This is a genomic window from Polaribacter sp. L3A8 (genome assembly GCF_009796785.1).
In the GTDB taxonomy this organism is placed as follows: Bacteria; Bacteroidota; Bacteroidia; order Flavobacteriales; family Flavobacteriaceae; genus Polaribacter.
The window spans coordinates 2142501-2200171 of record NZ_CP047026.1; the positions used below are offsets into that span (position 1 = coordinate 2142501).

At 30.3% G+C, this 57671-nt stretch carries 46 protein-coding genes; 23 read left to right on the forward strand and 23 right to left on the reverse strand.

Annotation, left to right across the window (positions count from 1 at the left end; translation table 11 throughout):
• Positions 1–266 precede the first annotated feature (266 nt).
• The 10 genes from thrS to GQR92_RS08890 all read left to right on the forward strand — a co-directional run bounded on the left by thrS (position 267) and on the right by GQR92_RS08890 (position 13548).
• On the forward strand, positions 267–2207 hold the full coding sequence (thrS, locus tag GQR92_RS08845) for a threonine--tRNA ligase (protein WP_158838841.1): 1941 nt from the start codon (positions 267–269) through the stop codon (positions 2205–2207).
• A 115-nt stretch (positions 2208–2322) separates the two neighbouring features.
• Complete coding sequence (gene infC / locus GQR92_RS08850; RefSeq protein ID WP_302849609.1) at positions 2323–2841, forward strand: translation initiation factor IF-3; 519 nt, start codon at positions 2323–2325, stop codon at positions 2839–2841.
• Between the two features lie 108 nt (positions 2842–2949).
• A complete protein-coding gene (rpmI, locus tag GQR92_RS08855; RefSeq protein WP_068450938.1) occupies positions 2950–3147 on the forward strand; it encodes a 50S ribosomal protein L35 in 198 nt (65 codons plus the stop codon).
• Positions 3148–3241: 94 nt separating this feature from the next.
• Positions 3242–3586, forward strand: a complete 345-nt coding sequence (gene rplT, locus GQR92_RS08860) for a 50S ribosomal protein L20 (RefSeq protein WP_068450935.1) — start codon at positions 3242–3244, stop codon at positions 3584–3586.
• 87 nt (positions 3587–3673) lie between these two features.
• On the forward strand, positions 3674–4261 hold the full coding sequence (locus GQR92_RS08865; protein WP_158838842.1) for a hypothetical protein: 588 nt from the start codon (positions 3674–3676) through the stop codon (positions 4259–4261).
• Positions 4262–4472: 211 nt separating this feature from the next.
• On the forward strand, positions 4473–5678 hold the full coding sequence (gene glgA, locus GQR92_RS08870; protein WP_158838844.1) for a glycogen synthase: 1206 nt from the start codon (positions 4473–4475) through the stop codon (positions 5676–5678).
• Positions 5679–5681: 3 nt separating this feature from the next.
• On the forward strand, positions 5682–6947 hold the full coding sequence (locus GQR92_RS08875; RefSeq protein WP_158838846.1) for a glucose-1-phosphate adenylyltransferase: 1266 nt from the start codon (positions 5682–5684) through the stop codon (positions 6945–6947).
• A gap of 41 nt (positions 6948–6988) precedes the next feature.
• Positions 6989–8926 carry an alpha-1,4-glucan--maltose-1-phosphate maltosyltransferase gene (locus GQR92_RS08880; RefSeq protein WP_158838848.1) on the forward strand — a complete coding sequence of 646 codons (1938 nt, stop codon included), beginning with the start codon at positions 6989–6991 and terminating at the stop codon, positions 8924–8926.
• A gap of 43 nt (positions 8927–8969) precedes the next feature.
• Positions 8970–10877 carry a 1,4-alpha-glucan branching protein GlgB gene (gene glgB / locus GQR92_RS08885; RefSeq protein ID WP_158838850.1) on the forward strand — a complete coding sequence of 636 codons (1908 nt, stop codon included), beginning with the start codon at positions 8970–8972 and terminating at the stop codon, positions 10875–10877.
• Positions 10878–11142: 265 nt separating this feature from the next.
• Positions 11143–13548: a glycoside hydrolase family 31 protein gene (locus GQR92_RS08890; RefSeq protein ID WP_158838852.1), complete on the forward strand. Its 2406-nt coding sequence runs from the start codon at positions 11143–11145 to the stop codon at positions 13546–13548.
• A 292-nt stretch (positions 13549–13840) separates the two neighbouring features.
• Here the strand turns inward: GQR92_RS08890 and prfA are convergent, their stop codons facing one another.
• A complete protein-coding gene (gene prfA / locus GQR92_RS08895; protein ID WP_158838854.1) occupies positions 13841–14917 on the reverse strand; it encodes a peptide chain release factor 1 in 1077 nt (358 codons plus the stop codon).
• Between the two features lie 69 nt (positions 14918–14986).
• Between prfA and GQR92_RS08900 the strand changes: the two genes are divergently transcribed.
• Together GQR92_RS08900 and GQR92_RS08905 are read left to right on the forward strand one after the other, a co-directional pair.
• Positions 14987–15439, forward strand: a complete 453-nt coding sequence (locus tag GQR92_RS08900; RefSeq protein WP_158838856.1) for a hypothetical protein — start codon at positions 14987–14989, stop codon at positions 15437–15439.
• Positions 15440–15554: 115 nt separating this feature from the next.
• Positions 15555–16775, forward strand: a complete 1221-nt coding sequence (locus GQR92_RS08905) for a hypothetical protein (protein ID WP_158838857.1) — start codon at positions 15555–15557, stop codon at positions 16773–16775.
• A gap of 57 nt (positions 16776–16832) precedes the next feature.
• On the opposite strand, the gene GQR92_RS08910 is transcribed toward GQR92_RS08905, so the two are convergent.
• The 3 genes from GQR92_RS08910 to GQR92_RS08920 all read right to left on the reverse strand — a co-directional run bounded on the left by GQR92_RS08910 (position 16833) and on the right by GQR92_RS08920 (position 22157).
• On the reverse strand, positions 16833–17675 hold the full coding sequence (locus tag GQR92_RS08910; RefSeq protein ID WP_158838859.1) for a DUF4249 family protein: 843 nt from the start codon (positions 17673–17675) through the stop codon (positions 16833–16835).
• A 12-nt stretch (positions 17676–17687) separates the two neighbouring features.
• Positions 17688–19955 (reverse strand): TonB-dependent receptor, encoded by a 2268-nt coding sequence (locus tag GQR92_RS08915; RefSeq protein WP_158838861.1) that lies wholly within the window; start codon positions 19953–19955, stop codon positions 17688–17690.
• A gap of 285 nt (positions 19956–20240) precedes the next feature.
• Entirely contained in the window at positions 20241–22157 is a 1917-nt protein-coding gene (locus GQR92_RS08920) for an ABC-F family ATP-binding cassette domain-containing protein (protein ID WP_158838863.1), read from the reverse strand.
• A 45-nt stretch (positions 22158–22202) separates the two neighbouring features.
• Between GQR92_RS08920 and GQR92_RS08925 the strand changes: the two genes are divergently transcribed.
• Positions 22203–22622, forward strand: a complete 420-nt coding sequence (locus GQR92_RS08925) for a DUF983 domain-containing protein (RefSeq protein WP_368074155.1) — start codon at positions 22203–22205, stop codon at positions 22620–22622.
• 165 nt (positions 22623–22787) lie between these two features.
• On the opposite strand, the gene GQR92_RS08930 is transcribed toward GQR92_RS08925, so the two are convergent.
• The 14 genes from GQR92_RS08930 to GQR92_RS08995 all read right to left on the reverse strand — a co-directional run bounded on the left by GQR92_RS08930 (position 22788) and on the right by GQR92_RS08995 (position 45185).
• Positions 22788–23861 (reverse strand): NAD(P)/FAD-dependent oxidoreductase, encoded by a 1074-nt coding sequence (locus GQR92_RS08930; RefSeq protein ID WP_158838865.1) that lies wholly within the window; start codon positions 23859–23861, stop codon positions 22788–22790.
• A gap of 181 nt (positions 23862–24042) precedes the next feature.
• Positions 24043–24897: a type IX secretion system protein PorN/GldN gene (gene gldN / locus GQR92_RS08935; protein WP_158838867.1), complete on the reverse strand. Its 855-nt coding sequence runs from the start codon at positions 24895–24897 to the stop codon at positions 24043–24045.
• A 17-nt stretch (positions 24898–24914) separates the two neighbouring features.
• Complete coding sequence (gene gldM, locus GQR92_RS08940) at positions 24915–26441, reverse strand: type IX secretion system protein PorM/GldM (protein WP_158838869.1); 1527 nt, start codon at positions 26439–26441, stop codon at positions 24915–24917.
• A 46-nt stretch (positions 26442–26487) separates the two neighbouring features.
• A complete protein-coding gene (gene gldL / locus GQR92_RS08945; protein WP_158838871.1) occupies positions 26488–27123 on the reverse strand; it encodes a T9SS inner membrane protein PorL/GldL in 636 nt (211 codons plus the stop codon).
• Between the two features lie 35 nt (positions 27124–27158).
• A complete protein-coding gene (gene gldK / locus GQR92_RS08950) occupies positions 27159–28535 on the reverse strand; it encodes a type IX secretion system lipoprotein PorK/GldK (protein WP_158838873.1) in 1377 nt (458 codons plus the stop codon).
• Positions 28536–28641: 106 nt separating this feature from the next.
• Positions 28642–29802: a formimidoylglutamase gene (locus GQR92_RS08955; protein WP_158838875.1), complete on the reverse strand. Its 1161-nt coding sequence runs from the start codon at positions 29800–29802 to the stop codon at positions 28642–28644.
• 37 nt (positions 29803–29839) lie between these two features.
• Positions 29840–32356 (reverse strand): type I DNA topoisomerase, encoded by a 2517-nt coding sequence (gene topA / locus GQR92_RS08960; RefSeq protein ID WP_158838876.1) that lies wholly within the window; start codon positions 32354–32356, stop codon positions 29840–29842.
• 121 nt (positions 32357–32477) lie between these two features.
• A complete protein-coding gene (gene bglX, locus GQR92_RS08965; protein ID WP_158838878.1) occupies positions 32478–34787 on the reverse strand; it encodes a beta-glucosidase BglX in 2310 nt (769 codons plus the stop codon).
• Positions 34788–34794: 7 nt separating this feature from the next.
• Entirely contained in the window at positions 34795–35637 is an 843-nt protein-coding gene (locus GQR92_RS08970) for an endonuclease/exonuclease/phosphatase family protein (protein WP_158838880.1), read from the reverse strand.
• Positions 35638–35648: 11 nt separating this feature from the next.
• Positions 35649–37226, reverse strand: coding sequence for a family 16 glycosylhydrolase (locus tag GQR92_RS08975; RefSeq protein WP_158838881.1), 1578 nt, complete (start codon positions 37224–37226; stop codon positions 35649–35651).
• 105 nt (positions 37227–37331) lie between these two features.
• Entirely contained in the window at positions 37332–38936 is a 1605-nt protein-coding gene (locus GQR92_RS08980) for a RagB/SusD family nutrient uptake outer membrane protein (protein WP_158838883.1), read from the reverse strand.
• A 17-nt stretch (positions 38937–38953) separates the two neighbouring features.
• Entirely contained in the window at positions 38954–41989 is a 3036-nt protein-coding gene (locus GQR92_RS08985; protein WP_158838885.1) for a SusC/RagA family TonB-linked outer membrane protein, read from the reverse strand.
• A 270-nt stretch (positions 41990–42259) separates the two neighbouring features.
• The gene (locus GQR92_RS08990) at positions 42260–45043 is read right to left on the reverse strand and encodes a LuxR C-terminal-related transcriptional regulator (protein ID WP_158838887.1); all 2784 of its coding nucleotides are present in this window, start codon (positions 45041–45043) and stop codon (positions 42260–42262) included.
• A 4-nt stretch (positions 45044–45047) separates the two neighbouring features.
• On the reverse strand, positions 45048–45185 hold the full coding sequence (locus GQR92_RS08995) for a hypothetical protein (protein ID WP_158838889.1): 138 nt from the start codon (positions 45183–45185) through the stop codon (positions 45048–45050).
• Between the two features lie 178 nt (positions 45186–45363).
• Here GQR92_RS08995 and miaB point away from each other — a divergent pair, with 178 nt between their 5' ends.
• From miaB to groL, 8 genes are all read left to right on the forward strand, one after another.
• The gene (gene miaB / locus GQR92_RS09000; protein ID WP_158838891.1) at positions 45364–46818 is read left to right on the forward strand and encodes a tRNA (N6-isopentenyl adenosine(37)-C2)-methylthiotransferase MiaB; all 1455 of its coding nucleotides are present in this window, start codon (positions 45364–45366) and stop codon (positions 46816–46818) included.
• 199 nt (positions 46819–47017) lie between these two features.
• Positions 47018–48241: a sigma 54-interacting transcriptional regulator gene (locus tag GQR92_RS09005; protein WP_158838893.1), complete on the forward strand. Its 1224-nt coding sequence runs from the start codon at positions 47018–47020 to the stop codon at positions 48239–48241.
• A 105-nt stretch (positions 48242–48346) separates the two neighbouring features.
• On the forward strand, positions 48347–48853 hold the full coding sequence (locus GQR92_RS09010) for an LptE family protein (protein ID WP_158838895.1): 507 nt from the start codon (positions 48347–48349) through the stop codon (positions 48851–48853).
• Between the two features lie 40 nt (positions 48854–48893).
• Positions 48894–49691, forward strand: coding sequence for a hypothetical protein (locus GQR92_RS09015; RefSeq protein WP_158838897.1), 798 nt, complete (start codon positions 48894–48896; stop codon positions 49689–49691).
• Positions 49688–50020 (forward strand): preprotein translocase subunit SecG, encoded by a 333-nt coding sequence (gene secG / locus GQR92_RS09020; protein WP_158838899.1) that lies wholly within the window; start codon positions 49688–49690, stop codon positions 50018–50020. The genes GQR92_RS09015 and secG overlap by 4 nt, the downstream gene beginning before the upstream one ends.
• Positions 50021–50196: 176 nt before the next feature.
• Complete coding sequence (locus GQR92_RS09025; RefSeq protein WP_105050299.1) at positions 50197–50472, forward strand: co-chaperone GroES; 276 nt, start codon at positions 50197–50199, stop codon at positions 50470–50472.
• A 34-nt stretch (positions 50473–50506) separates the two neighbouring features.
• Positions 50507–50857: a four helix bundle protein gene (locus GQR92_RS09030; RefSeq protein ID WP_158838901.1), complete on the forward strand. Its 351-nt coding sequence runs from the start codon at positions 50507–50509 to the stop codon at positions 50855–50857.
• Positions 50858–50918: 61 nt separating this feature from the next.
• Positions 50919–52550: a chaperonin GroEL gene (groL, locus tag GQR92_RS09035; protein ID WP_158838903.1), complete on the forward strand. Its 1632-nt coding sequence runs from the start codon at positions 50919–50921 to the stop codon at positions 52548–52550.
• A gap of 105 nt (positions 52551–52655) precedes the next feature.
• On the opposite strand, the gene GQR92_RS09040 is transcribed toward groL, so the two are convergent.
• The 5 genes from GQR92_RS09040 to xrtF form a co-directional block, all read right to left on the reverse strand.
• Positions 52656–53063 (reverse strand): heavy-metal-associated domain-containing protein, encoded by a 408-nt coding sequence (locus GQR92_RS09040; RefSeq protein ID WP_158838905.1) that lies wholly within the window; start codon positions 53061–53063, stop codon positions 52656–52658.
• Between the two features lie 83 nt (positions 53064–53146).
• Positions 53147–55390: a TonB-dependent receptor gene (locus GQR92_RS09045; RefSeq protein ID WP_158838907.1), complete on the reverse strand. Its 2244-nt coding sequence runs from the start codon at positions 55388–55390 to the stop codon at positions 53147–53149.
• A gap of 72 nt (positions 55391–55462) precedes the next feature.
• On the reverse strand, positions 55463–55864 hold the full coding sequence (locus GQR92_RS09050) for an HYC_CC_PP family protein (RefSeq protein ID WP_158838909.1): 402 nt from the start codon (positions 55862–55864) through the stop codon (positions 55463–55465).
• Positions 55865–55896: 32 nt separating this feature from the next.
• Positions 55897–56328 (reverse strand): exosortase F system-associated membrane protein, encoded by a 432-nt coding sequence (locus tag GQR92_RS09055; protein ID WP_158838911.1) that lies wholly within the window; start codon positions 56326–56328, stop codon positions 55897–55899.
• Positions 56325–56861 (reverse strand): exosortase family protein XrtF, encoded by a 537-nt coding sequence (gene xrtF, locus GQR92_RS09060; protein ID WP_158838913.1) that lies wholly within the window; start codon positions 56859–56861, stop codon positions 56325–56327. Before xrtF ends, GQR92_RS09055 begins: the two co-directional genes overlap by 4 nt.
• 50 nt (positions 56862–56911) lie before the next feature.
• Between xrtF and GQR92_RS09065 the strand changes: the two genes are divergently transcribed.
• Positions 56912–57364 carry a GAF domain-containing protein gene (locus GQR92_RS09065; RefSeq protein WP_199269119.1) on the forward strand — a complete coding sequence of 151 codons (453 nt, stop codon included), beginning with the start codon at positions 56912–56914 and terminating at the stop codon, positions 57362–57364.
• A 76-nt stretch (positions 57365–57440) separates the two neighbouring features.
• On the forward strand, positions 57441–57569 hold the full coding sequence (locus GQR92_RS18130; protein ID WP_302849579.1) for a hypothetical protein: 129 nt from the start codon (positions 57441–57443) through the stop codon (positions 57567–57569).
• Positions 57570–57671 lie beyond the last annotated feature (102 nt).

Below are 57671 nucleotides of genomic sequence, written 5' to 3' on the forward strand. Positions count from 1 at the left end.
GACATCCTTTTGTGAAGTATGAAACAAAAGATATAGTGGATAGCCCGACCTTTTTTACCTGAAAATTGATTGAAATTAAAGATGTGTATTTGATATATGACCTTAACTTTTTTAGAATTCACCTAAAAAAAGGGAACACCCAAAGGAAAACGCTCCTTTATTAAGAGAAAACCTTATTAATAAGTGTGTTTAATAATAAGTACATATATATATTGTGTAAAAAATTGTTTTCTAATATCTTTGCATCCTCAAATATTAGACATTAAATGATTAAAATAACATTACCTGACGGAACTATTAAGGAGTTTGCTGTAAACAGTACTCCGATGGATGTTGCAAAAAGTATTAGTGAAGGGTTTGCTAGAAACGTAATATCTGCAAATTTTAACGACGTAACTGTTGAAACCACTACTCCATTAACCACGGATGGTTCTTTAACTTTATATACATTTAATGATGATGGTGGAAAGAAAGCTTTTTGGCATTCTTCTGCACACGTATTAGCAGAAGCTATTTTAAGTTTTTATCCGAATGCTAAATTGACTATTGGACCAGCTATTGAAAATGGTTTCTATTATGATATTGATTTAGGAGAAGATGTTATTTCTGATAAAGATTTTTCTAGCATAGAAAAGAAGTTTTTAGAGATTGCTAGAGGAAAACATGAGTTTTCTTTACGTTCTGTTTCTAAGGCAGATGCTTTATCATTATATAAAGCAGAAAATAACGAATATAAAGTTGAGTTGATTGAAAACTTAACAGACGGAGAAATCACTTTTTGTGATCATAGTAACTTTACGGATTTATGTAGAGGAGGTCACATACCAAATACAGGAATTATAAAAGCGATTAAAATAATGAGCGTTGCTGGTGCTTATTGGCGCGGTGACGAAAAAAATAATCAGTTAACACGTGTTTATGGAATTAGTTTTCCGAAACAAAAATTGCTAACTGAATATTTAGAGTTATTAGAAGAAGCTAAAAAACGTGACCATAGAAAATTAGGTAAAGAATTAGAGTTGTTTACTTTTTCTCAGAAAGTTGGTGCTGGTTTGCCTTTATGGTTACCAAAAGGTGCTGCTCTACGTAATCGTTTACAAGATTTCTTAAAGGTAGCACAAAAGAAAGCTGGTTATGAAGAAGTAATGACACCTCATATTGGTCAGAAAGAATTATATGTTACTTCTGGGCATTATGAAAAATATGGTGCAGATAGTTTTCAGTCTATAAAAACACCTAAAATGGATGAGGAGTTTTTATTGAAACCTATGAACTGCCCACATCACTGTGAAGTTTATAACTTTAAACCTTATTCTTATAAAGATTTACCAAAACGTTTTGCAGAGTTTGGTACCGTTTATAGATATGAACAAAGTGGAGAACTACATGGTTTAACACGTGTTAGAGGTTTTACGCAAGATGATGCACATATTTTTTGTACACCAGAACAATTAGACCAGGAATTTAAAGACGTTATAGATTTAGTTTTATATGTATTTGGTTCTTTAGGATTTGAAGATTTTACCGCACAGGTTTCTATTAGAGATAAAAGCAACCCAGATAAATATATAGGAGATACTGAAACTTGGGAAATTGCTGAAAATGCAATTATAAGTGCAGCAACTGATAAAGGTTTAGATTTTGTGATTGAAGAAGGTGAAGCTGCCTTTTATGGACCTAAATTAGACTTTATGGTAAAGGACGCTTTAGGCAGAAGTTGGCAACTTGGAACGATACAAGTTGACTATAATTTACCAAAACGTTTTGATTTAACCTATAAAGGAGCAGATAATCAATTGCATAGACCGGTTATGATACATAGAGCACCGTTTGGATCTATGGAGCGTTTTATTGCAGTATTACTAGAGCACACGGGAGGAAACTTCCCGCTTTGGTTAACTCCAGATCAGGTTATCTTATTACCAATCAGTGATAAATATCAGAAATATTCAGAAAAAGTTTTAAAATCGTTAGAAAATTCCGAAATTCGCGCCCTGGTAGATAACCGAAGTGAGAAAACTGGTCGTAAGATTAGAGATGCCGAAGTTAGCAAAACACCATTTATGGTTATTGTTGGTGAAAAGGAAGAACAAGACGGCACAGTTTCTGTAAGAAGACACGGTGAAGGAGATATAGGAACATTTACAATTGAAGAATTTATTTCTTTAATTAAAGCAGAAGAAAGTAAAACATTGAAGAATTTTTAATTAATTTTGAAATTCATCGGGAACATAAAAAGGTTGGAAAACAACCATAAGTTAAACTTAAAATATATAAGTCATAGCAATTCGTAGAAGCAGGTCAAGAAGACCGTTAAGAGTAATCAAAGAAGATCAACATAGGATTAATGAGAAAATAAAATATGTTGACGAAGTTCGTCTTGTGGGCGAGAATATAGAAGTTGGTGTATATCCTTTAGATAAAGCTAAAGAATTAGCCAGAGAACAGGAATTAGATTTGGTTGAAATATCACCAAAAGCTAAGCCACCTGTTTGTAAAATTATTGATTACAAGAAATTCTTGTATGAGCAAAAGAAGCGTGAAAAAGTCTTAAAGTCTAAAGCAACAAAAGTGACTATAAAGGAAATACGTTTTGGACCTCAAACTGATGAGCATGATTATGAGTTTAAAAAGAAACATGCCGTTAAGTTTTTACAAGAAGGAGCAAAATTAAAAGCATTTGTATTCTTTAAAGGACGTTCTATTATTTTTAAAGAACAAGGACAAATTTTATTATTAAAATTAGCCCAAGAACTTGAGGAATATGGTAAAGTAGAACAGTTACCAAAGTTAGAAGGTAAACGTATGATTATGTTTATTGCTCCTAAAAAGTTAAAGTAATTATTACAAAATAGCTACAAGGGTTAAAAACCTTGTAGGATATAAAAAAGTTTCTGAAACTTGTTTTGGAAATTAATGTCTTATAAGCAAGATAAAAACGAAGGAGAGATGCCTAAAATGAAAACAAAATCTAGCGCCAAAAAACGATTTAAAGTTACTGGTACTGGAAAAATCAAAAGAAAGCACGCGTTTAAAAGTCACATCTTAACAAAGAAGTCTAAAAAACGTAAATTAAAGTTAACTCATGATGGTTTAGTACATAAAGCAGACGAGTCTAACATTAAGCAACAATTAAACTTAAAATAAGTTTAAAAAGGGAATTTAATTATTAACCATGGAGTTAGGCCAAAAATAAAAAGTATTCTTAAATGAATCGCCTACTACAAAACACATTGAAATTATGCCAAGATCAGTAAATTCAGTAGCCTCAAGAAAAAGAAGAAAAAAAATCTTGAAGGCTGCAAAAGGTTACTTCGGACGTAGAAAAAACGTTTACACAGTAGCAAAAAATGCAGTTGAAAAAGGTATGCTTTATGCATACAGAGACCGTAAAAACAATAAGAGAAACTTCCGTTCTTTATGGATTGTGCGTATTAACGCGGCAGCTCGTTTACACGGAATGTCTTACTCTCAGTTTATGGGTAAAGTGAAAGCTAACCAAATCGAATTAAACCGTAAGGTTTTAGCAGATTTAGCTGTTAACAACCCAGACGCTTTTAAGGCAGTTGTAGAAAAAATTAAATAAATAATAATACTTGCTTATATTTAAAAACCCAAACATAAAGTTTGGGTTTTTTTTTTATAAATTTACGCACGTAAAAAAAAACTAACAATGAAATCATTTTTAATAGCTTTATTATTACTAGTATCTACTTTATCTTTTGCACAAGAAAATGCAGATGAAGTACAAGAAAACAATTCTATTCAAGGTCAATTTGATAAAATTTACAGAGTATCAACCACTTATCAAGTATATAAAGTAATCAGCAAAGACAGTTATCAACGTTTAAAATCTAATGTTTTAGACTCTCTTAAATCTTCAAAAAAAATAATTTCTAAAAAAAATAATTTATTAAAGGCTGAAAAGGAAAATATTGAAAAAAACAAAAACCTTTTGGCTAAAACTAAATTAGACTTAGATGCTGCTTTAATTAAAGAACACTCTATTTCTATTATGGGCATGCAATTAAGTAAAACAACCTACAACCTTGTACTTTGGAGCCTTATAATACTATTAGTTTTAGGTTTATCATATTATATATTTAAGTTTTCGAAAAGTAATGTTTTAACCAAGGAAGCAAAAGATAATTTAGCCGAAATTGAACAAGAATTTGAAAAACACAGAAAGAATACTTTAGAAAAAGAACAAAAACTGCGAAGACAGTTGCAAGATGAAATTAATAAACAGAGAAACAGTTAATTTCTGTTTATTAAGGATTAATATATAAACACATACTTTAAATTCTACTAATAAATACACAGTGAAAACACAAGATTGCATATTTATATTAAGGGTTTGACAATAATAAAGGTTTCTAAATAAAATCTCTTACTTTCTTTGGTAATTTAAATAGTATTTTCTTATCTTTTGATTCTAAAATTAACTAACCATATTTAATTACTTAAATTTTATGAAAGCCCTTTTTTATACTAGAGAATTTCCTCCTTACGTATATGGTGGAGCTGGTGTTCATGTAGAATATCTTGCAACAGAATTAGCTAAACTTATGCATGTTGATGTAAGGTGTTTTGGAGACCAAAATGACACTGTCAACAATCCCACTGTAAAAGGTTTTCCTTACGAAAATCCAATTTTTGATAATTCTGATGACAAGCTTAAAGCTATCTTTCAAACTTTAAGTACAGGCCTTCATATGAACGCAGAACCTATAGATGCAGATGTAATACATTGTCATACTTGGTACTCACATTTTGCAGGAATCGTTGCAAAACTTTGCTATGGCATACCTTTAGTAATTACCACACACTCCCTAGAACCCTTAAGACCCTGGAAAAGGGAGCAACTAGGGCGTGGATACGATGCTTCTTCTTGGATAGAAAAAACAGCTATTGAAATGGCTGATGCATTAATTGCTGTTTCTAAAGAAACAAAAGAAGATGTTCTAAAGCATTTTAACGTAGATGAAAGTAAAATTAAGGTAATTTATAACGGTATTAACTTACAACAATACATTACAACTCCAGAAACTTCTACTCTAGACGAATACGGTATTGATAAAAATAAACCTTATGTCCTTTTTGTAGGTAGAATAACAAGACAAAAAGGAATTATTCATTTAGTGAATGCCATAAAATATATAGACCCAGACACACAAATAGTATTATGTGCTGGTGCTCCGGATACACCTGAAATTGGTAAAGAAATGAAAGATGCCGTTAACGAGGTTAAAAAAACTCGTAAAAACGTTATTTGGATTGACAAAATGGTTACCAAAGAAGAAATAATTCAATTATATTCTCATGCTGATGTATTTTGTTGCCCTTCCATCTATGAACCCTTTGGTATTATAAATATTGAAGCAATGGCATGTAACACCGCTGTTGTTGCCAGTGCAGTTGGCGGTATTAAAGAAGTTGTTGTTCATAGAGAAACTGGTTTACTTATACCGGTAGAACAACAAGACTCGGCACCATTTGAACCTATAGACCCAAATAAATTTGCTAAAGATTTAGCTGATGGAGTTAATGAGGTAATTAACAATCCTGAATTAAGGGAGTCTATGTCCCAAAAAGGTAGAAAAAGAGTAGAAGAACATTTTGATTGGATATCGATAGCAAAACAAGTAGAAGAATTATATAAATCAGTAAAAAAATAAGCAATGATAAACGATAAAGTACTAGGAATTATTTTAGGAGGAGGACAAGGCTCTAGATTATATCCGTTAACAAAAGATAGATCTAAACCTGCTGTACCTATTGCTGGTAAATATAGATTAGTCGATATTCCCATTTCTAATTGTATCAATTCTGATATAAAAAGGATGTACGTATTAACTCAATTTAATTCTGCCTCTTTAAATGCACATATTAAAAACACCTATCACTTTAGCTTTTTTAGTTCTGCCTTTGTTGATGTATTAGCTGCTGAACAAACGATACATAGTGATAAATGGTTTCAAGGTACCGCTGATGCTGTAAGACAAAGTATGCTCCATTTCTTGGAGAATGATTTTGAATATGCCCTAATTCTTTCTGGTGACCAATTATATCAAATGGATTTTAACGATATGATTAAAAAACATGAAGAAAGTGGCGCAGAAATTTCTATTGCTACTTATCCTGTTAATGCTAAAGATGCTACACAATTTGGTTTATTAAAAACTAATAACGAAAATATAATTACTTCTTTCATAGAAAAACCAGCTGCTGAATTATTGCCAGATTGGACTTCTGATGTTAGTGATGAAATGAAATCGCAAGGTAGAGATTACTTAGCTTCTATGGGAATCTATATCTTTAATAGAGATTTATTAGTTGAATTGATGAAAAATCCAGATACCAATGATTTTGGTAAAGAAATTATTCCACAAGCCATAGAAACACATAAAACATTAAGTTATCAATATGAAGGGTACTGGACTGATATTGGAAATATTGACTCGTTCTTTGAAGCTAATTTAGGATTAACAGATGACGTTCCTAAATTTAATTTATATGATGAGAAAGGAATATACACTAGACCAAGAATATTACCAACTTCTAAAATTGCAGGTTCTATTTTAAATAAAGCTGTAATTGGAGATGGATGTATTATTCATGCAGAAAAAATAGAAAGGTCTGTGATTGGTATTCGTTCTAGAATTGGTAAAAATTCTTTAATATCTAACACCTATATGATGGGGAATGATTCTTATGAAACTTTGAGTGAAGTTTCTGAAAACCATATTGAAATTATGATGGGAATTGGAGAAAGATGCTACATACATAACTGTATTATAGATAAAAATTGTAGAATTGGTGATGATGTTAGAATTAACGGTGGACCGCATATAGCAAATATAGAAACAGATACTTATATGGTTAAAGAGGGAATTGTAGTTATTAAAAAAGATGCTACTATACCAAAAGGAACCAACATCGGATAACATAATTTTTTACTTTTTTATTATTTAAATGAACCAAATTAATGCAAAATCAAAGTAGAATTGTAGTAGAAAATATTGCTCCACAATTAAATAGTGGACAAGTTAGTATTAAACGTGTTGTAGATGAAATTGTACATGTAACTGCAGACGTATTAGTGGACGGTCATGATGTACTTCAGGCTAATTTATTATTCAAACATGAAAAGGATAATAAATGGACAGAGCTTAGAATGACACCAACTTCTAATGATGAATACACAGCCTGTTTTCATACAATAAAACAGGGTTCTTATTCTTATAAAGTAGAAGGTTGGGTAGACTATGCCTTAAACTGGCAACATGGCTTAGAAAGAAAAATTGATGACACTCAACATGTAAATTCAGAACTTTTAGAAGGGGCAGAACTATTACTTGCAATTACAGATAAAGTAACTCCCGAAGAAAAAGACTATTTATTACATTTAATATTTATCTTTAAAAACACTAAAAACTATACAGAAGCCATTAAGGAAGCTAGTTCAGAAAGGTTAACATCAATTTTAAAAAAATATCCAGAGAAAATTTTAACAGAAACTTCTCAAGAATACAACGTTTACGTAGATAGAAAAAAGGCGAGATTTAGTACTTGGTATGAGTTCTTTCCACGTTCTGCTGCAGAGCAAGAAGGACAACACGGTACTTTTAATGATTGTCACAGAATATTACCAAGAGTTGCCCAAATGGGGTTTGATACCTTATACTTCCCTCCTGTTCATCCTATCGGAGAAGTAAATAGAAAAGGAAAGAACAACACCACTGTTGCACAAGATGGAGATGTTGGTTCTACTTGGGGAATTGGTTCTAAACATGGTGGTCATAAAGATCTGCATCCACAATTAGGTTCTTTAGAGGACTTTAAAAACTTAGTTACAAAAGCAAAGGAGTTAGGTATAGAAGTTGCTATGGATTACGCATTACAAGCTGCACCAGATCATCCATGGGTAACAGAACATCCAGATTGGTTTAAATGGAGACCAGATGGTACGGTACAATATGCCGAGAATCCTCCTAAAAAATATCAAGATATTCTTCCTATTTATTGGGAAAGTAAAGATTTTAAAAATCTTTGGCAAGAATGTTTATACACCTTATTATATTGGATAGATTGTGGAATTAATGTTTTTAGAGTTGATAACCCACATACAAAACCTTACTTCTTTTGGGGTTGGGTTATTGCAGAAGTAAAAAAACAGCATCCTGATGTATTATTTTTAGCAGAAGCATTTACCAGACCAAAGGTTATGCAACAATTGGCTAAACAAGGCTACACGCAATCTTACACTTATTTTACTTGGAGAGATTCTAAACATGAACTTATTGAGTATGTAAACGAACTAACCAAAACGGATCAAAAAGAATATATGCGACCTAATTTCTGGCCAAATACACCAGATATTAATCCATTTCATTTGCAAGGAGCTCCAGAAAGTAAATACATACAACGCTATGTTTTGGCAGCAACCTTAAGTTCTAATATTGGTATTTATGGCCCTGTCTTTGAACAAATGATTAGTGATCCAATTCCTGGAAAGGAAGAATATAATATGTCAGAGAAATTTCAACTTTGTCATTACGATTGGTTTAAACAAAATAAAGTAACCACTTTAATTTCTAAAATTAATCATATAAGAAAAGAGCACGAATCGTATCAACAAACAAACAATATCAAATTTGTAGAAACTGGTAATGATCAAATTATTGCATTCTATAAATGGAATGATACTAGAAGTAATGAAACATTGACAATTATAAGTTTAGATGCTTATAATTCTCAATCAGGCTCAATACAATTGCCCCTTCATGACCTAAAAATTAATAATGGCCAGAAAGTGGAAGTACAAGATTTGGTAACAAGAAATTGCTATGATTGGTATAGTGAATGGAATTATGTAGAGCTACATGCAACACTTCCATTCCACATTTTTAAAATCAACAAGTAATTATAAAAAATACCAAACAAAACAATATTATAAAAGATAACTTATGGCGCAAACAAAAGTACACAGTCTTTTTACTGAATTTGATATTAGCCTATTTAAGGCCGGAAAACATTATCGTTTATACGAAAAATTTGGCTCACACATTACTACTGTAGACGGTATAAAAGGAACTTATTTTGCAGTTTGGGCACCAAGTGCTAAATCGGTATCCGTTATTGGAGATTTTAATTTCTGGTTAGAAAGAGAACATCACTTAAATGTACGTTGGGACGGAAGTGGTATTTGGGAAGGTTTTATACCAGATATTGGTAAAGGAACTATTTATAAATACAAAATAAGAAGTGCAAATAACAATGTAACCACAGAAAAAGCAGATCCTTTTGCAAGAAGATGTGAACATCCGCCAAAAACAGCATCAGAAGTTTGGGAAGATGATTACTCTTGGAATGACAAAAAATGGATGAAAAATAGAAAGAAAAACAACGCACTAGATGCTCCTTTTTCTGTTTATGAAGTTCATTTAGGTTCTTGGAAAAAACAAATTGAAGAAGGTCGTTTTTTAAGTTATAGAGAATTGGCCGATGAATTAGTGGATTATGTTGCGGAAATGAATTTTACACATGTAGAGTTTATGCCAATAATGGAATATCCGTACGACCCAAGTTGGGGATATCAATTAACAGGATATTTTGCACCAACATCTCGTTTTGGATATCCTGATGAATTTAAATATTTAGTGGATAAATTTCACGAAAAAGGAGTTGGAGTATTATTAGACTGGGTACCTTCACACTTCCCTTCAGACGATCATGGATTAGGATTCTTTGATGGATCTCATTTATACGAGCATCCAGATAGAAGAAAAGGGTATCATCAAGATTGGAAAAGTTTAATTTTCAATTATGGTAGAAACGAAATAAAAGCCTTTTTAATAAGTAACGCCATCTTTTGGTTAGACCAATACCATGCAGATGGTTTAAGAGTAGATGCTGTAGCTTCTATGTTGTTTTTAGACTATTCTAGAGAAGAAGGAGAATGGGAACCTAATGAATTTGGTGGTAGAGAAAATTTAGATGCAATTAACTTTATCAAAGAGATGAATACGGCTGTATATGAGGCTTTTCCTGATGTACAAACTATTGCAGAAGAATCTACTTCTTTTCCAAAAGTATCAAAACCAATTTACGATGGTGGTTTAGGATTTGGAATGAAATGGATGATGGGTTGGATGCATGACACCTTAGATTATTTTGCAAAAGAGCCTATCTACAGAAAACATCATCAAAATGAATTAACCTTCAGTTTAAATTACGCTTTTACAGAGAACTTTATGTTGCCTTTATCTCATGATGAAGTTGTGTATGGTAAAAAATCTATTGTAAATAAAATGCCTGGTGATGAATGGCAAAAATTTGCTAATTTAAGAATGCTATACAGTTTGATGTTTACACACCCTGGAACTAAATTATTATTTCAAGGTGGTGAGTTTGGACAAACTTCTGAATGGAATTTTAATGGTAGTTTAGATTGGCATTTATTAGATTACGATGTACATAAAGGAGCTCAAAATTTAGTAAAAGACTTAAATAAATTATATCAAAAAGAACCTGCATTACATGAAAAGCAATTTTCTCATGAAGGTTTTGAATGGATAGATCATGGAGATCATGAAAATTCTGTGATGTCTTATATTAGAAAAGGAGTAAGCGAAAAAGATAATGTCATCGTTATTTTAAATTTAACACCAGTTCCAAGAGAAAATTATAGAATAGGATTACCAAAAACAGGAACCTTAAAAGAAATTTTTAATAGTGATGCTGTAAAATATAGCGGAACAGGAAACTTTAATAATAAAAAATTAACCTCAGAAAAGAAAGAATGGAATAATAGAAAACATTCTATTGAATTAGATTTACCTCCACTAGGAATGATCGCATTTAAATACAAATAAGTATAGATCCTCTTTTTCACATTCTTTGTTTTGATAAAAAAGAGGGTTCATTTTTTTATAAATCACAAAAAAAGAAGTCATTTTTAAGACTTCAAAAAATCTTTCAATAATATTCGAAAGAAATCGTATTCTGTTTACTTTTAAATAAATAAACAATATTTTTACCCCTTAAATAGACAAATACACTATCGTTTAAAAAAGGTGTTAAACCATGTTCTTACATACTTTTTCACGATTTTTACACGTTTAATAAACAACCAAAATTATGATTGTTAATACAGAGTTAGAACAAAAAGGAAATTTATTTCCTTCTGAAATTGTGAGCTACAAGAAAGATGTAGACACCTTATATTTTACCACAAAGAACAACGTAATATTACAACTTACTGTAGTTAGAGACAGTGTTATAAGATTTAGATATGCTACTACTGGTAAATTTGAAAATGATTTTTCTTATGGAGTAACCATACATGCTTCTAGAGGATATGATTTTTTAGACGTTACCGAAAATGAAACTCATTACATCGTTACAACATCAAAATTAATCTGTAAGGTAGAAAAAAGTAGCTTACAAGTTAAACTTTTTGATGCAATCGATTTAAAACTAATTAACGAAGATGAAATTGGTTTTCATTGGGAAGAAAGCTATGAATATGGTGGTGACATTGTAAAAATGAGTAAAACTTGCCAGAGAGCAGAAAGTTTTTATGGTTTAGGTGATAAACCTGTGGACGTAAACTTAAAAGGAAAACGTTTTGAAAACTGGGCTACAGATTCTTATGCTTTTGGTAAAGATACAGATCCTATTTACAAAGCAATTCCTTTTTATACTGCTATTCAAGGAGGTAAATCTTATGGAATTTTCTTTGATAACACTTTTAAATCACATTTCGATTTTGCACATGAAAGAAGAAATGTAGCTAGTTTTTGGGCACAAGGAGGTGAAATGAATTACTATTTTATCTACGGTCCACAAATGGAAGATGTTGTTAAAAATTATACAGACTTAACAGGAAAGCCACATACGTTGCCTCCATTATGGGCTTTAGGATTTCATCAATGTAAATGGAGTTATTACCCAGAAACAACCGTAAAAGAAGTTACCAAAACATTTAGAGATTTAAAAATCCCTTGTGATGCTATTTATTTAGACATCGATTATATGGAAGGATTCCGTTGTTTTACTTGGGATAAAAAACATTTTCCTGATCCAAAAAGAATGGTTAAGGAACTAGAAGACGATGGTTTTAAAACCGTAGTAATTATAGATCCAGGAATTAAAATAGATTTAGAATACGATGTTTTTAAAGAAGCATTAGATAAAGATTATTTCTGTAAACGTGCAGATGGACCTTATATGAAAGGTAAAGTTTGGCCTGGTGAATGTTATTTTCCAGATTATACAAAACCAGAAGTTAGAGAATGGTGGTCTGGATTGTTTAAAGAATTAATTGAAGATATTGGTGTAAAAGGTGTGTGGAATGATATGAACGAACCTGCTGTAATGGACGTTCCTAACAAATCTTTTCCAGATGATGTTCGTCATGATTATGATGGAAATCCTTGTTCTCATAGAAAAGCACACAATATTTATGGAACTCAAATGGCACGTGCTACCTACCATGGTTTAAAGAAATATGCATATCCAAAAAGACCTTTTGTAATTACAAGATCTGCGTATTCTGGAGCACAGCGTTATACTTCTACTTGGATGGGAGACAATGTTGCTACTTGGGAACATTTAGCAATTGCTAATAACCAAGCACAAAGAATGGCAATGTCTGGTTTTTCTTTTGCAGGATCTGATATTGGTGGATTTGCAGAGCAACCACAGGGCGAGTTGTTTGCACGTTGGATTCAACTAGGTGTATTTCATGCCTTTTGTAGAGTACACTCTTCTGGAGATCATGGAGATCAAGAACCTTGGGTTTTTGGAGATGAAATTACAGACATTGTAAGAAAATTCGTTGAAATTAGATACCAACTATTACCTTATTTATATACTGCATTTTGGAAATATATAAATGACGGAACACCAATCTTAAAGTCATTAGTATTATACGATCAAGAAGATACGGCTACACACCATAGAAGTGATGAATTTGTTTATGGAGAACAAATTTTAATTTGCCCAATACTAGAACCTAATGCTAAGGGAAGAAGAATGTATGTTCCTAGAGGTAACTGGTATAACTTTTGGACAGACGAACTTGTAGAAGGAGGAAAAGAAATGTGGGTAGAAGCAGATATTGACAGCATGCCAATATTTATTAAAGAAGGAGCAATTATACCTAAATACCCTGTACAACAACACGTAGAAGAAAAAGAATTTGATGAAATTACTTTAGATCTATATTATAAAGAAGGTAAGGAATCGTCACAATTATATGATGACGCCCATGATGGATATGATTATAAAAAAGGAAGGTTTAGTTTACGTACTTTTAAAGTAACAGGTAAAAAAGAAGAGTTAATTATACAACAACACAAACAAGGAGATTTTAATGCAGGTTATACCAAGTTTAATATTGTATTCCATAATTTACCTTTCGAAATTACCTCTATTGAAATAGATAACGTAATTACACCTTTAAATGAAGCTAATCTTGATGGAAATCAATCTATACTTATAGATAAAGAGTTTACTCAATTACATTTAATAGGAAAATAATTTTTTATTCTAACTGTTTTCAGTGAGAACACTCACTGAAAACAGTGAACTAAAAAACCCCATAAATGGGTATTGTGAGGGTTGTATTACTAGCATACATTTGTAGTATAGTAATCTTTCCCCCAAGCAACGCATAAATTGTTTAAGATTTCTTAATTATTTGAATAACGCAAAAAGCGATTAACAGTTGTCTAAACTTTAATCGCTTTTTTTATGCTCTAAATTTAATATTGAAAATAAAAAAAACCTCAAAACATAGTTTTGAGGGTTTTACTTTTATAAATAAGGCAAACTAGATTCCGTCTCCTAATCCTTTTAATTTTTGTGTATTTTCAGCAAGCATTAATTCATCAATAATTTTCTGAATATCACCATTTAAAATATTTGGTAAATCATATAATGATAATCCAATTCTATGATCTGTAACTCTACCTTGTGCATAATTGTAAGTTCTAATCTTAGCACTTCTATCTCCAGAAGAAACCATAGAACCACGCTTTAAAGCATCTTCTGCATTTTTCTTTGCCAACTCCATATCATACAAACGAGAACGTAGTACTTTAAAAGCTTTCTCTTTATTTTTATGCTGTGATTTTTGATCTTGACATTGTGCAACCAAACCAGTTGGAAGGTGGGTTAAACGCACTGCAGAATAAGTAGTATTTACAGATTGACCACCAGGGCCAGAAGAACAGAAAAAATCTATTCTTACTTCCTTTGGATTAATTTCTACATCAAATTCTTCAGCTTCAGGAAAAACCATACAAGTTGCTGCAGATGTATGCACACGACCTTGAGTTTCTGTTTGTGGAACTCGTTGTACACGGTGTACACCAGCTTCAAACTTTAAAATTCCATAAACATCATTACCGGTAACTTCAAACTGAATTTCTTTGAAACCGCCATTTGTACCTTCAGAATAATCTACCGTAGAAACTTTCCATCCTTTACTTTCGCAATATTTAGAATACATTCTAAATAAATCTCCAGCAAAAATACTTGCTTCATCCCCTCCTGCTCCTGCACGTAATTCTACAACTGCATTCTTAGAATCTTCTGGATCTTTAGGTATTAATAATACTTTTATTTCATCTTCTAATTCAGGAATTCTAATATTGGCTTCATCAATTTCCATCTTCGCCATCTCGTTCATTTCGGCATCAGAACCATCAGCAAGAATTTCTTTTGCTTCTTCTATATTGTTGGTTAAAGTTTGGTATTCATCCCCTTTTTTAACAACATCACCTAAATCTTTATATTCTTTCATCAATTGCGCATAACGCTTCTGATCCATAATGATTTCTGGCTGAATAATTAAATCAGAAACTTCATCATAACGCTGCTTTACAATTCTTAATTTATCTAACATCTTCTGTCTTTTCTTGGATTGCGAATTTACAATTTTTATGGCTATATTTAAACAAAGCAAACTAATTTTATGAAATTACTACCAATTATTTGTTCTTTTTTATTGTTGGTTTCTTGTCATCAAGAAAAAAGGAAAACACAAAAGCCTACTTTCTTAGTTGGAGATTGGGTTTGTGTAAACGACAAAGAAGGCAGTATTACTTATGAAACATGGCATACAAACCTAAAAGGTTTAGGCTATACATTAAAAGAAAAAGACACTACTTTTAAAGAAATATTAAGTATTGTTACTATAAAGGACACGTTGTTTTTAAAAGTTGAAGGTGTAAATGAAAACCCAACATTATTTAAATTTAAACAACAATCAGCTACTTCGTTTGTTTGTGAAAATCCGAAGAATGAGTTTCCAAAAAAAATAAAATACTATTTAGAAAATAATCAATTAAAGGCAATTGTATCTGCAAAGGATTTTAAAATTGATTTCGTTTTTGAGAGATATAATACCAAATTCATAAACTTATAATTCTCACGTTACTTACCTTTTTATAATTTTAAAATAATTACAAGAAAACAATCAAACACTTATTATAGGTTATAATAAATGTATTAATTTAGCATCTTAATTTTAAAAAAATAACATGAAAAAGATTTATTTATTAGCACTATGTACAACCTTATTTATTAATATATCTTGCAGCAGCAATGATAATGAAGAAGACAATAAAATTACTGGCTCACTTAGTGTAGAAGAAGGAAAAACACAGTTAGAAGACAATACTATCAAATTATTAGATAAAGTAGATGATTTTAAAAACGACAATGCTTTAAACGATATCATCGAATTAGCAGAATACTTGAATTCTGATAATAATATAAAAAACAAAGGTTTTAAAAAAGCAACCTTAAATACAATATCTAATATAGCAAATATAAAAACTACTACTAATGGTCTAACTGCTTTTAATGCAAAACAAGGCATAGCTATTATAGCAGAAACATCACTTATTGATGATTTTAATAGTGAGAAAGGAATCTATAGTTGGAATTCTAACACAAAGGAGTTTGATAAAACTGGAAATAGTGATGATATTATTTATAATGTAGCATATAATGATGGAAAAAATGCTGTATTTAGTTTTACTGATTTTGGGACTACTATTGTAGGAAGCGATAGTGATAATGAACTACCTACTTTGGCTAAAGCTAATCTTAAGATAAATGGTACTACTGTATTCACTCAAAATTATACGGCTACTTTTATTAGTGGACAATTAATTCCTGCTGCAATTTCTAATACAACTAATATTGGAGATTTTTCATTTGAAACCTTTTATACAAATTCTAACAACAAGGAAATTAAGCAATCATTCAATTTTAAACTTAGTAATGATGTTATAATAGGATATAGCTTATCTACAAATGGTAATTTTAATGACGATGCAAATGGTAATATTGAAGATATTGTTGATAATGCAACTTTTACATTTCAATTTTTAAATGCAGCATTAACTCTAAAAGCTAATGATACTGGTTTTAATTCTGATAGCGAATTAAATGTAGACGAGCAAATCGCATTGTTAAACAGCAATACTAGTGCAGAACTTAGTATTAACAACAAGTCTGTTGCTAAAAGTCAATTTTACAAAGATGAAGATACTTATACGGACTATACATACAACCCGAATACTCAAAACTACGAAGAAACAGAAGTAACTGAAGAAATTGTTAATGCAAGATTCTTATTTGAAGACGGTACAACAAGTGATTTTAACACTTATTTCGATGGATCTTTTACCAGTATAGAAGACAAATTTGATGCTGTATTTGAGGCTTATGAAAGTCTTTTAAGTAATATCTAAACAAATAACTATTATTTAATATTGAGTAAAGGTCGCCTATAGAGGCGGCCTTTCTTTTTATTCAGGGATCTTAAATTTAAAACTTGATATATTTTCACCAGACCAATAACCAAAAGCACCATTACTAATATTTGTAACAACCTCATTAGCATAAGATGCATTTTCTAAAATACTTGTTTGATCTCCTTTTATAGACTTCCAAAAATAAAATTGATCTTTTGTAATAGAAATAATCTGTATTTCAATTACATCATTTACTTTAATTTGATTTTCATTTTCACCTTCATCATCTGTTTTTATATAACTCACAATTAAAGGAAATGTTTCAGTAGCAATATTTTCTGTACTAAAAATGAAAGGTCTCGCTAACTCAAACTTTTTTTCTTTTTCATTCTTAATAAGAATCTTAAAGTACTTATGTTCTAAGTCAGTGTTATTAAACGTTAATTTAATATCTTTAAATCCCTGATATACAACTCCTTCTTCAATCCAATCTAAAAAATCAACATTTAATATTTCAGTTTTTTTAGGAACTATTGTTTTAGATACAAACTCTTTTCCCCTAATCTGTATAGACAAATCATACGTTTTACCAATTTCTCCTTTTATTAAATTACTTCTATAATACAAAAAAGGGAAACGAGTTTCATCTTTCTTTAAAGTTAATATTTCTGAACTTTCACCGTCAGAAAGCACCACTTTTGCTTTCGTTTCAATAGATTTTGCAACTACTACAGAATCAATAACACCATTAAAAGCTAAACTATTAGTTAAGCTTATTTTTGCAAATTCACCATAAACTATATGCCCTTCTACCGTAAGAATATCTGATGATAAAATAGCTGTTTCATTACTTAAACAAGCAGATAGTAAAAAGGATAAAAAAAATATTTTTTTCATAATACACTTTATTTAAAAAGAAAATAGCCAGTTAAGCGTTGGCAAAAAAGGAAACAAATCATCTTTCTTTTCTTTAATTTCTATAAATGAATCATCTGCAGTACCATCTGTACTATAATAAATTTGAAAAGGATTACTATTATTATACACATTATACAGGGTTAAATTTAATTTTGATTTCCATTTCCCTTTATCTTTAAAAGAATATGTACAAGATAAATCTAATCTATGATAACTAGGAAATCGAGATGCATTTTTAGACTCAAAATTAAGTACAGGTCTTTCATTTATAATTCTTATATCTCTAGGTCTTGTATAGTTTTGTCCACTCGTAAACAAAAATAAAGCTCCAAATTCAAACTTATTATTTAACCTATAATGCATAATCGTATTTATGTTTATTGGCCTATCGAAAGTTGTAGGAAAATAATTCCCTTGATTAATATCTTTAAATTTGGCTAAAGTTTTAGATAAAGTAAATGATGTTTGAGCTGTAAAGTTATTTATTTTTTTATTTAGACTAACTTCAAACCCATAAGAATTAAATTTACCAACAAGTATATCACTATAAATATCATTTGAAAATAAATTATTTACAGAACCATTTCTAAACTCGGTATAATTAGAAACGTTTTTAAAATAAACAGCACTATTTAATTGTAGTCCGTTTACTTCGTAAGAATACCCTAAACTAAATTGATTTACTACCTGTGGTTTTATGTTTTTAGTACTTACCACAAAAAAATCTGCTGGTAAACTAAAATTTACAGAAGCTTGGTGTACAAACTGACTTAACCTTTGGTAGCTTAATTTAAAAGCTTGATTTTCGCTATACTCATATTTTAAACTCGCCCTTGGCTCAACACTAAAAAAGGTTTCTTTACCAACTAAATCATTTTTATATGTAAAAAAAGAAGTAAATCTCAATCCTGTTTTTGCTTTTAATTTTGATGTTACAGAAAACGCCAAATCTCCATAAAAGCTAACATCATCATATCTATATTTTTCTTGATTTAAAATTTCTAAAGGAGAATTATCTATATTCGCTTTTACATCCTTAGGTAATATATTGTTTTTATTATATGCTGTTCCTATTTTCAATAAATACGATGGTTTATCTAATAAAAAATAATGTTTTAAACTAAATACATTAAATGTACTTTCTGCGCTATAATCAAAAGGAAAATCATTGTCTCCAAAAGAAAACTTATAAAAACTATTAGATACTGTGGTTTGAGATCTTAGACTAGATGAAAACTGATGTTTAAAAGTTGTTCCAAATAAAGAATTTCCCCATTTTAATTTTCTATTTCTCCCTTTGGTTTGATCTCTAAAATTATCACTTGTTATATAAAATGTAGTTTCTATCTCACTTTTTTTTGATAATTGAAAACTATGCTTTGCTAAAAAATCATACAAAAAATAATTTTTATTTTTACTAAGAATAGATGTATCATCCCCAAAAAAAGGTTTAAAAACTTCTAAATAGGTTCTTCTTCCAGAAATTAATAAACTATGTTTTTTATGAACTTTTATATTTCCTGTTAATTTTGTAGACAACAATCCCAAACTACCTTCAAAATGAGTGCTATCTGGTTGTTTTAAAGTTTTAATATCAGTAACTGATGATAATCTACCGCCATAACCAGCGTCGAAACCAGCTTTAGAAAACTCTAATGATTGAACAAAATCTGAATTTATGGTAGAAAACAAACCACCTAAGTGGGATGTATTATGCAGATAAATATTATCTAACAAGGTTAAATTCATACTTCCATTACCTCCTCTCACTAAAAATCCAGATTGACCTTCGGCTGCTTGCTGAACACCTGGAGTGTATTGTATTAATTTAATTACATCTTTCTCCCCTAATATAAAAGGAAGCATTTCTATATCTTTTTTAGAAAAGTAAATTTGATCTGGTACTATTTTATTTAATTGACTGCTAGAGAAACTTCTTATTACTATTTCCTTTAACACGCTAACCTTTGGAGATAGATAAACTGTGCTCATTACAGAATTAATATTTAATTTTAATGTAGTAAACCCAATTTTAGAAAAAACTAATACGCTTCCTTTTGGTATGTTTTTAAAAGAAAAATCTCCTTTAGTATTAGTGTAAGTACCTATATCTGTATTTAAAACTTTAATAGAAACATCACTAATAGGTATATTCTTCTCTATATTAAATACTGTTGAATTAACAATTTCTTGAGCGGATATATTATTACTTAAAAGTGTAAAAAAGGATATTAAAAATAATAATTTTGTCTTATTCATATGCTATTACACCAATAATTATAATAAAGTATCAAGCAAATTTAAAGACTATTACACGTCTTACAAAGCTATAATTTAGTTTTTTAAGAATACCATGTTAAAACAAAAAATAACCATTTAAAAGCAATTGTTTCTACTGATAATTTTAAAATTGATTTTATTTTTGAGAGATATAATACCAAATCAATATAATTAATTCCGTATTTACTATTAAATGTAAAACATAAAAAAGCTCCTTATTTAAGATTTAAATAAGGAGCTTTCATTTCTTTGATAAACTTAAGACTAAAAATTAGAAACTTCTGCTTCTATTTTTTCCCAGTTTTCCATTACTGTATCTAATTTAGCTTTTTTAGCTTTGTATTTTTCAAAGAAATTTGGTCTAGCAGAAACTTCATCATAATTCTTAGCTAACTCTAAATCTATTTTTGCAATTTCTTTTTCTAAATCAGCAATTTCAGTTTCAATATTAGACAATTTGTTCTTTAACTTCTTCAATTGCTTTTCTTGATCTCTAGATAATTGATGAGATTCTTTTTTAGAAGTATCCTTATCAACTTTTACAACCGTTCTTTTTTCTGCTTCTCTAAGGTTTTCTATTTTATGCTGTTCTAAAAAATAATCTATATCTCCTAAATATTCCTTAATCTCCTTATCTTTAAACCCATAAACAGTTTCTGTTAACCCTTGTAAGAAATCTCTATCGTGAGACACCACAATTAAGGTTCCATTAAAATTCTTTAAAGCTTCTTTTAATACGGTTTTAGAGGCAATATCTAAGTGATTTGTTGGCTCATCCATTATTAAAACATTAAATGGCTGTAATAATAATTTACACAATGCCAATCTATTTCTTTCCCCTCCAGAAAGTACTTTTGCCTTTTTATCTACAGCATCTCCACCAAACAAGAAAGAACCTAACATATCTCTAACACGCACTCTGTTTCCGTCTGTGGCAGCATCTTCCATAATTTCCAACACGGTCTTTTCTGGCGGCAATTCTTCAGATTGATTCTGAGCAAAATACCCAACTTCTACATTATGACCCAACTTTAAAAATCCTTCAAAAGGAATTTCACCTACCATCATTTTTGCCAACGTAGATTTTCCTTGACCATTTTGACCAACAAAAGCAATTTTACTGTTTTTTTCTATTAGTAAATCTACATCTTCTAAAACATGCTTATCACCATAGCTTTTACTTAAATCCTTTGCTTCTATAATAATTTTACCCGGTTCTTTAGAGATTGCAAACTTAACATTCATTGCTTGGTTGTCATCTTGGTCAACCTCTATTAATTCAACTTTATCAAGTTGTTTCATTAAAGATTGCGCCATAGAAGCCTTACTAGCTTTTGCTTTAAACTTGTTTATTAAGTGTTGCTTTTGTTTTATTTCTTTCTCTTGGTTTTTCTGCGCCTGTAATTGCTTTTCTTTAATTTCTCCTCTTAATACCAAAAATTCAGAATACGGTTTTTTGTAATCGTAAATCTGACCTAAAGAAATTTCTATAGTTCTATTGGTTACATTATCTAAAAACATTTTATCATGCGATACCAATACAATAGCTCCAGAATATCCTTTTAAGAAATTCTCTAACCAAATAATAGATTCAATATCTAAGTGATTGGTAGGCTCATCTAATAACAAAATATCATTATTTTGTAAAAGTAATTTTGCCAATTCTATACGCATTCTCCAACCTCCAGAAAAAGTGTCTGTTTTTTTATCAAAATCTTCTCTCTGAAAACCTAAACCTTGTAAGATTTTTTCGGTATCACCTTGGTAATTGTAACCACCAAGCAACTCATAACGTTCTGTATTATCCGTTAAATCATGAATCAATTCTGTATACCCTTCACTTTCATAATCGGTTCTAGTAGCAAGTTGCTCATTAATTTCATCAAGTTTTACCTCAATTTCTTTAATTTCAACAAATGCTTGGTATGCTTCTTCTAAAATAGTTCTTCCTTCAACAAAATCTATATCTTGTCTTAAAAAACCCATTTTAATATCTTTATCAAAAGCCATGGTACCACCACTTGTTTCTATATCTTTAGAAAGCACTTTTAAAAGCGTAGATTTCCCTGCTCCATTTTTTCCGATAAGACCAATTCTATCTCCTTTGTTTAATTTGAAAGTAATTCCTGAAAATAAATCAGTTCCCATAAAAGAAACTGATAAGTTGTGTACGTTTAGCATCTAATGTAATAATTGTTACTTAAAAAAAAGTTTAAAACTCTATATTTGCAAAAGTATACAAATTTAAGGTCTATTATGTTGAAAAAGGGTAGCAAGTTATATAGTATTTTTAATGCTAAGTGTCCTAGGTGTCATGAAGGCGATTTTTTTGAGTATAAATTTACGTTTAATCCCAATAAAGTTACCAAATTACACGAACATTGCCCAAAATGTAATTTAAAATATATGATGGAACCTTCGTTCTTTTACGGAGCAATGTACGTAAACTACGGGTTAACAGTTGGTATTTCTATCGTTGCTTTCTTAATTTCTGTACTAATATTTGGCGTTACACTTTTACAATCTTTTGCAGCAATAGTTATTGCTTTACTGGTATTAGCACCAATTAATTTGCGCTTATCTAGAATAATATGGATAAATATGTTTGCCCATTATGACGAGAAATTCTCTAAAAAAGAAAAATAATTTTTTTTTGGGCGTTTAAACAGGCTTTCGCTACTCGCTTTTTTTAGTACCAGTTCTCGATACAAATTTGCAAAAAAACAAATTCACTCAAACTTACACTAAAAAAGAGCTCAAACAAACCGCTCTATCCTTAACGCATATTGCAAACCTAAAAAGGAAGTTATATTAATTAACTTTTTTAGAATTCTTATCCTTTAAATGTTTAAAACGTACAATATCTATTTCTATATCTAAACTTTCATTATTATATAAATGATTGTAAAGGTTTTTAGCAACCGTTGGTGCAATCATAACACCACGAGTTCCTAAACCGTTTAAAACAATTAAATTGGCATAATCTGGATGTATACCAACCAAAGGTCTTCTGCCAGAAACAGTAGGTCTTATACCTGCAGATTGAGATACAATTGTATAAGGAACATTAATTACTTTCTTAAGTTTTTCTACCAACTCTTCTTTACCTTCTTCAGACGGATTAGAGGTTTTGTCTGTCCAATTAAAAGTAGCGCCTACTTTATAAGTATTGTCTCCTAAAGGCATAACAAAAAGTGTTGACTTTAATAAAAAATCGATATTTAATTCTGGTGCATGTATGGTTAATAATTCACCTTTTGCCTCATTAATCGGTAAATAATTAAAATATGGGTTTTGTTTAATTCCGAATCCTTCGCAAAACACAATTTTAGAAGCTTCAATATCTTTATAGTTTATAGACTCTTCACCAATAATTAATTCGTCATGTTTAAATTGTTCAAAACGAATATGATTTTCAGATTCTATATACGCTCTGTAAGCAGTTATCAATTTTTCTGTATCTATTCTCCCCGTTTCGTTTACATTTCCAAAACTAAAGTCGGCAATAACTCCATTGTAAGAACTCTTATCTAATTTAGGATCTAAATAACCTTCTAACTTTGGTTTATCTAAAGCTCCAAACCAGTTATTTTGATCTTCTATAGATTTAAAAGATTTCTTGATTACAAATTTTTGATCAATAGTTATGTTTAGTTTTTCTTCTATATGTTTATAAAAAGGAAGTGCAACTTCTAATTGTTCTTTAGCATTCCAAACAGGTGTAAACCTTTTTAAAATTACCGGATTATAAACGCCACCTGCCACTAATGAAGAAGTTTGAGAATCGTCTTCGAAAACTAAAAATGTTTTTTTAGCGGCAATTAATTCTTCTACAAAAGCCAAACCTGCTAATCCTAAACCAACTATTATGTAATCTATTTTCATGGGATAAAAATACGTGAATTTGAATTAATTATTACTGGTCTTTCTAAAATGTTTAGCCCTGATTGAAACGGCATCCTTTTTACTTTTTCTGTAAAAAGATATAGTGGAAAGCAGGAAATAGCTACAAAAAAAAACGTCCCAAATAATTGGAACGTTTTATATATTAAAAAATATTGAAATTTTAGTAATTCCACATATCCATTTCTCTATTTCTAATGTCTTCTTTAATCTTATTTGCTTCTAATAATTGGAATAAAGAATTACCTCTTACATAATCTGAAATAGATCTGTTACCGTAAATGTTTTCTTCTTTTACAATGGTACTGCTAAATCTTCTTGCATTTAACATGTGATCGAAAGAAATTGGTTGAGATGCATTCTTTGGATTAAACACTTTTGCTTCGTGTAAAACGTCTCTTGCAGATGGGTAAAAAACCCAAAATAACTCATACAATTGTTCGTCTTCTATATCTTGAACACCTAAAGTTTGTACATCTTTCCCCATTGGAGCAATAGCAATTAACCTGTATTTTAATTCACCTTGACGTTTATCAAAATACCACATTCCTTTAATCATATAGCCTTCTACATCTTGAGACTGCAATCTAATAGTATCGCTATAACCATTTTCTTCTCTAATGCTAGACATTCTCGTTTGTATCTCATTTTGAGTAATTTTTGAAGTAAAAAAAGAATCTGAATATGCATCTTCAATTTTACCTTGTTTAATACCTTTAATTAAAGTATCAAATAAAGACCTTCTGTTTGGAGAAATATTAGATTTATCTATAGGGAAATAATATGGTAAATTTATTTTTTGATTTAAATCAATAAACTCCCACACAACTTTAGACCATAATACATCTCTATCGTCTACATATCCATAGGCTAAAGGTGCATCATTATCTGCAGCAATTTGTTGCTCGTTTTTCTTTCCTATTTGATCTACTTTTTTAGCATTCAATAAACCTATTTGTGCGTTTATTGAACCACCAATCATCAAACCGAAAAATAATAGTAAACAATTTTTAAACATATTTTATTTTTTAACTTCTAGTTTGTTAACTCTATATTAACTGGTAACACTTTTTTAAGATTATACCCATTAGCCGTAGCTTTAATACCATAAATATTAATGATATCACCTCTCTTTGCTTTAGACAATTTTTGTTTTGCCGCTGCATTTAAACTAGATCCATTTACAATAATTGTTAATTGACCTGGTACTTTAATTTTAAAACTCTGCACTTTAATATTTAAATCGAATTCAAAATCTGGTAATCCTGCAGCAATTGGTGCAGTAGATAAACCAGATTTAGGCATTCTTACAGTTCCGTATTGTCCTCTTACAGATCCCATAGCTGCTGGTATGTCTTTAATTCTAAAAGTTGCTTTAGAATTTACTGATTTACCATTACTTAAGGTAGCACTTACGTTAATAGTAGCTACATTGCCACCTGCAGGTCTAATGCTATATTTACCTTTACCACCTGTTAATGTACCTCCACTAGCAGAAACTCTTAGGTTATTATCACTTACTCCTGGTAATGAAACTGAAATAGGATTGTCTAAACCTCTATACACAACATTCATTTTATCTGCAGAAACAACAGCATCACCTGGTTGTGGAATTACAGAATAAGAACTTTCGAAAGGAACTTCTACTACTTCTCCATTTTGTGTAAAAGCAATTTTTCCTTTAATATCATGATTTCCAATATTACCAGACGGCATGTCAATAATTACTTGACCCGATTGAATGTTTTTATAATCTTTACCATTTAAAGTTACATTATCCGGAATCATAGTAGCATCATAACGACCTAATACGATTTTACCTGTAACTTTTTCTCCTGCAAAATATGCGTTTTTATCTAAAGCAACAATTCCTTTATAGTTGTTTAAAGACAACGCTTCTTCCATTTTACCACCTAATAAATCTGATACAATATCACTTTCTGTGTTTTTGATATCAGCTTGCATTTGCGTTAAACTTGTTAAAGAAGCTACTAAAGGAAACCCTTTGTATCTATAGTCTAACCATTTTATGGTTTTTCCATCTCTATTTTCAACATCATTTGTAGAAAACCTTTTAGATAAAATTGACGCAAACTTACTATCTTTCCCTAAAGCAGCAGTAACGTCGGTTCTATACCCGTTTATTTTATCTAAAAATTCTTGCCCTTCAGCAGTAAATTTATCACCTTTAAAGAAATGTTCATCTAAAAAAGCTGTTTTATCCATAGATTCGTAATCGTCTTTAACCTCTATATCTGCGGTCATTTTAGATTTTAACTCTTCTAAATAAGCATAAAAATTAGCAGAATACCCTTTAATTTTTATTGCATCTTTATTTAATTCTGCAAATTTTGCAGCTTGTTCTGAAGCTTTGGTAGCCAAATTAGCATACGCTTCATTATTTTTAGCTGTAGTTGAAATATTATTTTCACTCAACTTTTCGTTCATAAAACCGAAAGCAGATAAGACTTCTTTACTCATATTCATTGCTAACATTGCAATAAATACAAGATACATTAAGTTTATCATTTTCTGTCTTGCGGACATTTTTCCTCCTGCCATTCTAATTAGTTTTTTTTAAGTTAAATTTATATTAGTAAACTAATTATTATTTAGACATTGCAGAAAGCATACCTCCATAAACACCGTTTAAAGAAGATAAGTTTTTTGCTAAAGATTCCATTTGCTCTTTTAATTTTTCTGTATTTTCTACAATTGATCCATTTAAATCAGATTGTTTGGTTGTATTTTCTACTTGTACTTTATATAAGTTATTTAAAGTTTCCATTTGAACAGCTGCCATAGAAACTTGCTCGTTATATTTATTTGTTGATGAAATAGATTCTGATGCAGCAGATAAACCTTCTGCAGCTCCCTGAAAGTTTTTCATACTAGTACCTAAGCTAGTCATTAAAGAAGCATCTATTTTTGCGTCTTTTAACAAGTCATCTAATTTTTGTGATAACATTCCTTGTGTACCTACTTCTTCTTTTTCGGCTTTAAAACTATCTTCTCCTAACTCAGGATATACTTTAGACCAGTCAAAATCATCTTCTGGAGTATCAAAAGCAGAAATAGCAAAAACTGCTGCTTCTACCAATAAACCAATTGTTAACATCATACCTCCAGTAATAGGACCTAAAGTCATGTGTTGAATTTTAAATAATGCTCCAACAATTACAACTGCCGCTCCCATTCCGTAAACGAAATTCATTGTTTTTTTGTAAGATTTTGATTGTGCCATAGTGTATTTTTTTTCTTTTTTTTGTTATTTTTTAATTATTTGTTTGTTGTACCAATATAGTTCTGTACCGTTCTAAAGCCAATATAACTTCTTGCAGTATCTGCATATTCATAATCTCTAGAACTTACTTCTAAAAAGTAGGCTACATCTTTCCAAGAACCTCCACGAATTATTTTTCTTTTATTTTTTCTATCTTCTACATTAGGGTTCATTGTAGAAGCCATGTAATAAGAAGATAAATTGTAAGCAGTACTTGTCCATTCAGATACGTTCCCAGCCATGTTGTATAATCCGTAATCATTCGCATTAAAAGATTTTGCCTCCATAGTATAAAGCGCTCCATCTACTGCATAATCACCTCTTACCGGTTTAAAGTTTGCTAAGAAACAACCTCTATCACTAGTTGTACCACCCGTTCCCCAAGGATAGGTAGCAAATTCTAATCCACCACGTGCTGCATACTCCCATTCTGCTTCTGTTGGCAATCTAAAATCTGGAACACCAGTAGCATTCTTTTTTGTTTTTAAGTAATCATTCTTTTTCTTCGTTCTCCAATTACAAAAAGCATTCGCTTGACTCCAATTTACCCCAACTACAGGATAATCTCCATAAGATTGATGGTAAAAATAATCTTGGTGCATTGGATCGTTATAAGAATAATTAAAATCTTTAACCCATACCGTAGTATCTGGATAAATATTTAAGGTTTCTGTTTTTACAAAATCTCTTCTATTACCACCTTTTCTTGCAGCATTATCTCTATCAAACCAAGTATATTTATATTTTAAATATTTTACATTAAAAGAACGAACACCATCAACAGCCTCTTCTCTAGGTACAAATAATGAATCCATTACTTCTACATAATCAACATCTGGAAAATCATCTTTTTTCCAAATAATTTCTGGCTCCCAATTTAAGGGTCTTATAGAATCAGAATCAAACGCTAAACTTGTATAGTTATCAAACATATATCTTTCATAAGCATTTGCGCCTGTGGTATCTTTTACAACAGCAAATGCAAATTGATTGATTCCTCCTGAAGGAGCTTCTGCTCCGGCTTCAGGTGTACCCATCATTGCAGAAAATTCTTGTTGGTAACCTAACCTCGTTCTTACAACAGAATCTCTAACCCAAAACACAAATTCTTTGTATTCGTTGTTTGTAATTTCAGTTTCGTCCATGTAATAAGGTCTAACAGTAACTGTTTTGGTTGGCGAATTCATCGTTCCAATGATATCTTGATCTTGTTTACCCATTGTAAAGGCACCACCAGGAATCAAAGCCATACCAAATGGTTTCTCTGAAAACCATTTTTTCTTAGACTTAACTCCTACCAATTCTCCTCTGTCATTAGAGCCACAACTGTAAAAAACTACTATTAAAAGTGCAAATATTGCTGCTTTCTTCATATTTTAAAATGTCTTTACTATAAAGTCCGTAAACCTATTATTTTTTTTGTTAAAAAACAATAAGCAAATTGCTTTTTAACGTTCTATTATTCTAATATCTTTTTTACTACACTAACTTTCGCATTGCTTTGTACCATTTTTCTGGAATAATTTGCTTGGTAGCATCTATATAATCATTGTATGTACATGGTATTAACGCATGTCTTTTGTATTTATTATCTGATAAAATTTTTATCTCTATCCACCATCTTCCTGATTTATTACTTTTATAAAAAGTTAAAGGATCATCGTCTTCTAATAAAACGGTAAATTTCTGATAATTCTCTTTTCCTGAAAACGGATAATCTTTTACCCTAAAGTTAACGCCTTCAATAAAATACCAAATCATTTGCGCAATTAAATGTGCTGTTTGATGGTTATTATCTAGCTTAGAATTGTACTCATAAACTCCGAATGAAGATACCTTATCACTTAAGCCAGCATACCTAGAAATAGCACAAATTTCTTCTCCATAAAACCCATTTGGAGAAGCATTATTGTTTGCAGGTGCTTCACTTTGTCTTACAGAGCCCAAATCTATAGAAACAATATCAGCATTTCTAAAAACAGGTTCTATATTTTCTAATTGTTTTGCATTTCCTAACCTACAAGCATCAAAAAATAAGTTGTCTAATAACTGAATTTCTTCTTGAGAATTAAAATAAGTTTGATAACCAACATTACTGTAATTAAACAAGTTATTGGGTTCTTGCATAATTATTTTACTCAAATAAGACTGAGAAGTTAAATCATCATCTAAATTACCTAAATCGAAACGACTATCTACAGCCGCAATATTTACCGTTTGTTCTAAAGAGTCATAGGCTCTATAATTTACATAGGTAAGATCTTGACCACCACCTATAATTACCGGAATAATATTTTTTTTAAGTAAGTCTGTTATAATTTTTGAAACCGCAAAATAGGTATCCGAAACTGAATTCCCTTTTAAAACATTTCCTAAATCGGCTATTTGAGTATTCCAATCTCCTGGAAATAATTCATATAATTTTCTTCGAACAAAGTGTAAATCTTCTCCACATCCAAAGTTATTTTCAGAATTTCGATCTTCTTGCACTCCTAAAATTGCAATCTGAACGTTCTCCAAATCTGGAAAACCTTCTTCATCTGTGTGAATTCTAATTTTTTTCCCCAGGCATGCAGGAGATTGCAACGCTAGCTGCGCTACAACCGAATCTTTTACGGGGGTTAAAAAGTCTTGGTTCATCAATTTTTTTTAATACGAAAGGCAAGGTAATAAATCCTTACTTCTTTTTTGTTGTTTTTCTTACCGTAGTTTTCTTTTTTGCTGCAGGCTTCTTTTTAGCTACCTTTTTCTTAGGCGTTTTAGCTTCAATCATCTTTACAGCTTCTTCCTTAGAAAGTTTTTCTATTTCTGTGGTTTTAGGTAACTCAATTTTAATCTTTCCTTTTATCACATTAAAACGTCCCCAACGTGCTTTTTCTACACGAATAGCAACATCTTCCCAATTATGAATTACTTTATCTATTTCTTTCTGTTTTTTAACTTCAATTAATTCAATAATGTCGTCATCGGTAAGATTGTCAAAATCGTATTTTTTACTTACGTTGATAAAAATAGAATTCCATTTTAAGAAAGGTCCAAAACGCCCAACTCCCTTTTGCACAGGTAAATCTTCGTAATGATAAATTGGAGCATCTGCTTTTTGTTTTGCTACAATTAATTCTATTGCTCTTGGCAAGTCTACCTCCATTGGGTTTTCTCCTTTGTCTAAAGAAACAAACATGGTTCCAAAACGAATATAAGGACCAAAACGACCGTTAGAAACAATTACTTCTTCATCTTCGTAACCACCTAATGTTTTTGGAAGCAAGAATAACTCTAAAGCTTCTTCCATGGTGATGGTTCCTAAATTCTGATCTTTATTTAAGCTAGCAAACACTTTTTCTTCGTCTTCTGGCGCTCCAATTTGTGCAATTGGTCCAAATTTACCTAGACGAACTAAAACTGTTTTTCCTGTTTCTGGATGTTTACCTAAAATACGTTCTCCACTCTCTCTCTCTGCATTTTCTTTAACATCTTCTACATTATCATGAAATTTGGTATAGAAACCTTTAATCATCTCTATCCAATCTTCATTTCCTTCAGAAATATCGTCAAATGAACTTTCTACTCTTGCTGTAAATCCAAAATCTAAAATATTAGAAAAGTTAGCAACTAAAAAGTCGTTTACGATATTTCCAATATCCGTAGGAATTAATTTATTTTTATTTGAACCCGTTTTTTCAGTCAAGGTTTCACTTTTTACAGTACCTGAAACTAAAATCATTTGTTCGTAATTTCTTTCTAAACCTTCATCCTCTCCTTTTTCTACATAGCCTCTTCTTTGTACAGTAGAAATTGTTGGTGCGTATGTAGATGGTCTACCAATACCTAATTCTTCTAATTGTTTTACCAAAGAAGCTTCTGTAAAACGGTAAGGCGGACTTGTAAAACGTTGTGTTGCATTTATAAAAGAATACTCTAATGCTTCACCAACTTTTAAATTTGGTAGCATTCCTGCTTGTTCTTCCTCATCATCATCTTTTCCTTCTAAATACACTTTTAAGAAACCATCAAACTTTATCATTTCACCATTTGCAGTGAATATTTTAGAGTTCTCAGAGTTCTCTATCTTAAAATTCGTTCTTTCTAACTGAGCATCACTCATTTGAGAAGCTAGTGTTCTTTTCCATATTAAATCATACAATCTAGTTTGATCATACTCAGTAGAAATCGAATGCATTTTCATGTTGGTAGGGCGAATAGCCTCATGCGCCTCTTGAGCACCTTTTGCTTTCGTCTTAAAAACACGTTGTTTGCTATATTCTTTACCGTAGTAATTTGTAATTTCTTCTTCAGCAGCGTTTCTTGCATCAACAGATAAGTTTAAACTATCTGTTCTCATATAGGTAATTAAACCGGCTTCATACAAACGTTGTGCAACTTGCATTGTTTTTGCTACCGGAAAACCTAATTTCCTAGATGCTTCTTGCTGTAACGTAGACGTTGTAAATGGTGCTGCTGGAGATTTCTTTGCTGGCTTTTTAGTTAACTCTGCGATAGAAAAATCTGCATTTGCACACGATTTTAAGAAATTTTCTGCTGTTTTTTTAGTATCAAAATTCTTTGGAATGGTTGCTTTAAACGTTTTTCCTTCAACATTAGCAAATTCTGCAACTACTTTATAATGTGTTTCTGCATTAAATTCTTGAATACTTCTTTCTTTTTCTACAATTAAACGAACCGCTACAGATTGTACTCTACCTGCAGACAAACCTCCTTTAACTTTTCGCCATAAAACAGGCGATAATTCATACCCAACAAGTCTGTCTAAAACTCTACGTGCTTGTTGTGCATTTACCATATTATAGTCTATATCTCTAGGATTTTCGACTGCTTTTAAAATGGCATTTTTTGTTATTTCATGAAAAACAATACGTTTTGTATTTTCATCCTTTAAACTTAATTGCTCTTTTAAATGCCATGCAATTGCCTCACCCTCTCGATCCTCATCACTTGCTAACCATACTGTATCTGCTTTTTTTGCTAAAGCCTTCAACTTTTTTACAACTGGTTTTTTATCATCAGAAATAATATATTTTGGACTAAAATCTCCTTCTACATCAATACCCAATTCTTTGGATGGTAAGTCTGCAATATGACCATAACTAGATTCTACTTGAAAATCTTTTCCAAGAAATTTTTCGATGGTTTTTGCTTTTGCTGGTGACTCTACAATTACTAAATTCTTTGCCATTTATCTCTCTTTTTCTCTTGTATCGCGTTAAAAATTTGCGGCTTTTAAGAATGCAAAAGTATGTAGTTTTTTTTTATTATTATTTTTTTGAGGGCATTTTACATCATTTTTTATAAAAAAATTACAGAATTGTAATCTTTTTCTTCAATTTTGTTGATGAATCTCCTCCTATAAAAAGATAAAAATCTCCAGATTCTACTTCCCATTTTTTATTAATAGTATAGAATTGTAAAACCTCTTTATCTATAGTAAAAGAAGCTTTTTTTGTTTCTCCGGCTTGCAAACTAATTTTCTGAAAACCTTTTAATTCTTTTACAGGCCTAACCAAACTACCTACTAAATCTCTAATATATAATTGTACAACTTCTTCACCATTTATAGTTCCTGTATTTTTAACATCAACAGAAAGTATAATTTCTCCATCTTTAGAAGTTTCTACTCTATCTACATTTAAGTTATCATAAGAAAAAGCAGTATAACTTAACCCGAAACCAAAAGGGTATAAGGCAGATTTTTTAGAATCTGTATACCCCGAATAGGTTACATGTGTGGGATTATAGGGTCTTCCTGTATTTTTTTGATTGTAAAAAAGAGGTTCTTGTCCAACGTTTCTTGGAAAAGAAACAGGTAATTTCCCCGAAGGATTGTAATCGCCAAATAACACATCTGCAATTCCGTTTCCAGATTCAGATCCTAAATGCCAGGTAATTAAAATTCCAGGTAATATGTTGTTAACTCTAGAAATATCCATTGGTCTTCCTGTAGAAAGTACTAAAACAATATTTTTATTTACGTTATAAACGGCTTCTATCAATTCATTTTGTAAACCTGCAAAACCAATTTTAGTTTGACTTCTTCCTTCTCCCGTTTGATATGCATCTTCACCAACTGCTAAAAAAACAATTTCAGATTTTTTTGCAACTGCAACCGCTTTTGCAATTCCTTCTTTATTTTCTGTATTAAACTCTAAAGGATGTAAAAATTGATTATTACCAGGCTTTACTGTAGGTATTGTTAATTCAATTCCTTTTTCATAATATACTTTTGTATTTGCACCAACTTTTGCCTTTACACCTTCTAATAAAGAAACAGCCGAATTATAAGTTCCTTTTGCTCTCCAATTTCCTAAAGGTTGATCTTTATTATCTGCAAAAGGCCCAATTAGCGCAATACTTTTTATATTTTTAGAAACTGGTAAAATATTATTTTCATTCTTTAATAAAACAATAGATTTTTTTGCAGCATCTCTTGCAATTGCTAAATGTTCTTTGGTATAAATATCATTTTTCTCTTTTTCTTCATCACAATATTTATAAGGATCATCAAATAAACCTAATTGAAATTTTAAACTTAAAATACGCTTTACAGCATCATTTATATCCTCTAAAGAAACTTTACCTTCTTCTAATAGTTTTTCTAAACTAGACTCATAAGCATAAGATTCCATATCCATATCACTCCCTGCGTTCAATGCAATTTCTGCAGCATGTTTTTTATCTTTTGCATATCCATGAGATTTCATTTCTCCAATAGAACCCCAATCTGAAACTACAAAACCTTTCCAATTCCAATCTCCTTTTAAAATATCTCTTTGTAATATTTCATGTCCTGTTGCAGGAATTCCATCAATATCATTAAAAGAATTCATAAAAGTTGCTACACCGGCCTCTGCCGCTGCTTTAAATGGAGGTAAAATAACATTGTGTAATTCATATTCACCAATATTTACCGTATTATAATCTCTACCAGATTCTGCAAAACCATAACCTGCAAAGTGCTTTGCACACGCTGCAATTGTATTTACGTCGGATAGATCATCGCCTTGAAAACCATGTATTCTTGCCACACCAATTACAGAATTTAAATAAGGATCTTCACCTACACCTTCCATAATTCTACCCCATCTTGCGTCTCTAGACACATCAACCATAGGAGCAAAAGTCCAATTTAATCCAGAAGCAGCAGATTCTTTTGCAGCAATTGCTGCAGATTTTTTAATAATATCCAAATCCCAACTCGCAGATTCGGCTAAAGGAACCGGAAAAATTGTTTTTAAACCATGTATAACATCGTAAGCAAAAATCATAGGGATTTTTAACCTCGAATTTTCCATCACTAATTTCTGAGCCTCACGAACTTCTTTTACGGAAACAACATTTAAAACAGAACCAACAAGTCCTTTTTTCATTCTATCTACCTTTTCTTTAGCACTTTTAGAAGATGCTGGTCCAGTTAAATCCCAACCTGCAGAATATTGAACCATTTGCCCAATTTTCTCTTCTAAATTCATTAAATTTAAAACGGAATCAACTTTTTGTTCAATGCTATTATTTATTGATGTACCTCTTAAGTTTTTTTGATTTTTATCACAACTAACTAGACAAAAAATGAGAATGAAGTTGATTATAAAAAGTTTGTTTAATTTATTCATTTTTATATTATTTAATGTGAATTTCTGCTATTACAGGAAAATGATCTGAAGGATATTTTAAATCTTTTGAATCTGTTAAAACTCCATATTTGTTTACAGTGATGTTTGCATCCTTTGATAAAAAAATATAATCTATTCTTCTTGTAACTTGCTCATGAAATTTAAATGCATTAAAAGTTCCATCTGATCCAAAAACATTGTCTTTTGCCAGTTCTTTAGAATCGTTTAAATTCTTTTTTAGATTTGTAATTAACTCACTACCTGGCTCCACATTAAAATCTCCTGTTAAAACAACTGGATAATTTTTAGTGTTTACTTTTTTTATTTCTGCTTCAATTAATCGTATTCCGTTTAATTGCGCTTGCTGTCCTTTATGATCTAAATGTGTATTAAAAACCCATACTTTTTTATCAGAATTTAAAACAGTCATTAAACCATAAGTACAAATTCTTGGATATGCAGCATCCCAACCTTTAGATATTTTTTCTGGCGTTATAGATAACCAAAAAGTCTTAACATTTTCGAATTTCACTTTTCTTTTATCATAAAAAATAGCAGAATATTCTCCTTTATCTCCACCATCTCTACCCTGACCTATATAGCTATAATTTGTTAAGCTTTTATCTATATAAGCTATTTGATTAGGCCTGCCTTCTTGCGTACCAAATACAGTAGGTTCATGAAATTTAATCTGAGATAATAAAAAATCTTTTCTGTTAGACCATTGGTTTTCTCCATCAGAATTTACGTCTAAGCGAATATTATAAGTCATTACTTTTATAATATCTGTTTTTTCTAACGGAATACAACTTGTAAAAACTACAAATACCAGTATTAAAATTCTTTTCATTTTTAATCGTTTTATTTTTGATATACCCTAACATAATCGACAATCATTTTTTGAGGAAAAATAGAATCGTCAATTCCTTTTTTACCACCTAACATTCCGCCTACTGCTACATTTAAAATTAAATAAAACTTTTGATCAAAAGGCCATTCTGCAGTTGTTTTATGTTGATTTTTAAAGGTATTATACACTTCATTATCTAAAATAAAATCCATTTTTTCGGGTGTCCATTCTAGTGTAAAAACATGAAATTCTTCATTAGGTTCATCAATAAAAATACTTTTACCTTGTTGCGTTTTTTTTATATGATTAAAAGCTTTTGTATGTACAGTTCCAAAAATTGTATCATTATTAAACCCCACATGCTCCATAATATCAATCTCTCCAGATTCTGGCCAACCAACATCCTCTTTATTTTCTCCTAACATCCAAATTGCCGGCCATAGACCAACACCTTTTGGTAATTTTGCTCTAACATCTATTCGTCCATATTGCCAAGAAGCAAGATTTTTAGTTGTTAATCTTGCAGAAGTATATTTTGCTGTTTTACGTTCTGCTGCATACTTTTTCCAGCTTTTCTTTAATAGTTCTGGATTGTTATAATCTTTATTATCTATAGTTTCTTTATGTGCCTCAATAATTAAATTTCCGTTTTCTACTCTGGCATTTTTTAGGCTATCTGTATAATATTGGTTCTCTCTATTAGCAATAAAACCGTAGGCATAATTCCATTTACTACTATCTGGTTTTCCTTTATAATTAAACTCATCACTAAAAACCAATTGATATCCATCTTTAATAGGCGATTCATTTATTCTTTCGAATACTAATTCTGGCTTGTCTGTAGTTATAAAATTAAACTCATTTGCTATCAGCCAATCTATATCACTAGAACTATTTGCGGTCCAACTATTTAAAGTAATACCTAATTCTTTAGCACTTTTAATGTATTCTGGATGCGTTTTAATTTTATACAAATGATAATCTAAACCCTTAATTCCGTTTTCTTTTAAAAACTCTGGAGACTTATAACCATCTAAATACTGTGTTTTTGCACTTGGACTTTCTTCAATAATTTGTTTTAAAATATCTAAGCTAAAACTAATATAAGAACCAATGTATTTATCTGCTTTTACTTCTTTTACGAGCTCTAGTGTTTTGGTTGTAATTATAACGTTTCTTTCTTTAGAAGATGTTGGTTTAATTTCTACAATAAAACTAGTGGAAGTGTTATTTTGCATACCCGCCAATAAATACTCTTTTAATGTTGGTAGCTTTTCTCCGTTAAAAAGTTTTGTTTGCGCTAATTCTTTGTATTCAGTTTCTTCTATTAAGAGGTTATTATAGTCTTTATCATGTGTAACTATTAATACCTCATCTTTTGTCATTCTTACATCAAACTCGCTACCATAACAATTTAATCTAATAGCTTCTTTTAATGAAGCAATTGAGTTTTCTGGTATTTCTTTACTTTTCCAAGCTCCCCTGTGAGCTATTACAGCATTTTTAGCAAAGTCTATTTTTTTATTTGTTGATGACTCAGCACAAGAGAAGAATAATAAAGTAATAAAAACAAATATTAAATGGCGCATTATGTAAGTTTTAGTTAATGTTTATCTATGTAATATTAATAGAAAAGCATCGAAAAAGTTGATTTTTCGATACTTTTCTATTAATTATTTAAAAAAAATGAGAACTTAATATCCATCATTTTGTGGGTATCCTTCACCTAAGACATCTAAATCACCCTGAGCGATTGGCCAGTTAATAAAATAAGATCTCCAATTGGTTCTTGGATCTTTAGAACCTAAGTTTGCAGGAAAATATTCTCCATCTCCTGCAAATGTTGTCATTTGATAATCAATGACACTTTGTCCCATTCTTTTTAAAGTAAACCATCGCTGTCCTTCAAAAGCTAACTCTCTTGCACGTTCATCTAAAATTGCTTGTTGATCTACACTCGTTAAAGGAGCAGCATTTGCTCTATTTCTTATTGCATTAATATAAGGTAATGGATCTCCACTAGAACGCATAATAGCTTCTGCTGCAATTAAATAAGTTTCTGCTAATCTATATACCAAAATGTTTCCCGTTTGAAGATACGAATCTGGGTTTCCATTTTCTTGAGAAAATTTGATACAAGAAGGATGCATTCTTTGATAATAACTTTGATAAGTATCAGATGGATTATCAAGATCTGTAATGGGTGCGTAATCATCTAATTCCTCTCCGATTCTATCTCCAGATGTATAATAATATTTTAATCTAAAATAAGTATCATCATCTCTAGTATCATTAGGATCTTCACTTAAAAGACCTAATAAATATAGGTTTGGCAAAACACGAGAAAAACCTCTACCACCTTGCTCATTATTATTTTCAATTCCAGATATTTGAAAGTATTGAGTTACATAATTTGCATTCGTCATATTTAAACCACCACCACCAGGTAATTCATTATTTCGTTGTATTGTAAATAATGTTTCTGAAGTGTTTCTATCTCCTACAAAAACTTCTGCAGTACTTGAAACTAATGCATGAGGCCCTTCTTCTATTAATGATACTGCTTGTGCTTTCGCTTCTTCCCAATTTCCTTCCCACATAGCAACTTTAGCTTTTACATGTTTAGCAGTACCTTTTGTAACTCGCCCAAAAGTATCTGTCCAAGATAAATTTTCTACGGCATAAGCTAAATCATTATTTAAAAGTGTAAATATTTTTTCTTCTGAAGATTTATCACTTATTACATCAAAAGCATTTTCAACAGTTGCTGGTTCATCATTTACATAAATATTACCATACATTCTATATAAATAAAAATAAGAATGTGCTCTAAAAAACTTAGCTTCTGCAATAATTTTTTTTCTTGAAGCTTCGTTTATATTTTCTACCTTTTCTGCTGCACTAATAATCGCTGTTGCCTGAGTAGCAATATCATAATAATGCTTCCAAAATAAAGTAGAAGCTAAAGTTGAACCATAATCTGCAGGAGAAACAGCTCTTTCATACCTACCAATTAATCCTGTATAGCCAGTTCTACTAAAAGTTAAATCTCCTCTAGTAGACATTAAAACAGATCCCATATAATCTTCTGTACTCTTATCATATCGGTTTCTTTCTGAAGCATATAAACTAACTACACCAGATTTTAATCCTATTTCTGATGCATATACATCCGTTGCACTTATCTCTGTTGATACCTCTTCTTCTAAAAAATTTTCACAAGATGTAAGAGTACCTAAAACAATTAACAGTAAAAAAATACTGAATTTCATGTCTTTATATATTAGTATTGATTTCATAATATTGTTTTTTATAATTAAAATTTTAAACGTAATCCAAAAGTATAACTTTTCGCATCTGGGTAACCACTATCTCCAGTGTTACCAGCTGTTCTAATATCAACCTCTGGGCTATAACCAATATAATCTGTTTGTGTAAATAAATTTGCTCCTGTAATGTATAGTTTAACCTGATCTAAGCCTAATCTATCTAACAAATCTCCAGGTAAAGAATACCCTAAACTTAAGGTTCTTAGACGCACATAAGAAGCATCGCTAATAGCTAAAGAATTTAAGTATTGCGGAGCACTTCCCAAAGTTGGTATTGGATATGTTGTAGATGGATTCTCTGGTGTGTAATATGGTACTTTAACACCGTTTAAAACACCTTGTCTGTATGCTCCACTATTTGCATCTGTTAAAATTGAATTTGATTTTCTTATACCTTGTACTGCATAAAAATCTACTAATAATTCAAAGCCTTTATATTCAAAATTTGTAGAAAAAGAGCCAAACCAATCTGGAGTAGTTTCAATAACTTCTCTATCTTCTTCTGTTATTTTTCCATCTCCATTTAAATCAGCAACCCTAATATCTCCTGCTCTTAAATTAGGTTGTTTAATAAGATTATCTGGGTTAGATTGTGGTGCATTAGCTAGGTCTTCTCCTTCTTGCCATATACCATCAAACCTATATGCTTTAAAAGAATTTATTGCATAACCTACATACTTCTGATTACCACTTCTAGTATCTTCTAATATAGCTACCCCATCTCCATCATCATATAATGATAATAATTTATTTTTATTTTTAGACCAGTTTGAAGATACCGACCATCTAAAAACATCATTACTAATAATATTAGCTGTTAAACTTAACTCTACACCTGTGTTTTGTAATTCTCCTCCGTTTGTATAAGTATCTGCAAACCCAGTTATAGATGGCACAGGTCTGTTTAACAACAAATCGGTAGTTCTAGCATCATAATAATTTATATTACCAGTTAAAATATTATCGAAAATTGAAAAATCAAGTCCTAAATTAAAAGTAGTTACTTTTTCTGAACGTAAATTTGGGTTTGGCAATGTAGATAAAGTTCCAAATCCTGACTCTGTACTTTCATTAAAAATATAATTATTTCCATCAGCTCTAGCTACACTAGATAATGTAGTTCCTAAACTATTTGTTAATGCACCATAACTAGCTCTAAACTTTAATTCCCTAATTGCATCTACATTTTCTAAAAAGCCCTCATTATGCATTTTCCATGCAAATGATCCTCCAAAACTACTTCTCCATTTATTGTCTGCTGAGTTTACTGATGAAGCATCATTTCTTGCAGTAAAATTTAATAAATATTTATCCATTAAACTATAACGTAATCTTGCCATTAAACCAACTAGACTAGACTGCGTTTTTAATCTACTAATGCTACTTTCTCCAGTATAATCTGCAATACCATCATATCCTTGTGAATCACTCACAAAACCTTCACCTACAGAAGTAGTTCTAGAGCGTTTGTTTTCTTGAACAGAATGTACCAAGGTTACATTAAACTTATGATCTTCATTAATCTCTTTATTATAATTAAGGATATTTTCTAATAAATATGATTCCTTTAACTGACTTTCAATAGTAGCTCTTCCATTAACATCATCTGCAGCACCACTTAAAATAGATTGGTACTTTCCTCTTTCATAAGTCCTTCTAGTAAAATTTGTTTTTAATTGATATTGTAAGTTCTCTAAAATTTGCCAACTCGGTGTAATATTTACAACAAAATCATTTCCTTTTATATCTTCATTCTGTTCTCTAAGGTTCCATAATGGACTTACCCCAATTTCATCTCCATAAGGGAAACGAGATAAACTTCCATCATCATTATAAGGTTTAGCAATAGGTGATGTTGAAATAACATTTACACCTGCAGCTTTATCCGTATCACTATTTAGTAAGTTTAAATCAAAACTAACAGAAACCTTGTCGCTAATCTTTTGGTCTACATTTAACCTTAACGTTTTTCTAGTGTAATTAGAATTTGGAATTAATCCTGTTTCTTTAAAATAATTAACAGACCCAAATACTTTAGTTATTTCAGTTCCACCGCTAACACTAAGCGCTTGACTATTTACAACTCCACTTCTTAAAAGCTCTTCTTCCCAATCTACAAATTGATTATTGTTAAGTGCTTCTAATTCTATATCAGAGAAAATAGCGTCATCAGGAGAATAAGTACCATCATCTGCTCTATTTGCTTCTCTTCTTAAGTCAGCTAATTCTTGCCCACTAAATACATCAAAATTTCTTTCTATAGTTTTAGTGGTTGTATAACCATGGTAACTAACTTGTATCTTTTTATTTTTTCCTCTTTTAGTTGTAATTAACACTACCCCATTTGAAGCTCGAGATCCATAAATTGCTTGTGCAGATGCATCTTTTAAAAACTCCATAGAAGCAATATCATCTTGATCTATATCTGCAATACCATCATCTCTAATAATTCCATCTACTACATAAATAGCACTTACATCACCAGATAATGAACCTTCTCCTCTAAAAATAATATTTGCAGCAGCCCCACCAGGTCTTAGGGTTCCACTACCAACACTTACTTGTAATCCTGCAATTCTTCCTCTTAGCATTTCTGTAACGTCTGATGTAGGTGACAGAGTAGCTTTTTCTAAATCTGCCGTTGCAACAGCATTTACTAGATCACTTTTTCTTTGTGTACCATACCCTACCACAACAATTTCGTCTAAGGCATTAGCTTCTACTTCTAAAGACACCGTAATATTATTACCTGTAATTGCAACCTCTTTAGTCTTATACCCTAAATAAGTAATACTAAACATTTTTGCTTCATTAGAAACAGCAATGGAAAAATTTCCATCGAAATCTGTAGATACACCATTTGAAGTTCCTTTTACAGATACAGACGCTCCAGGTAAAGGCATGTTACTCTCATCCAATACGATTCCTTTTATAGTTCTTTGCGCAAAAGCCGATAAGCTAAAAGCAAAAAAGAATAAAAGAGACAATATATAAAATCTTCTTTTTTTGATTAATTCAACCATTATAATTGTTTTTTTAAAATTTAATTAGTGTGTCAATATTACCTTAAAGAGATCTAGCTTACTTTAACACAACATTAACTTAAAATCAATTTTATGTACACAAAAAGAAGGGGTCTAAAACATCTTTTTTACAAACAAACTACATAAAAAAAACACACAAAAAAACATATAAAACCATATAAATAAAGGGATGTAATCGATTTAATAAAAAAACACAAAAAACAGTATAAAAACTAAAATGTAGGGGTTTTGTAGAGGGTATTTTCTTGTCTAAATATTCAAAATATAATCTATTAAGTGAGTTTCTTGTGGTAAATTAAGTTTTTTTCTTAACCTGTATCTTCTAATCTCAACACTCTTTACAGAAATATTTAACAAAGGAGCTATTTCTTTTGATGATAAATTCAGCCTTAAATAAGCACAAAACTTTAAATTACTATTCGTTAATTCTGGGTGTAACTTTTTAGCTCTTTTTAAAAACTCTTTATCTACATTATTAAAAGCTTCTTTAAAAAAATTCCAATCTTTATTACTATTTAAATTTTCATCAATCAATTTAAATACTTCGTTTTCTTCTTTAATTTCAGGGATCTTTTTTAATTCTTTTCTAATACCCCTTAAGAACTCATTTCTTTTAACAATACTCATCGTAGAAATTGCCAATTCTCTATTTTTACTTTCTACTTCTTGACTTAATTTTTCATTCTTTAATCGAATAACCTCTCTATCTGTCTGAATTTTCTGCAATTCTAATTGTCTTGCATTATCTTCGATTATTTTTAAATGTTGTTTTTTGTAATACTTCTTATATAATTTGTGGATTATAAAAATCAAAAAAAGAAAAAACAGCACATAAAAAACAATTGCCAAGCTAGATAAATAAATAGGCGGTTTTATCTCAAATTGATAAAAAATAGTATTATCAGAAACTCTATTACCAACTTTAGATCTTATAGATAAGTTATAATCTCCAAAAGATAAATTATCAAAAGTTACTTCCGACTTGTTTTCTAGATCAACCCAGTTATTATCATTTAATTTATATTGATAATTTACAAATTCATATTTATTATAAATTGGGCTACTAAATTTAAAATTTAACGAATTTTCATTATTCCTAAATATTTTATATCCTGATGTAGAAACATCAACTGCATCAACATTTTTAACATTAACTTCATTCAGAAAAATAGTATGAGAAAAATCTGGTTTTTCATCTAAATCTAAAAGTAAATACCCATTTGTTTTCCCTATTAAATAAGTGTTTTTATAAATATTTGATATGTTTTCAAAACTGATAGTTGTTTTTCGTAAATTATTTTTAATTTGAATAAACTTTACAGAAAACTTATTTTTAATAGGTCCTTTTTCTAAATAACTAATTGTACTCTTATTAAACGACCAAAGCCTGTTCTTTTTATCTAAAATCAGTTTTCCCGAAATATATTCATCACGAGAAAAGAGAATATTTAAAACTGAATCTTTTTGAGCTAGTTTATGATTAGCATTTAATCTAAGAATACCATCTTTATGACTATACAGTAGTTTGTCATTATATTTAATTAAACCAGAACCTTTCCCTTTACCTACAGAAGAAAGTAATTTATTTTCTATAAAACTAGTATAATCATTACTTAAAATTAATCGATATACACCTTTATACTCATGATTTACAAAAACGGTATCTTTATTAAAAAGCTCGAAAAAACGTGCAGAACTCTGAAAGCCTTTTATTCTATTTCTTAACTTCCATTTATTATTCACTTTTTCTAAAATACTCATTCCTGCATAATGACCTTGTAATAACAAATTAGGTTCATTCGGAATTTCTTTAATTCCCCAAGTTCCAGAAAAGCTTGTAATTTTAAAAGCAACATCTTTCTTTATAAGCAAAGTTCCGGCTGTATGTCCACAGAATAAATCTCCGTTTATATTAACCAAAGACCAAACTTGCCCTTCTGTTCCTTTTATTTTTTTTAACGGTTCGTTTTTATTGATTGATTTATAAAAAAGTCCCTGATTTGTGCCAATATATAATTTACCATTATAATTGATTGAACAATAAGTTGATCCAAAAAAACCATTATTATCGTTAAATTCCTTTACATAAGACTTAACGTTTAAACAATTAATTCCATTATCTAAAGCAGACCAAACATTACCATCGGCATCCTCAAACAATTTTAACACGGTATTATTAGACAACCCTTTTGTTTGATCTATTTTATTAATAATTTCTCCATTTTCAGAAACACGAATAATTCCATTAGAAACTGTACCTAATACAAAAGTATTATCCTTTAATTGTATTCCACAAAAGAATTGATAATTACTGAGACCTATTTTTACAGAAGGTTTCCACTTCTTAAGAACATTGTCTTCTAAAGTAAAAATACCTTTATGTCTTGTTAAAAACATAAAACCACGTGTTGTTTTAAAAACACTTAAAACAAGTTTTACTCCAAATTCATTAGGAAAAACAGTAACAACCTTTTCTTCATCATTTTGTAAATGAACAAATTGACGGTTATTTTTAAAAATATAAATATTATTATCTATTTCAAAAATTCGGTAATAGTTGTCAAAATCAGAACGATAACTTATCTCTTCTGTTTCGCTATTATAAAAATATATTCGATGAAATGATTGAAACAAAACCCATTTATCAATCTTTTTAATATTCCAAATATTCTCATCCTCTACCAACTCATTTTCAATTTTGCTAGATAATGACGTGTACTTTAATGCCCCCAGTTTGTTTGTTTTCCAAAAACCAAACTCCATATAAGCACCACTGTATATCCTATCATCCACAGATAGTAAAGACCTCATTACACTATTGTTTGGCGACTTATACAATTTCCATCTACCTCCGTTATACTCTAATAAACCTTCGTTATTAGCTACAAAAATAAATTTATCTTTATTTTGAGTTATTGCCCAATTCTGATTTTCGGCATTATAATTTTTTGGAAGAAATTTTAAAATAGGTGAAATTTCTTGTCCAACTAAAGTTGATGTAATTAGAAAAAATAATAAGATTTTGATTCTCATACTTCTATTTAAAAGGTGTAAAATCAGAATATCCTAAATCATCTACAACTATTAATAATATATTTGGTTTTTTGACTTCTTTTTTACTCTTTTTACAAGAAAAAGCCATAAATATTACAACTAATATTAAAATATCTTTCATACTAAAATTAAAATTACATCATCAAAACTATAAATAATAATACTAAAGATTATAAATAGATTAAAAACATAACCTAATAGTAACAGCATTTTTTTTTAAATTATTTTTTTCTGCCAATTTGTCATAATAAATTAAATTTGGTTGTATCTTTGCTCACCTTTAAATGATAAATTGAGAGATGGAATACGTAGAAAAAATCATAGACGAGAAAATACAAGGGAAAGCTCTTGTTACCGAAAATAAAAAAAATAACACTAAAAAATTATTCATAGAAAGCTACGGCTGTCAAATGAATATGAATGATAGTGAAATAGTAGCCGCTATTTTAGATAAAGAAGGCTACAACACAACCCAAATTCTAGAAGAAGCAGATTTAGTTTTAGTAAATACTTGCTCTATTAGAGAGAAGGCAGAAACTACTGTTCGTAAAAGATTACAGAAATACAACGCTGTAAAACAAGTGAACAAAAACATGAAAGTGGGTGTTTTAGGCTGTATGGCAGAACGCTTGAAAGAAAAGTTTTTAGAAGAAGAAAAAATAGTAGACTTAGTTGTTGGTCCTGATGCGTATAAAGATTTACCTAACTTATTAGAGGAAGTAAACGCTGGTAGAGATGCCGTAAATGTAATTTTATCTAAAGAAGAAACCTACGGAGATATTTCTCCGGTGCGTTTAAATTCTAATGGAGTTACCGCATTTGTATCTATAACCAGAGGTTGTGACAATATGTGTACTTTCTGTGTGGTTCCTTTTACAAGAGGACGAGAAAGAAGCCGTGACCCAAAGAGTATTATTGAAGAAATTCAATCTATGGTTGATAGAAATTTTAAAGAAATTACACTTTTAGGTCAGAATGTAGATAGTTTCTTATGGTATGGTGGAGGATTGAAAAAAGACTTTGGCAAAGCATCTGAAATGGCACAAGCAACTGCTGTAAATTTTGCACAATTATTAGATATGTGTGCTACAGAATTCCCAAAAACACGTTTTCGTTTTGCTACTTCTAATCCGCAGGATATTAGTTTAGACGTGATTCACGCAATAGCAAAACACAAAAATATCTGTAAATACCTTCATTTACCTGTACAAAGCGGAAGCAACAACATGCTAAAAGCCATGAACAGACAACATACTCGTGAAGAATACATCGAATTAATTGATAATATCTTTAAGATTGTACCAGAAATGTCTTTATCACAAGATATGATTGTAGGTTTTTGTGGAGAAACAGAAGAAGATCATCAAGATACTTTAGATTTGATGAAGTACGTAAAATACGACTTCGGTTTTATGTTTACATACTCTGAAAGACCAGGAACTCTAGCTGCTAAAAAAATGGTAGATGACGTTCCTTTTCAAACAAAAAAACGAAGATTACAAGAAATAATAGACCTACAACAAGAACACGCTCTATACAGAACACAACAACATTTAGGAAAAACAGAAGAATTTTTAATTGAAGGTACTTCTAAGAAAAACCCAAATGAATGGAAAGGTAGAAATACACAAAATACCGTTGCCGTTTTTGCAAAAGGAAACTACAAGCTAGGAGACTTTGTAATGGTAAAAGTAGAAGATTGTACGTCTGCTACCTTAAAAGGAACTGTTGTTGGGTATTCTGATAATAATTAGAAGCTATTTCCTGCTTTACGTTGTATCTTTTTTATGAAAAATAAAAAAGGATGCCACTTCAATCAGGGCTAAGCATATCTGGAGAAAACATAGCAGTCAGAAAATTAAATTATTTTTTAATTATTAATTGATAAAAAAAATCAAGAAACAAAACATATTGGGCCTTGAATCAAAATAATACTCTTTCAAAAAAGAAAAAATGGAAAACTTACAAGCATTAAAACAACGTTTTGGAATTATCGGTAACGATATTCATCTAAACCGAGCTTTAGAAAAAGCACTTAGAGTTGCGCCTACAGACATTTCTGTTTTAGTTACTGGAGAAAGCGGTGTTGGTAAAGAAAGTATCCCTAGAATAGTACATCAATTATCACACAGAAAACACGCAAAATACATTGCTGTAAACTGTGGTGCAATTCCAGAAGGAACTATTGATAGTGAATTATTTGGTCATGAAAAAGGATCTTTTACAGGAGCAACACAAGACCGAAAAGGATATTTTGAAGTTGCAGATGGCGGAACCATTTTTTTAGATGAAGTAGGCGAACTACCTTTAACAACACAGGTTCGCTTATTACGTGTTTTAGAAAATGGCGAATTTATAAAAGTAGGTTCATCTAAAGTAATAAAAACAAATGTTAGAATAGTAGCTGCAACCAATGTAAACATGCTATCTGCCATACAAAAAGAAAAGTTTAGAGAAGATTTATATTACAGACTAAGTACTGTAGAAATTAATTTACCTGCCTTAAGAGAACGTAATGAAGATATTCATTTATTGTTTCGAAAATTTGCGGCAGATTTTGCTCAAAAATATAGAATGCCATCTATTCGCTTAGATGAAAATGCGGTAAAAGTTTTATTAAATTATCGTTTTCCAGGAAACATTCGTCAATTAAAAAATTTAGCAGAGCAAATTTCAGTCATCGAAGAAAGTAGAGTCATTACAGGGTTAAAATTACAACAATACCTCCCAAACAATAATGGCAATTTACCCGCTGTAATAGGAAGTAAAAAGGAAAATGATTTTTCTACCGAACGTGATATTATGTATAAAATTTTATTTGATATGCGTAATGACATCAACGACTTAAAAAAGTTGACGTTAGATTTAATGAAGAGTGGTAATGTAGAAGAAGTGCAAGAAGAACATCATCAATTAATTGAAAAGATGTACGAAAACAAAGACACGCACGAGCACAATGTAGAAGTAATGAACATTCCACAAAATAAAGCTGCAGAAAAAGAGTATGATTTTATTGAGACCATAGAAGAAGATGAATCTTTATCTTTACAAGACAAAGAAGTAGAAATGATTAAAAAATCTCTAGACAAGAATAGTAATAAACGTAAGTTAGCAGCTAAAGAACTAGGGATTTCTGAAAGAACATTATATAGAAAAATTAAACAGTACGATTTGTAAATTTGTGTAAATCGTTTAAGTGTAAAAAACACCTCTAGAGCGCAGTCCGGAGGTTATAATAATCAACTATTTTAGGTCTCGACTGCGCTCGACCAGACAAAATCGATGAGAAAAATATTTTACATAACATTCTTTACAATAAGCTCGTTACTATTAGTTGCATGTGGCGCTTATTCTTTTACAGGAGGTAGTACAGGAGATGCTAAAACTTTGCAAATAGATTTTTTTCCTAACCAAGCACCTTTAGTAGAACCTAATTTAAGTCAGCGTTTTACCCAAGAAATGCTAGATTTATTTACCAGACAAACCAACTTAACTACAGTAACCTCTAATGGAGACTTATACTTTAGTGGAGAAATAACGGGCTATAGAATTACACCAATGAGTGCAACGTCGGACCAAACAGCTGCACAAAACAGACTAACAATAACTGTAAATGTTCGTTTTGTAAATAAGCTCATAGAAAAAGATGACTTTGAAAAACAATTTTCTTTTTATTCAGATTTTGCTGCAGACGTACAACTTACTGGTAGTGTTTTAGAAGCTGCTTTTGATGAAATTTTAGAAAGAATTACGCAAGATATCTTTAACGCTTCTGTTGCCAAATGGTAAAAAATAAAGGTCTAACATTTTACGTTGAAAAAAACACAATTTGAAAACAGCCAATTTTATAAATTTAATAGATAACAAAATTAAAATTCAAGAAGTAGAAACTGTTGAATTAAAAACTGTTGTTGAAAAATATCCGTATTTTCAAGCAGCAAGAGCTTTGCATTTAAAAGGATTAAAAAACCAAGATAGCTTTAAATATAATAACGAATTAAAAATTACAGCTTCATATACTACAGACAGAACCGTTTTATTCAATTATATTACTTCCAACGATTTTAATGGTAAAAAAGAAGACATTCACCAACAGATTGTTGAAAAATTATCAGAAGAAAAAATAAGTAAGGCACCTACTCCAATTGCAGAACCTTCCTTAAAAAAATCGATTGAAGCTGCAGAAAAAATAAATGAAATAAAAGTAGATGAAATAAAAACGGAACTAGAAATAGGAAAACCGATTCCTTTTTCATCAACAGAGAATCATTCTTTTAGAGAATGGCTTCAGATTTCTGCTAGAAAACCAATTGTAAGACAAGTAAAAGAAACCGACAAAAGGGTTGAAAAGCTTACTGAAAAAGAAGATTTAATCAATAATTTTATAGAAAACAACCCTAAAATAACCCCTTTAGCAAAAGACAAAATAGTAACTGTACCCGTTGCAAAAAACAGTCAAGATTCTTCTTTAATGACCCAAACTTTGGCAAAAGTTTATTTAGAACAGAAAAAGTATGAAAACGCAATGCAAGCTTATAGAATTTTAAGTTTGAAATATCCAGAAAAAAGTGGTTTCTTTGCAGACCAAATTAAAAGAATACAAATTTTACAAAAAAATAAATCATGAGTTACACAGCATTTTTAATTCTAATTTTGATTGTAGCCATTGCATTAATCTTAATAGTGATGGTTCAAAATCCTAAAGGCGGAGGGTTATCTTCTTCTTTTGGAGGTGGTGGATCACAATCTTTAGGTGGAGTACAAAACACTAACAATTTTTTAGACAGAACAACTTGGACTTTAGCAATCGCTATGTTTGCTTTAATTTTATTAGCAAACTTTGCTATACCAAGAAGTGGAGACAACAACTTTGAGTTAAAAAACACTTTAGACGGTATTGAAACTACAACTCCTGTTGAAAACCCAACTCCAGCAACTAACGATAGTTTAAACTAATTATCCGTTAGAAACAATTTAAAATGCCAACGTAAATGACACGTTGGCATTTTTTTATGCTTAAAATTTAACAATAAAATCAATCAAAGAAAAATTGTCAGTTTTAGTGTAATGGCACAATTTCTGACACTTTAGTATAAGTAAATTATAAATTAATTATCTAAAAATATATAACAATGGGATTAAACATTAAACCTTTAGCAGACAGAGTACTTGTAGAACCTGCTCCAGCAGAAACAAAAACAGCATCAGGATTAATTATTCCTGATAATGCAAAAGAAAAACCACAACAAGGAACTGTTGTTGCAATTGGAAACGGTAAAGTTGATGAGCCTTTAACTGTTAAAATTGGTGATACTGTTTTATATAGTAAATACGGTGGAACTGATTTAAAATTAGAAGGAAAAGATTATTTAATGATGCGTGAAAGCGACATTTTAGCAATTATTTAATTCGCTTTAAGCCTTATGCAATAAGCTTTAAGCTATGAGAGATTTTAAAAAATATGATATCTGGAAACTAAGTCATCTATTTACATTAAAAATATATGACGCCACAAAGTCTTATCCTAAAGATGAAATATATGGTCTTGTTTCTCAAATAAGAAGAGCCTCATCTTCAATACCAACCAACATTAGTGAAGGTTGTGGTAGAGATAGTGACGCTGAATTCAATCGTTTTTTAACAATAGCTTTAGGTTCTGCATCAGAAGTTGAATATCAATTAATTCTTTCAAAAGATTTAAATTATATTAATGAAACATCATTTATTAATTTAACTGAAGAAATTAATATAATAAAAAGGAAAATTTATTCCTTAAAACAAAAATTAAAATAATAAACTAGCTTTCGGTTTTTGCTAACAGCAAATAGCCAAAAGCATAAAGCATATTTAAAAAATGGCAAAACATATAAAATTTGATATCGAAGCAAGAGACGGTTTAAAACGTGGAGTTGATGCTTTAGCAAATGCAGTAAAAGTAACTTTAGGACCAAAAGGAAGAAACGTAATTATTTCTAAATCTTTTGGAGCACCAACAGTAACTAAAGACGGAGTTTCTGTAGCAAAAGAAATTGAGTTAGAAAACGAGCTAGAAAACATGGGAGCTCAAATGGTAAAAGAAGTTGCATCTAAAACCAACGATTTAGCTGGTGATGGAACAACAACTGCTACAGTTCTTGCACAAGCAATTGTAAAAGAAGGTTTAAAAAATGTTGCTGCAGGTGCAAATCCAATGGATTTAAAACGTGGAATTGACAAAGCTGTTGCTGCAATTATTGCAGATTTAGAAAAACAAACTAAAAAAGTTGGTAATTCTTCAGATAAAATAAAACAAGTTGCTGCAATTTCTGCAAATAACGATAACACTATTGGTGAGTTAATTGCTACTGCTTTTTCTAAAGTAGGTAAAGAAGGTGTTATTACTGTTGAAGAAGCTAAAGGAATGGAAACTTATGTTGATGTTGTAGAAGGTATGCAGTTTGACAGAGGTTATTTATCTCCTTACTTTGTAACTGATGCAGACAAAATGATTGCTGACTTAGAAAACCCTTATATCTTATTGTTTGATAAAAAGATTTCTAACTTACAAGAAATTCTTCCAATTCTAGAACCAGTTTCTCAATCAGGAAGACCTTTATTAATTATTGCCGAAGACGTAGACGGACAAGCATTGGCTACTTTAGTGGTAAATAAATTACGTGGTGGTTTAAAAATTGCTGCTGTAAAAGCTCCTGGTTTTGGAGACAGAAGAAAAGCAATGTTAGAAGACATCGCAATCTTAACAGGTGGAACCGTAATTTCTGAAGAAAGAGGTTTTTCTTTAGAAAACGCAACTTTAGATTTACTAGGTACTGCAGAAACAATAACTGTAGATAAAGATAATACTACAATTGTAAATGGTGCTGGTAATGCAGAAGCTATTAAAACAAGAGTAAACCAAATTAAAGCTCAGATTGAAACTACAACTTCTGATTACGACAAAGAAAAATTACAAGAACGTTTAGCTAAGTTAGCTGGTGGTGTTGCAGTTTTATATGTTGGTGCTGCTTCTGAAGTAGAAATGAAAGAGAAAAAAGACAGAGTTGATGATGCTTTACACGCTACAAGAGCTGCAGTAGAAGAAGGTATTGTTGCTGGTGGTGGTGTTGCTTTAGTTCGCGCTAAAAGAGTTTTAGAAAAAATTATTACTGATAATTTAGATGAAACTACAGGTGTACAAATCATTAACAAAGCTATTGAAGCTCCTCTAAGAATTATTGTAGAGAATGCTGGTGGTGAAGGTTCTGTTGTTTTAAACAAGGTTTTAGAAGGTAAAAAAGACTTTGGTTATGACGCTAAAAATGACGTATATGTTGATATGCTAGAAGCAGGAATTATAGATCCTAAAAAAGTAACTCGTGTTGCATTAGAAAATGCTGCCTCTGTTGCCGGAATGATCTTAACTACAGAATGTGCTTTAGTAGACATTAAAGAAGATGCTCCTGCAGGAATGCCTCCAATGGGTGGTGGTATGCCAGGAATGATGTAGTGGCGAATCGCCACAGATAAGTTATTTCACGCTTATGTGAAATATTGATATTAAAAAATCCGATAGAAAAATTTCTATCGGATTTTTTATTTACAAGAAAATAAATTATTGCTTCTTTTGTTTTTTCAAATCGCCTTTGTGATCTAAAATAATTTCTTCATCTCTATATTTACAACACGGATGCACAGAATTATACGCCTCTGTGGTTGCCACAACTTTTTTATCATCAGCATCAAAAACATCATGACCAACTGCTAAAATATTTTGTTGCACCGATAAAACATCTGTTTTACGTTCGTCCATAATTAAGTTTAATTGATGTGTTTCTACACTCCAAAGCACAAACTTTACTCCTTGTGTTTTTAAAGCAGCCGTTTCTATTCTTTTTTTACACATACCACAAATTCCATCTACCTCAAAAGTGATTTTTGCGTTTTTATTCTTTTTTACTTCTTGTGATTGCACCGAAAAACCAATCAATAACAGGCTGAATATAAATACTATTTTTTTCATTTTTATTGTTTTTTTTAGCTTCCTGCATTCGCAGGAATAATTAAATGTTTAATTATTTTTTTTACAAAATCTCACTTTGTGGATTATTTAATTTTATAACGCAAGCCAACATACATTGCTCTTCCAAAAATTGGCGAGTACACAATTGTACTATCAAAATAATCTCCAAAAGGATCATCACTTGCTAAAATAGGATTTTTCTGCTGAACGTTGGTCAGGTTTTCTGCACCTACATAAACCTCAAATTGATTAGAAAACACTTTTGTTATTTGTGAATTCAGTATTTGATACGAACTCGAGTATCCTGGTAATTGATATTCAACTGGGTTTGACCCTGTAAAAGGCAAACGCTGCTTTCCAATACTATTAAAAGTAACATCAAACTTCCATTGAGAACCGTTTTCTTCTGCAAGAGTTTCAAAAGAAAGATTGGCGAAAAATCTATTTTTAGGCTGAATTGGTTTTTGTAAATTTCCTTTTTTATAATCCGTAGAAATATCAAAATATTTATATGCGGTTCTAAAATTAAAAAAAGGAGCAATATTGTAATTTATTTCTACCTGAAAACTATTTGCAATACTTTTCCCTTTTAAATCATAAAAAGAAATTTCTTGCGGACGTTCCCAATCTACAACAACTTGGTTTTTAAAATCCGTTTGGTAAAAATCGAACGTAATGTCTCCTTTTTTATCAAAAAAATTAAATTTCTGCATATATGAAACTCCGTAATTCCATGCAATTTCAGGATTCAATCCATAGATATTTCCATCAACATTATCAATCTTAATTTGCCTAGAACTCGCAAAAAGTTGCTGATTTTCTGCAAAGATATTTGCACTTCTCTTCCCTCTTCCAAAAGAAGCTCTTACAACACTGTTAGTCCAAGGCACATACCTAACATGTAAACGTGGTGTAACAAAAGTACCTAATAAATTATGCGTATCAATTCTAGCGCCAGCAGTAAAACTAAAGTTATCTAAATTATCGTACGCATATTCAAAGAAAGCACCTAAGGAGTTCTCTTTTCTATCAAAATTATTAATATTTACCAACTCATCATATTTATCATACGTAAAGCTGATTCCTGTTTTAAATTTATTTCTAGTATCGCCAATAATAGAACTAAACATTAAATTAGAATACACACTTTGATGTTGAATATCGTACACATTTAAACCAAAATAAGAATCTTGTTGATGATTACTATATGCCATTTGAAGACCAATATTCTGATAAGGTAGCTCAGGAAAAACATAGCCTAATTTTAAAGAAGTCTCAAAACGCTGTGTATCTATTTCACTTCCCCAAGCGTTAGTTTTGCCTTTATCTAACTTAGGGTTAAAACCGAGCTCTCCAGTTTGTTTTTCATCATTTAAAAAACGAACATTTATAAAACTTACCCAACCTTTTTCTGCATCAATATATTGCCAACGATTCATTACGTTAATTTGATTCGCCAAGGGATTATCTAGAAAGTTATCGTTGTTTTTATCAAACTTTTCACCTCTATAATTTCCATGAATATAAACACCTGTATGCCATTTGTCTGAAACACGCTGATTAAAATGCGTATTTAGCTCTAACCGACCATCTAAAGAAGAATAGGCATTTAAAAAGAATTTATTATCAGAAAAAGGCTTTACCAATTCAGCATTTATTTGTCCAGATATACTCTCGTAACCATTAACAACAGACCCTGCTCCTTTTGTAATCTGAATACTTTCTACCCAAGTTCCTGGAGTAAATGTGAGTCCGAATGCTTGAGAAGCACCTCTAACAGATGGAATATTCTCTTCTGTAATTAACAAATATCGACTTGTTAAACCTAACATTTGTATTTGTTTTGTCCCCGTTAAAGCATCAGAAAAACTAACATCTATAGAAGGATTTGTTTCAAAACTTTCTGCCAAATTACAACACGCCGCTTTTAGTAATTCGTCTGAATTAACTGTAAACATATTAGCGGTTGTTAAGAACGGTTTATAGGTAGCTTTCTTTTTAGCCGTAACAATTACTTCTTTTAACTCACTTTGTTCTGTTAAAAAATGATGAATAGCTTTTAGACTTGGTATTGAAATTGTATCCGTTTTATACCCTAAATAATTAACGACTAACTTCTTGTACTCTTCTTTATAAGGTATAGAAAACCATCCTTTTTTATTTGTAATAGCACTAACGTTTGTATGTAACCAATGTACACTTGCCCCCTCTACTCCTAGATTATCTTTTGGGTTATTTTTATCCATAATCATCCCCTTAAAAGTAGTTTGAGAGAAAATTACAAATGGAATAAGCAGTAAAAAACTACTTAATATCTTTTTTTTCATTATTTAAATTTTAATAATTACACTTCTAAGTTTCCTTTAAAAAGGAACCTAACTGAAATAATAATTATAAAATCAAATTAAAAAAGATTGGTAAGAAACCTGATAATCTACACGTATATCTGGTGGATAAAAATCTTTGCAATAGCTTTTTTTTGATTCCTTTTCTATAAACAGATTGCTATAAGTAAGATAGAAAGAAGCAAAAAACTGTTGTTTAGAGAAATCAAAATCATCAACCAGAACTTGTCTTAATTCGTCTTGCCCTTCTATATGATGCACTTCGTCTTTGCAACAATTTTTCTTTACATCAATTTCTTCTATTTCAACGCCACAGCTATCATCAACATTTCCTAAAAAAGAAACATCCATAAGAGCATCTCCACAATAATGCTTTTCTACCGTAAAAGAAAAGGTAGAAAACAACACTAAAAGTGCTAATAAAAAGGATGCTATTTTAGAAAAAAACGGTTTCATTGCTATTGCAAATTTACAATAAGAAAATCTAATTATCTATTACTCAATTTTTGGTAATAGAACGCGGGCAATAATATTAACAAAAATATGGGATGAATGATAAATCTTCGAATGTAAAAAGGTAATAAATATCCACTTTCAAAATTATCTCTAATTAAAAACACAAAAACTACAATAAGAATCATAAACGCTAGCATCAAGAAAAAAGCTGAGAATTTAAGGTAATCTTTCCTTTCAAATAGCACCCAAATTAAACCTAATGATATTATTGAATTTAAAATATATCTATACAACAGATTTACAGTTAAACGCCAAACATCAATATTATCAATACTTTTATATAAATAATCATTTTTAAAATACATTACTAAAGGATCATAAAACAATTTAGAAGCAACCGATCTTACCACAAATAGTAGTAAAAAAAGGATTAACACTAGCGCTATTTTAATGTATTTATTCATTTTTTTAAATTAGAAAATTTATTAACCCATATCACCCAAAGTAAAAAAACGGTACCATAAATAATGGCAGGAAAAACTAAATCATGTAAAAAACCTACTTTATGCGGATACTTATAAATCATAACTGTAAGAAATGCTATTCTTAAAACATTAACAATATAAATAAATATACTACCAAAAACGGCAAACAAAAAAGTAGCTTTAAAGGTTCCGGAAAAGGCTATAATAAATGAAATAAATAGAATAATTAAACTAATAGAATTACACCCTTCAATAACTCTCGCTGTATATTGGTTTTCTATAATTAATTTAACAGAAACTTCTTTATCATGCTGAATAGCCTGTACCTGATAACCGAAAAAAGTAAGCACTTTAACGGTTTGGTTTGCCACTGCCGTTGTTATTGATGCCGTTTGAAAAGTATCTATTTTTTGTTGAGATTTATGTAAGTATGTATTATAAATGGTTACTAACAGAAAATAAGTTACAAAAAACTTAATAAGAAAAATGATGATACTTTTATTTTTTTTCACAATAAATTTTATTTTAATTTAGCCACTTATTTATTGAACGAATATACAAAATGAATATAGATATTTTACAAAAACAAATAGACAAAATTATTTCATCTAACACAACAATAGATGAGAAATTACAAGCTATATGCGATTATTTAGAAAAAGAAATCTCTTACTATGATTGGGTTGGTTTCTATTTTAAAAATGGAGATAAAAACGAATTAAAATTAGCGCAATTTACAGGTGAGGAAACAGAACACACTATTATTCCCTTCGGTAAAGGTATTTGCGGACAAGTTGCTGTGAGTAATGAAAACTTTGTTGTACAAGATGTTTCTGCTCAAGAGAATTATATTTCTTGTGGATGGAAAGTAAAATCGGAAATTGTAATACCCATTTTTGTGAACGGCGAAAACATTGGGCAAATAGATATTGATTCTCATACAGCAAATACATTTTCCGCAAAAGACGAAGCACTTTTAGAGTATATCTGTAAAGAATTATCAAATATTCTTTAATTTTATTGATTTTTATTTAAATTATTCTTAAATTTGATGAATATAATATAATTACTACTTGTCAAATTTAAGAATAATGAGAAAACACGAATCGACTACTACATTTTCATCTAAAAATTCAATGTCTAATCATAACAGTAAAAACGATTCTATTTTAGATCATTTTATTGTTTGGTTTAGAGATTTTTTAGACAATGCTGAGTAGTCGATTGGTGTTTTTCTTGTGGTAGAAAAATTCTTTAAAAATTTGTTGTTAATTACTTGCTTGTTTTGTTACTATCTTTTATTGCCTTAGAAGTTTGCTTTC

Excerpts from the sequence above, each read along its gene's own strand:
- gldL (WP_158838871.1), bottom strand. The coding sequence starts at position 27,123 with ATGGCACAATCAAAATCTTACAAAAAAACAATGAATTTCGTTTACGGA.
- gldN (WP_158838867.1), bottom strand. The coding sequence starts at position 24,897 with ATGTTTAAAAATTGTTTACTATTATTTTTCGGTTTGATGATTGGTGGT.
- GQR92_RS08985 (WP_158838885.1), bottom strand. The coding sequence starts at position 41,989 with ATGGTTGAATTAATCAAAAAAAGAAGATTTTATATATTGTCTCTTTTA.
- GQR92_RS09005 (WP_158838893.1), top strand. The coding sequence starts at position 47,018 with ATGGAAAACTTACAAGCATTAAAACAACGTTTTGGAATTATCGGTAAC.
- GQR92_RS08900 (WP_158838856.1), top strand. The coding sequence starts at position 14,987 with ATGAAATTACTACCAATTATTTGTTCTTTTTTATTGTTGGTTTCTTGT.
- thrS (WP_158838841.1), top strand. The coding sequence starts at position 267 with ATGATTAAAATAACATTACCTGACGGAACTATTAAGGAGTTTGCTGTA.
- topA (WP_158838876.1), bottom strand. The coding sequence starts at position 32,356 with ATGGCAAAGAATTTAGTAATTGTAGAGTCACCAGCAAAAGCAAAAACC.
- GQR92_RS09045 (WP_158838907.1), bottom strand. The coding sequence starts at position 55,390 with ATGAAAAAAAAGATATTAAGTAGTTTTTTACTGCTTATTCCATTTGTA.
- GQR92_RS08995 (WP_158838889.1), bottom strand. The coding sequence starts at position 45,185 with ATGAAAGATATTTTAATATTAGTTGTAATATTTATGGCTTTTTCTTGT.
- GQR92_RS08970 (WP_158838880.1), bottom strand. The coding sequence starts at position 35,637 with ATGAAAAGAATTTTAATACTGGTATTTGTAGTTTTTACAAGTTGTATT.
- GQR92_RS09055 (WP_158838911.1), bottom strand. The coding sequence starts at position 56,328 with ATGAATAAATACATTAAAATAGCGCTAGTGTTAATCCTTTTTTTACTA.
- GQR92_RS09025 (WP_105050299.1), top strand. The coding sequence starts at position 50,197 with ATGGGATTAAACATTAAACCTTTAGCAGACAGAGTACTTGTAGAACCT.
- GQR92_RS08920 (WP_158838863.1), bottom strand. The coding sequence starts at position 22,157 with ATGCTAAACGTACACAACTTATCAGTTTCTTTTATGGGAACTGATTTA.
- bglX (WP_158838878.1), bottom strand. The coding sequence starts at position 34,787 with ATGAATAAATTAAACAAACTTTTTATAATCAACTTCATTCTCATTTTT.
- GQR92_RS08975 (WP_158838881.1), bottom strand. The coding sequence starts at position 37,226 with ATGCGCCATTTAATATTTGTTTTTATTACTTTATTATTCTTCTCTTGT.
- GQR92_RS08980 (WP_158838883.1), bottom strand. The coding sequence starts at position 38,936 with ATGAAATCAATACTAATATATAAAGACATGAAATTCAGTATTTTTTTA.
- GQR92_RS08930 (WP_158838865.1), bottom strand. The coding sequence starts at position 23,861 with ATGAAAATAGATTACATAATAGTTGGTTTAGGATTAGCAGGTTTGGCT.
- GQR92_RS08905 (WP_158838857.1), top strand. The coding sequence starts at position 15,555 with ATGAAAAAGATTTATTTATTAGCACTATGTACAACCTTATTTATTAAT.
- GQR92_RS09030 (WP_158838901.1), top strand. The coding sequence starts at position 50,507 with ATGAGAGATTTTAAAAAATATGATATCTGGAAACTAAGTCATCTATTT.
- GQR92_RS08880 (WP_158838848.1), top strand. The coding sequence starts at position 6,989 with ATGCAAAATCAAAGTAGAATTGTAGTAGAAAATATTGCTCCACAATTA.
- GQR92_RS09065 (WP_199269119.1), top strand. The coding sequence starts at position 56,912 with ATGAATATAGATATTTTACAAAAACAAATAGACAAAATTATTTCATCT.
- gldM (WP_158838869.1), bottom strand. The coding sequence starts at position 26,441 with ATGGCAGGAGGAAAAATGTCCGCAAGACAGAAAATGATAAACTTAATG.
- GQR92_RS09010 (WP_158838895.1), top strand. The coding sequence starts at position 48,347 with ATGAGAAAAATATTTTACATAACATTCTTTACAATAAGCTCGTTACTA.
- prfA (WP_158838854.1), bottom strand. The coding sequence starts at position 14,917 with ATGTTAGATAAATTAAGAATTGTAAAGCAGCGTTATGATGAAGTTTCT.
- gldK (WP_158838873.1), bottom strand. The coding sequence starts at position 28,535 with ATGAAGAAAGCAGCAATATTTGCACTTTTAATAGTAGTTTTTTACAGT.
- GQR92_RS18130 (WP_302849579.1), top strand. The coding sequence starts at position 57,441 with ATGAGAAAACACGAATCGACTACTACATTTTCATCTAAAAATTCAATG.
- glgA (WP_158838844.1), top strand. The coding sequence starts at position 4,473 with ATGAAAGCCCTTTTTTATACTAGAGAATTTCCTCCTTACGTATATGGT.
- miaB (WP_158838891.1), top strand. The coding sequence starts at position 45,364 with ATGGAATACGTAGAAAAAATCATAGACGAGAAAATACAAGGGAAAGCT.
- groL (WP_158838903.1), top strand. The coding sequence starts at position 50,919 with ATGGCAAAACATATAAAATTTGATATCGAAGCAAGAGACGGTTTAAAA.
- glgB (WP_158838850.1), top strand. The coding sequence starts at position 8,970 with ATGGCGCAAACAAAAGTACACAGTCTTTTTACTGAATTTGATATTAGC.
- GQR92_RS08955 (WP_158838875.1), bottom strand. The coding sequence starts at position 29,802 with ATGAACCAAGACTTTTTAACCCCCGTAAAAGATTCGGTTGTAGCGCAG.
- GQR92_RS08915 (WP_158838861.1), bottom strand. The coding sequence starts at position 19,955 with ATGAATAAGACAAAATTATTATTTTTAATATCCTTTTTTACACTTTTA.
- GQR92_RS08865 (WP_158838842.1), top strand. The coding sequence starts at position 3,674 with ATGAAATCATTTTTAATAGCTTTATTATTACTAGTATCTACTTTATCT.
- rpmI (WP_068450938.1), top strand. The coding sequence starts at position 2,950 with ATGCCTAAAATGAAAACAAAATCTAGCGCCAAAAAACGATTTAAAGTT.
- GQR92_RS08990 (WP_158838887.1), bottom strand. The coding sequence starts at position 45,043 with ATGAGAATCAAAATCTTATTATTTTTTCTAATTACATCAACTTTAGTT.
- GQR92_RS09050 (WP_158838909.1), bottom strand. The coding sequence starts at position 55,864 with ATGAAACCGTTTTTTTCTAAAATAGCATCCTTTTTATTAGCACTTTTA.
- rplT (WP_068450935.1), top strand. The coding sequence starts at position 3,242 with ATGCCAAGATCAGTAAATTCAGTAGCCTCAAGAAAAAGAAGAAAAAAA.
- GQR92_RS08910 (WP_158838859.1), bottom strand. The coding sequence starts at position 17,675 with ATGAAAAAAATATTTTTTTTATCCTTTTTACTATCTGCTTGTTTAAGT.
- GQR92_RS08875 (WP_158838846.1), top strand. The coding sequence starts at position 5,682 with ATGATAAACGATAAAGTACTAGGAATTATTTTAGGAGGAGGACAAGGC.
- secG (WP_158838899.1), top strand. The coding sequence starts at position 49,688 with ATGAGTTACACAGCATTTTTAATTCTAATTTTGATTGTAGCCATTGCA.
- GQR92_RS09040 (WP_158838905.1), bottom strand. The coding sequence starts at position 53,063 with ATGAAAAAAATAGTATTTATATTCAGCCTGTTATTGATTGGTTTTTCG.
- GQR92_RS08890 (WP_158838852.1), top strand. The coding sequence starts at position 11,143 with ATGATTGTTAATACAGAGTTAGAACAAAAAGGAAATTTATTTCCTTCT.